The organism is Lactobacillus johnsonii ATCC 33200, assembly GCF_000159355.1.
GTDB lineage: Bacteria > Bacillota > Bacilli > Lactobacillales > Lactobacillaceae > Lactobacillus > Lactobacillus johnsonii.
The window spans coordinates 115,344-157,344 of sequence record NZ_GG670122.1; the positions used below are offsets into that span (position 1 = coordinate 115,344).

Sequence of the window (42,001 nt, forward strand, 5' to 3'; positions counted from 1 at the left end):
AAGCCAGCCTTTTACAAGCGTGATAGTATTGAAAAAGAATACAGTGCCTTGCAAGATATATTAGTAGAAAACGATGAACAAAAGCTAACAACAGCAATTATTACTAAGACATTGGCTGAAGCTCAAGAAGTTGCTAAAGTATTAAAAGAAAGAAATATTAAGGCAACTTTGATTGGGTCGGCAAACCAGCGTTTAGTGCCTGGTACTTTAGTAATGGCATCCTATCTTGCTAAAGGACTAGAATTTGATGCAGTAGTTGCTTGGGGCGTTTCAAAAGAAAACTATCATCAATTAGATGAAACTCAATTGCTTTACACTATTGCTTCACGTGCAATGTATAAATTAAACTTAATTTATACAGGTGAGAAGAGTCCTTTGTTTGATAATTTAGATGAAAAAACTTACGTAAATAAGTAAAAATAAAATCCCTCTTGGATCTTGGTATCATTAGAACCTTGATTTAGAGGGATTTTTTATTATTAAAGTAAGCAGATAGGGATTGAAAGTTAATTCTATTTAATTCTTATGCATTTTGACAGACTTAATACATAATAGTTAAAATACTTAGCATGAAAAGATTAAATAGAGCTAGAAAATATCGGCGTAGAAGAAGAATTCTGCATACAGTTATATTTTTAATTACTGCTGGGGTAATTGCCTTAGGATTTAATTTTAAAAGATTTCAAAATGAATATGATTGGCTTACTTTAAAGCCAGAACAGAAGTTAAATGTTCCCTTAGTAAACCAATTACCAGACTTACCAAATGGTTGTGAGGTTACCTCACTTGCGATGCTGTTGAAATACTATGATATTAATGTAAGTAAATTAGAGTTGTCATCGAATATCAAGCATGTATCGTCTTTTGTTGGCAATAATTATCGAGGAAATCCACACGTTGGATTTGTTGGTTACATGAGTATCAAGAATGCAGGCTGGTGTGTGTATAATGAACCCCTATATAATGTGGCTAGAAAATACACAAAGCGAATTCGCAATTATACAGGCAATGATTTCGTTCAGGTATTGAAGTTGGTTTCTAAAGGGCATCCCGTAGTAATCATTACAACTTTGAAGTTTGATTGGGTAAATGATATGCAGACCTGGTCTACCAAGCAAGGAAAAGTTCATGTGACGCCGTCATCTCATGCTTGTGTGATTACAGGTTACAACAAGAAAAAGGGGATTGTGTATGTAAATGATCCTTATGGCGTTAAAAATAAAAAGGTAAGCTTAAAGAAGATAGAGGCAAGCTATAACCAGCAAGGTAAACAAGCACTTTATATTGAATAGCGCAGTAAAAAAAGCATCCCGTTATTGGGATGCTTTTTTATGATGCTTGCATAAAAATGTTTTTCAAAATAGAAACATGTTTTCAAAACTGACTAATATATTCAAATTATTAATAATGACATGTAGTATAAGAATTGTCTTAAGAAGGTACCTAATTAGACAAAAAGTTACTCATTAATAATTCAAAATAGATGAGTGTTAGACCAAAAAAAAGCTGAGGATAATGGCTATCAAAAGATGTGGGATTAAAAGTATCTGAACTTATTGCAAGAGTTGAGTGTTTTGCAATTGTTGAATTTTTATCTCCAGTGAAAGATAAAATATCACAATTATTTTCGTCGGCTTGTGTGCAAAGTTCAGCAAGACGCTTTGTTTCCCCAGAATTGCTGATAATAATTACTAGAGTGTTTTTGTGTTTTCTAAGCATTTCAAGATGTGAATTTGATGTGCAACGAAAGCCATTCAAATTGAGATATTCGCTCATATAATTAGCAATATTTTGAGAGTATCCACTACCCAATATCATAATCATTGAGTCTCTATGCTTATCCATTAAGTTGGAAAAAGGCTTTACGTATGACTCTACTTTTAAGTCGTTTTCAGTATTATTAGGGAAATTTGGTGCATCTGCTATTAGAAAGACCAATTCAGAATATCCTGAAAGCTTCATCTTTTTACAGGTCTTAACGATAAAGCTAGGAGAAGTAAAAGTTCTTTTGGCCAGTTCACGAATATTGATGTTTTTAATTTCGTTACGGTGTTGATTCATATAAATTAATATTTTTTGTTCATCAGTATTTAGTTGAAACTTTTCACTAATAGTTTGAATATTCATTGCTTTCTCCTATAGATTGAAAGAAGGACTCACGATGTCAGAAAAAGATGTTAAGAAAAATAAAGTACCACAAAATAGAGATAAAGAATTTTTAGCAGATCCATGGGCTAGAACCAGAACTAGAAATGGATTAGCAGCCGATGAGGTTATCTCTGCACTACAAAAATCAATCAGAAAAGGAAAAGAACGGGCTGCTTGTGAGTTTGCTTATGAGATGTATATTTCTTCACCTCAAATGGAAGAAAAATTATGGCGTAGACTTCAAGCTATTTCAGTTGAAGATATTGGAATGGGAAATCCACAAGCACCAATTCTAATTAATAATCTGAATCAAATGAGACAAAACTTTAGTTACAATGAGCCGGATCGTGCAATGATGTTTGTACACGCAATTCGTTACTTATGTGAATCAACTAAAGATCGTTCGTCTGATTTACTTAAGAATATCATTATTAAGAATTTTGCTCTAGGTTATGTTCCTGAAATTCCAGATTATGCATTAGATAAACATACTACTCGTGGTCAAAAAATGGGAAGAGGGAGTATGCATTTCCTAGAGGTTGATTCTAAAGTTACACCTCAATTAAAAGTTGATAATGATTATTGGGACGAATACCATAAAATTCGTGAAAATTGGGATGATAGTAAAGTTATTCCCAATGCTTTTAAGTTTAATCCATATCAAATTTAAGTTGTATTTATCTTTAGTAAGGAAATAGGTACTCTCTCATGGCTGAAACTACTGCTAAAAAAGATTCACTGATTACTAGATTGAATAAAGTTTTAACGCCTATTGGACAAAAACTTGGAAATGAAAAGCATCTACAGGCTATTTCAAATGGGATGCTTTTCGGATTGCCATTTTTGGTAATTGGTTCATTCTTCTTAATTGTTGCCAATCCTCCGATTGTACTTGATCGGTATGATCCAAGAACCGCTAATATTTTTATGCAGTGGCTTGCAGGTTGGAAATATTGGGCAATGGCACATTATGCGCAAATAACTATTCCATATAATATGACTATGGGTGTGTTTGGGATGATTTGTGCGTTTGGAATTGCCTATGAATTAAGCAAAGCGTATCGACGTCTTCACCCTGCAACTGATGGAATGATTTCATTAGTTACCTTCTTAATGGTAGCAACTACTGTTGATAAAAATAATAAAATTAGTCTCAATAATTTAGGAACAAATGGGTTATTTGTAGCAATTATTATTGGACTATTAGCTGTTGAAATTAATCGTGGCATTGAAAAAAGCAAATTAAAGATAAAATTACCAGATTCAATTCCTCCAATGGTTGCTAATTTCATTAATTCTCTGATTCCTTTGGTAGCTAACATCTTTATCTTTTATGGAGCTAATTTAATTTTAGTTAGTGTAACACATGCGGATTTCACAACTTTTATTATGAAATGTTTAACGCCAGCAACTTTTTTAGCTAATAGTTTGTGGGGCTATATTTTGATAGTAACTTTAGGAAATCTACTGTGGTTAATTGGGGTTAACGGCAGTAACGTTATCTTTCCAATTGTGTTTGCAACTGGTATTGCGGCAACTGGTGCCAATGCAGCATTAGTGGCAAAAGGATTAGCACCTACTCATCTGATGAATTTACAAATGTTTAGAATTGCTGTTTTAGGTGGATCAGGAAACTCACTTGCTTTAGTAATTTTGATGATGAGAAGTAAGGTAGAAAAATATCGAGCTTTAGGTAAGCTATCTATTATTCCAGGAATTTGTAGTATCAATGAACCTATAATTTTTGGAACACCAATTTGTTTTAATCCTATTTTAGGAATTCCATTTTTAATTGCTCCGATTGTTAATATTATTTTGACATATATAGCTGAAAGTCTTCATTGGATTGGTATGGGATACATTGTCGATCCTTCATTTACTCCATTTTTCTTCCAAGCATATATGAGTTCAATGGACTGGAGAAATATTATTTTTGAAATTATCTTAATCATTATAGGTATATTTATCTATTTACCTTTCTTTAAGGTGGCTGAACAAAATGAATTAAGAAAGCAAGAAAATATAGCTGAATAAATTAGTAAAAAAGCATCCCGTTATTGGGACGCTTTTTTATGATATAGCAGCTGTTTCTTTCTCTTTGACTAATTCAGCAAGCTTTTCAATTAGTAATTTATTACCTTCTTGATTTAAATGGATACCGTCCTTCTGAAGTAAATCATTTGGATGACCTGTCTCACGCATTACTTTTGCAAAGTTTAAGAATGGAATATTATTTTCGATATGACATTGCTCAGCTACTAATTCAAATTGTAATGTTTTTGGCCATGCTTGATCTTTGGCGATTTTCCAATTAGTATAGGAAGGTCCCATTAAAATTGTTTTGTCGACACCAATTAAATCTACTAGAACTTGCAAGTTATGTGCATAGCGTCCAGCGCTTAAGCCAAATTGCATGTTTGCGTCATTAGTACCTAAGGCAAGTATAACCAAGTCGTAATTGAAAGGTTTAATCCTTAAATCATAAAAGTCAATTGCCTCCTCAGTTGTACTTCCAGGTACAGAATTATTAATAATTGTAAAATTAGGTAATTTTTCTTGCAGTCCTTGAGTTACAATATTAGTTGCGTGTCCATCAATATACCCTGCAAGTAGGGAATCACCAAAAAGAATTAATTTTTTCATAGATATCTTCTTTTCTTTCTCTCAATATATATGATAGGCTGAACAATGTAAAAATACTAGGAACAAGGCAGAAGGAAGGCGGGCTTTTTATGCAAGAGCAATTTTTACACTTGACACCTGATAAGTGGCAGGCATTAATTCCTCCAAGTGATGAATTTAGTGCAGAAATTTTCATGATGAAGAATCTTCAATATATCATGAGTCAAAAAAATGCTGTTTACCATACTCAACAAACATTTTATAAAGAACAGTGGCAAAAGATTCCTTTTATAATTGGAGTGACGGGATCTGTTGCTGTTGGTAAGTCCACCTTTGCCAAGAAAATAACGCGGTTATTTGAACGCCTTGAACCGGATAAAAAGATTGCTCAAGTTTCTACTGACGGCTTTTTAATGTCTAATGCAGAACTTAAAGCTAAAAACTTAATGGATCAAAAGGGCTTCCCAGTATCATTTAATTGGGATGCCTTTTCTACTTTTCTGTCAAGTGTTAAAGCTGGTAAAGAAAGAGTACCATATCGACTATACTCACAGGAAATTTCTGATTTAGTTCCTAATGAAGTTGGATCAGTTGAACAGCCGGATATCTTAGTAGTAGAAGGAATAAATTTACTAGAAGTTCCTCCTAACGGCCAAGCACCGCCAAGTGATTTCTTAGATTATGTGATTTATCTAGATGCTAGTGAAGAGGACCTAGAAAGATGGTATCTTGATCGCTATCATTTAATGTTAGAAATTAATCGCAATAATCCAGACAATTATTTTTATCAATGGGCTCATGTACCACGTGAACAAGCAGATATTTTTGCCAAAAAAGTTTGGCGAGATGTTAATTTGAAGAACTTACACGAGTATATTGAACCAACTAAAAAACGAGCAGACATGATTATTAAAAAGTATGGTAATCATGAAATTAGTGATATGTATATTAAGAAATTTTAGAGGTACTTGTTAATGCAAGCAATTGAATTAAAAAAAGGTATGATTTTTAACCAAGATGGTAAGTTGATTGAAGTATTAAAGAGTAATCACCACAAACCTGGTAAGGGTAATACAGTTATGCAAATGGATTTGCGTGATGTTATAAGTGGTGCAGTTGTACATAAAACAATGCGTCCAAGTGAAAAAGTAGACTTAGTTAATGTCTCCTTGAAAAAGGCACAATATCTTTACGATGATGACACTAACTTTATTTTTATGGATACAGATACTTATGAACAATATTTAATTCCTAAAGAACATTTAGCTTCAGAAGCTAAATTCTTAATGCCAAATATTGAAGTAGACCTTAAGTTTACTGATGAAGGTAAATTAATCGGAATTAACTTACCATCCACTGTAAAGATGACAGTTAAAGAGACTCAACCAGAAATCAAGGGTGCAACTGCTGCTGGTGGTGGTAAGCCTGCAACAATGGATACTGGTTTAGTTGTAACTGTACCAGATTTCATTAAGGAAGGCGAAGAATTAATTATTGGAACTGAAAACGGTGATTATAAAGGCCGTGCAGATAGTATTACTAGATAGTAGAGAAGGAACTGTGTAAAAGCAGTTCCTTTTTCTATATAAAAATTTTACTGAATTTGTCTCACTCGATTTTAGACAGTCCTTATAAAAATAAGGGCTGTTTTTAGCTTTTGTAATTATCTGACTGGAAAAGTATAGAGCTTTATTAGCTATGAAACATAAGGCATCAACTATTAAATAAGATAAGCTACTTAATTATTGACTATCAGTAAATGAGGTTCTATATTGTGTGGTAAAAAGGCTTACTTAATTTGTGGCAAATAATATTATCCAGAAATAATTATCAAGAAAAAATTCATAAAATGGAAAACAAAAAAATACTGCTCGATTTTTCGGGCAGTATTTTTTTATGAAGCGAGAAATAAGTAACAAAGGAAGTATGTTATGATGATTTAGATCAATTTTAATTTGTGAGGAAAAGTTGGATGGATAAACAGTCAAAAGGTAGGTTATGGACAGTCCTAGCTGCTTTAGCAGCAGTAATGTGGGGAATATCTGGATTATTTGCAGAATCTCTATTTAAAGTGAGTAGTAAGATTACACCGATTTGGTTAACACAAATCCGATTAATTATCTCTGGGATTGTTTTATTAATTATTGCGACAGTCTTACACCAAAAGCCATTTTCAGTTTTAAAAGATAAGAAAAATACTATTCATATTATTGCTTATGGAATTTTTGGCTTGTTACCAGTACAAGTCTTTTACTTTATTGCAATTGAGATGGCAAACGCATCAATTGCAACGATTTTACAATTTATTGGACCATTTTTTGTCCTGACATATTTGGCTGTCACTCATCAACAAGTATTAAGAAAATTGGATGTATTAGCTGCTATCCTAGCTTTTATTGGCGTATTCTTATTATCAACTCATGGAAATTTTAATCAATTAGCAATTACTCCACTGGCTCTATTTTTTGGGTTGCTATCGGCATTAGGAGAAGCAAGTTATACTTTAATCCCGGTTAAACTTGTTAAAAGAGTATCAAGTTTGGTTGTAACGGGATGGGGAATGCTATTGGCGGGAATTGGACTGATGCTTGTATATCCGCAGTTTCCATCAATTCCCAATACACCTAGAGTATGGCTGGACGTAAGTGCAATAATTATTATTGGAACGATTATTCCATTTCAAATTATGGCTAACGCTCTACGCTACGTAAAACCATCGACTGTAAGTTTACTAGATGCATTTGAACCATTATCAGCTACAGTTGGTTCAGTTTTAGTTTTTGGTTTAGTAATGTCGGGGATGGATTGGCTAGGAACCTTCTTAGTAATTGGTTCAGTATTGGCTTTAAATTTTACTCCTAAAAGAAATATTAAAAAGAAATCTTAATTAATAAAAAATATATCAGTTTTTTTATTTGCTCATCTTTATTTTAATGACTTTCAGTCTAAATATTATAAATAAGGAAGAAATTCTATTGTAATTTTAAGCTAAATAAAATTTATCACTAAAATATTTTAAATTTTATATTGTTTTTTCATTTTAATATCATATAATCAAAAACAAGAAATTTAAGTCATCTCATAAAGGAGGAGAACAAATTGAAAAAAGTTAAGTGGTTAGGAGCAATTACAGTATTGTCCGGTGCGGCATTAACTTTAACTGCTTGTGGGAATAACAACAATAATAATGCTAGCGATAAGAAGTTAGCTTTAAGGAAGCAGTTCCTAAGAAACAAGTTAAAAAAGGTGGAACATTAAAGTACGCAATTGAAAGTGACTCACCTTTCACAGGTATTTTCTTACCAGAATTATCTGACACTTCAACTGATAGTGAAATTCAAGGGCCAGGTTTAGAAGGACTCTTCGCTGTTAATGATACCTATAAAATTAACAACAAAGGTGCAGCTACCTTCAAGTTAGATAAGGATGCTAAGACTATTACCATTGAAGTTAAGAAGGGCGTTAAGTGGTCTGACGGTAAACAAGTAACTGCTAAGGACGTTGAATATGCTTACGAAATTGTTGGTAATCCTAAGACTAAGACTTCAAGATATACAGATTCTTTAGCTAACCTTGTTGGGTTAGAAGAATACCACAAGGGAAATAGTGACAAGATTTCTGGTATCGAAATGCCAAATGGTGAAAATGGGCGAAAAGTCGTTCTTCATTTTAAGGAAATGAAACCAGGTATGCTTCAATCTGGTAATGGTTACTTCCTTGAAAGTGCAGAACCATACCACTACTTGAAAGACGTTCCATTTGATAAACTTTTATCAGATGATAAGGTTCGTAAACAACCACTTTTCTTTGGTCCATACAAGGTTCAAAAAGTTGTTCGTGGTCAATCAGTTACTTATGTACCAAATGAACGTTACTGGCGTGGTAAGCCAAACTTAGACAAGGTTACTATGGAAGTAATCGGAACTAACTCTGTTTCTCAAGCTATTAAGAGTCATAAGTTTGATGTTACTGGTGTGCTTAACGCTCAATGGAACAATGTTAAGGATACTAAGGGCGTTAACTTCATTGGTAAGATTCCTCTATCTTGCAACTACTTAGGCTTTAAGGTAGGTAAGTTTGACAAGAAGACTGGTAAGAACGTTGAGGATAAGAACGCTAAGATGAACAATGTCTCATTACGTAAGGCGATGGCTTATGCAATGAACATTGACGCTGTTACCAAGCGTTACGGCAATGGTTTGTCATTTAGAATTAACACATTAATCCCAGCACAATTTGGCGACTTCTCTGATAAGAGTATTAAGGGTTACCCATACAACTTGAAGAAAGCTAACGAGTTATTAGACAAGGCCGGCTACAAGAAGAAGAAGGGTGAAAAATACCGTCGTCAACCAAATGGTAAGAAGTTAACTATTAACGTTGCTGTTCGTGGTACACAACCTAATGCTGAAAAGATCTGGACTAACTACCTCCAACAATGGCAAAAGATTGGCTTAGATGCTAAATTTGTTGGTGGTCGTCCAATGGAATTCAACTCTTGGGTACAAGATGTTCAAGCAGATAGTCCTAAGATTGATGTCTTTGAAGGTGGGTGGAGTTTATCATCTGAACCATCACCAATGGACCTTTACAGTGAAGGTGCTCCATACAACATGGCTCGTTTTGTTTCTCCAACTCAATCTAAACTTCTTACTAACATTGATTCAACTAAGGCCTTCAACCACAAGTACCGTGTACAAGCATTTGATAAGTGGCAACAATGGATGTATGACAATGCCTATGTTGTACCTACCACAAACAGTTGGTCAGTAACTGCAGTTAACAACAAGGTAACTGGCTGGTCACTTAAGCCATCTGCAAATTCATGGTATGATGTTGGCTTTACTAAGTAATTAAAATAAATTTTCCTATAATCCTCATATATCAACAAAAATTAAATTTTTAAATAATATTTCATTAAATAAAATTTTCATAGTTATATTCCTTCAGAAGACTCTACTTTTGCCAAGTAGGGTCTTCTTTTTGTATCAATAATGATACCGATTACAAGTATAAAAAATAAAATTGAACTATACCAATACTTGATAAAAGACTACAAAGCGCTATTATATTTAACTTTAATTTATATACCAATTAGGATAAAATATAAACATTGTGAATTCTGGAGGAATTAAATGTGGATAACTTTTTAATAGTTAGTCATGGTGAATATGCTAAGGCAACTCTAGCTAGCTGTGAAATGATTGCAGGAAAATTATCAAATGTAAAAGCGATTGCTTTTAAACAAACAATGAATCAAGATGATTTACTCGATGAGATTGCTCAAACTGCCGAAAGTTTTGAACAAGTGCCAACTATTATTGTGGATATTGCCGGAGGAACTCCTGCTAACGCTGCATTACGATATCAGCAAGAACATCCTGAAGTAAAAGTATACAGCGGTCTGTGCTTGCTACTTTTGCTAGCAGCAGTAATGGGAACTCCGATGGAGGAAGCAATCAAACAAGCTAAAGAAAATATGGCGCCTGTTGGAAAGGTAACTGAAGATAAGGCCACCTCAAACAAGGAAGAGTCTCATCAAAGTAACGAATTAAATGAAAATGCGGAAGTAGAACCACAAACTATGCATAACGTTCGAATTGATGAAAGACTTATCCACGGACAAGTTGCGACGATGTGGACAAATGCATTGCGATTAACGCGAATTATGGTAGTTGGAGATGATATCGTAAAGAATGATATTCAAAAAACAGCCTTAAAGACCGCATGTCCGCATGGCGTTCACTTAAGTATTTTGACTGCTAAAGGTGCAGCCAGAAGAATTAATGAAGGAAAATATAAGGGTCAAACCGTTTTAGTATTAGTTAAAAATCCTGGAGTTTTACGTCAAATGGTTGATAATGGTGTGAACTTGCCTGAAATTAATGTTGGAAATATGTCTACTAAGGCTGATTCACGTCAAGTTGCTAAGAGTGTGGCTGTTACTGCAGAAGATGTGGATAATTTTAACTACTTAAATGAGCACGGTTGTCATCTTTATCATCAAATGGTGCCGGCAGAAGACAAAGAAGAATTTATGGAGTTATTAAAAAAGTAAAGGGAAGATAAGACAATGACAATACAATGGTGGCAGATTTTATTACTAACTTGCCTAGCATTTTGGGCAATTATTGATCAATTGACTGTATCAATTGTGAATAATCCTTTAGCAATTGGGATGATTTCAGGAATTATTATGGGTGATATTACAACTGGGCTGGCAGTTGGAGCAACGCTCCAATTAATGGTCTTAGGGGTTTCAACATATGGAGGAGCCTCAATGCCGGACTTTATGACTGGTGCAATTGTTGGTACAGTTTACGCCGTTATTTCAGGAAAAGGTGTGCAGTTTGCAATTGGTTTGGCAGTTCCAGTAGGACTCTTAATGGTCCAACTAGATGTTTTGGCCAGATTTGCTAATACTATTTTTCAACATCGAATTGATACTTTTATTAAAGAAAATAAGCCAAATGCTGCAGCAAGAAATGCATTGTGGGGAACATTTACCTGGGGATTTTCACGTGCAATCCCAGTTTTTATCTTACTTGTAGTAGGAAATGATGTTGTTAAAGCAATTCTACGAATAATTCCAGCTTGGTTGACTGATGGGTTAAAAGTATCGGGGCATATTTTGCCAATTGTTGGTATTGCAATTTTACTTAGATACTTACCAACTAAAAGATTTATTTCTTATTTAGCAATAGGCTTCATTGCAGCAGCTTACTTAAAAATGCCAATGCTAGGGGTAGCGTTGCTGGGAGCAGCCTTAGCTTACCTTCACTACACTCGTGAAGTAGAAAAATTAAATACAAAGAAAAATAGTTCAGAAAAAGTAACTGAGAGTGAAGAATATACAAATGAAGAGGGAGAATATGAAAACTAATTCAAATAAATTAACAAAAAAGGATCTTTTCCGAGCAAATTGGCGTTGGCTCTGGGCTAGTCAGTTATCTTGGAACTATGAAAAAATGATGGCTCCCGGTTACTTTTATACTGTTTTGCCATTTTTAAAGCGCTGGTACAAAGATGAAGAATTAGTTGAAATGATGCAGATGCAGTCACAATTCTTCAACGTGAATGCATTTGATGGAAACTTTATCATTGGAATGGATCTGGCAATTGAAGAAAAGCAAGGAAGTAAAGCTAATGAAACAATCGCCGGCTTAAAGACAGGTTTAATGGGCCCCTTAGCTGGAGTAGGAGACACAATTTTTGGTGCTATTATTCCTACAATCTGTGGATCAATTGGTGCATATATGGGATTACGAGGAAATCCTTTTGGAGCTTTCTTGTGGATAATTGTTAATTTGATTGTTTTATTCACAAGATTTGGCTTTTTAAACCTCGGTTATTCACAGGGAGCAAAATTAATTGATTCTGCTTCAGGTAAGTTAAATGCAATTACCGACTCTGCTATTTTACTTGGGGTTACCGTCGTTGGGGCTTTGATACCAACGGTAGTTAATGGGAAAGTCCCCTTTGTATATCGAGCAGGCAAAGTAACATTAAAGATGCAGACAATTTTAAATCAAATTATGCCATCTTTAGTACCTGTTTTACTTGTAGCTTTAGTTTACTGGTTACTAGGAAAGAAACATGTGACGTCCACTAAGATGATCTGGTTTGTTTTGATTTTAGGAATTGTTTTAAGTTACTTCCATATCTTAAGTGCCTAAAGCCAGCTTTAATATTTTTAATGCTGAAATGGAGGCTATTGTTCTATAATTAAAAGAAACAATAAGATTGATAAAGGGACTTTTATGAAAGAAAAAGAAAAGAACACCATTGTAGGACAATTGCTTACTTTAGATTTATTTGCAATGATTTGTGGCTATTATTTTATTGATACGATAAATATGTTTGTTAAGCGACAAGAATGGTGGTATGACCTACTAGTAGTGTTAATCGTAATTTGTGAGATGGTCTACAATTGCCTTCAGCTGCTAAACTATAAGAAAAAAATACCAAATTTAGTAGTTATCTTAACTAGCATTACATTAAGTGCAATTCTGAGTGGAATATATATTGGTGTGATTTGGGGTAATATTCAAAGTAAACAAAGTTATCAAAACAACGTATTTCTCGCAACTATCTGGATATGTATGCTGGTAATTGGCAATATAGTTTTGTGGAATAGATATAAGAAAAATAATTAAAAAATGCATTATTACTAGTTTCAAACTAGTAATAATGCATTTTTATATTTATTCAGAAAAATTATTCTACAACATGTCTCTCAAAGGGATCATCGGAAATACCTTTTTCTAAAATATCTCTTGACCATTGCTTAGCTGAGAAAAGGGAGTGATCGCGATAATTACCACAAGATTCAATTGTAGTACCTGGAACATCTTCCCAGGTAATGTTATCGCGAATTTCTTCAAGCGATTCTTTAAGTGCCTTAGCTACCTCTGTAGTAGATGGAGTACCCCAAACTAAGAGGTGGAAGCCGGTGCGACAACCAAATGGTGAACAATCAATATAACCATTAATGCGGTCACATAATAATCCAGCTAATAAGTGTTCAATGGTATGCAAGCCTCCAGTAGGAATGGCATTTTCATTAGGCTGAACCAAACGAAGATCAAAATTACTAATTTTCTCGCCTTTTTGTCCTTCTTCAACAGTAATTAAACGAACGTAAGGTGCCTTAACTTTAGTATGATCTAATTCAAAACTTTCAACTTTACCCATAATATTTCCCTCCGTTAAAAACTTTTCCAAATATTATTTGCTATCTTAACAACAAATTTAATCTTTTTCCATTGATCAACTTCACTTAAAATGTTTCCTTCTTCAGTAGAAGCAAAGCCGCATTGGGTACTTAGAGCCAAATTATTCAAGGGTACTAATTGGCCGGCTTCCGTGATGCGTTTTGCGATTGTAATCGGATCTTCTAATTCGCCATTTTTTGAAGTAATCAAGCCTAGAACAATAGTGACATTATCACGATTATTCCAAATTTGCTTAATTGGTTTTAAATCACCAGCACAATCACTGTCATATTCTAAGAAAAAGCGATCATAGTTTAACTGACCAAGATATTTCGCAATTGGTTCATATCCACCAGAAAAAAGAAAAGTCGACTTGAAATTTCCACGACAAATATGTGTAGCAATTGTTAGATCAGCAGGCAGATTTTCTATTGACTTATTAATTACATAAACAGACTCTTCTGCTAATTGAACATATTTTTCATATTCTTTGGAATCATTTTGTGTTTCGTTTAATTTACTGATCAAAAAAGCCCAAGTAGTATCATCAATTTGAATATAGCGACAACCTAAATCATAAAAATGTTTGATTGTTTTATTGTAGGCTGTAGCTAGGTCATCTAAGTAAGCTTTTTTATTATCGTAGAAGTTAGGCCAATTATCAGAGCGATTGTCCCGAAATAGTAGAGTTGGAGAAGGAATCGTTTGCTTAGCAATTGCATTTTTTACATTAGATTTAACAAATTTAAATGCTTCAAAAAAAGGATGGTCAGGATTATAAGCAATTTTTCCAGATAGCTCTGCATTATCGGTCCTAGTTTTAGCACCGTAGAACTTATAGCTCTCTTTGTAATCATATTTAGCAACGCCATTTAATCCCCACAAGAAGTCAAGATGCCACCAACTACGACGAAATTCACCGTCTGTGACTGCTTTTAGTCCTAATTCTTCTTCTTTTTGAATTAGCTTTTTAATTTCTTGATCTTCAATTTTAGTTAGCTCTTCTTGTGAAATCTTTTCCTGATTGAAATTCTTTCTTGCTTCTTTTAATTCTTCTGGTCTTAAGAAACTACCAACAATATCGTAATGTGCTAATTTTGTCATCAAATCTACCTCCTAATTTTAACTAAAAATTTCTTTTAAATATTATCTGAAGATCCGCTGACAAGAGGGATCAGAGAATGTAAGCTGCACATTCGATTAAATACCTGTTCACTAAAATATTCTTTTTTGATATTCAAAATAATCCCTCCTTTGAATTTAATAAACTAATTAAGCAAAAGAAAAAGCGCCCCAAGTATAGTTTTTAAACTACACTAGGACGCTTAATAGCGTGTTACCACCCCGCATTCGAATTAATCTTACAATTAATTCCTCACTAAGTACTCCAACATTTGGAAGACTCGGACATGATAACGAACGTCAATCGTAAATTGCTTACTTAAATTAGCTTGCACTTTAATTTAGCTCCAAGACCATCTTCATTACATCAGCAACATCGGCTTGCACCTAATTCGACTCTCTGGGGGATGCTTTAAGTAATTCCTCATCTTTTATAAGCTTTAATTAATTTTGTTGTCATAATATTACAACGCTTAAAAAATAATGTCAATAAAAGTTTTTAGTAAGCTATTCAACTTCAGCATCTACATCAGATTTTTCATTATTAAAAGTATTCCAGTTTAGTTCTCCGGTACGCTTAGCAGTGATAACACCAGCAACCATTGAGTCGTTAACGTTAAGAGCAGTTCTAGCCATATCAACAACTGGGTCAATAGCAATTAAAACACCTAAAACTGTTACTGGTAGGTTAAGAGCACCTAAGACCATTAGAGTAGTAAAGGTAGCACCGCCACCAACACCGGCAACGCCGAAACTAGAAATAACGTCAATTACAACTAAACTTAAGACAAATTGCCATGAGAAAATGTTAACTCCAACAAGTGGGGCAGTGATTGCTGCTACCATTGATGGATAAATACCTGCACATCCATTTTGACCAATAGTTAAACCAAAGCTAGCAGCAAAGTCGGCAATCGTATCACTTACTCCCATTGATTCACGTTGAGTACGTACGTTAAGTGGTAAACTACCACCACTAGTTCTAGAAGTGAAAGCAAAGACTAAGACAGGCCATGCCTTCTTGAAGTAGGTAATTGGATTAATTCCGTTAATTAAAAGTAGAACTGCATGAACAATGAACATAACAGCAATTGCAAGGTAAGCAGCAACGATAAAGACAAGTAGTTTACTCATTGTTGCAAAACTGTTAGTTGCAGTAGTTCTAGCAATCAAAGCAAAAATTCCATAAGGAGTGAGTTCAAGTACAATCTTAACTATGCGCATGATAACTGCACGTAAGGCTTGAATACCGCGTGCAAATGTAGCAGCTACATCTGCTTTTTCTTTCTTAATTTGTAAGAAGGCAATTCCAACAAAAATAGAAAAAATTACTACTGCAATTGTGCTAGTTGAGCGCATTCCAGCAAAATCTGCAAAAATATTTTGTGGGAAGAAGGATGTTATTTGTTGAGGAAGGGTCAAGCCTTTTAATTGAGCTTGATGATCTTTAATAGAGGTAAGAGCAGTGGAGGATGCAGACATTCCCTTAGCAAAGCCAGCCCCACCTAAATTAAAAATAGCTACACTACTGAAACCTAAGAAGGAAGCAACAGCTGTAGTTCCTAACAAAATAGCTAAAACACTGGTAGCAATTTTTCTAATCTTAGTAGTCATTTTTAGTTGAGTGAATGCACCAACTAAAGAAACAAAGATTAGAGGAATTACTAGCATTTGTAGTAAGGAAACATAGCCATCTCCAACAATGGAAATCCAGTCGATACTATTTTTTACAATATTACTATTAGCACCAAAAATTAATTGAAGGGAAACGCCAAAGACGATTCCGACGATAAGGGAGAGGAATACTAATTTAGTAAATCCCCAATTCTTTTTATGCAAGTAAGCTATACCAGCTAGAATAGCGATGGCCACTAAAACAACGAGAGTAGTTTGCACTTTATTCAACTCCAATTCTAAGCAAACAAAAAAGAGCCATTTGCCTAATGCCAACAGCTCTTGAGAAAAACCATAGTTATAACTTTGAAAAGCTAGTTTCTAACTAGAGAAATTCTTGAATGAACTAATGACTGTACGCCAAATAATTGCCAAATTTTTTGACAATTGCAACAACAAGAATTTGCTTGACGTACATTAAACATAATCATTAGCTCCTTTCTTACTTTTCACAAGTTATATTATCGTATAACTTACTTTTAGTCAACATCTAATTTTAAAAATAATTTATATTCCATAAATATATATTATGTCAACTTTATATATAAAATACTGCATATAAACATTGCAAGCCCTTTCGTTAGTGGGTATAATCAAGTTGAAGAGACGTAGATTTATGAGGTGAAATAAAATGGCAGAACCTAAATGGTTACAAGGCTTAAAAGAAGAAGATTATATTAAAGAGGATTTTGATGCTACTGGTAAATCACGCTACACAGTCGAAGGTGTAGATAAAAATGATCCAGATTGGTTAAATAAAGCTGCTAAAAAAGTACATGCAGCCGAAGGCGACGATTATGTAAAGCTTGATGCAGGTCTTCTTACTGTTAACCAAATTAACTGGATGCTTCGTCGTGCATTTGGTGAATTAACTTATGTAGATGATAATAATCAATTCTTGTGGTATAACAGACCAACTGATCCAAATAAGAAAATGCTCGCTAAACGTACGCCAGATCAAGTTGGTGATACAATGGGCGCTGTTCATCCAGATATTCGTAATGTTATTCCTGAAGCCAAGAAAGTTATTTATGCTTTAAGAAACAAGATAGATGGCCATGATGAAGTGAAGATGCCCGTACCTAACGGCAATCGCCATAAGTTGATTCTCCATGACTACAAGCGAATTGAAGATGACGAAGGAAATTACGTGGGAACTTATGAATGGGTACAAGATATTTATCCATTTGTGAAGTACTTCTGTGAAACTACTGGTCAAAAGCTAGTAGATGATCCGGATGCTACAACGGGTGCAACTTATAAGAGAGATGAAGTTGATACTGCAACTGGTGCATCTAAGCATGAAGAGCATGTGGAAAAGAAGCAAGAAGAAACTGATACAAGTTCCGGTGCTTCAGAGTATTAATTGAATAGAAGTTGAAAATAAAAATGCCGTTAAATCTTGGTAGTAGTGAACCTTGATTTAGCGGTATTTTTGTTTTGATCAATATAGAGAAATTGAATTATATAAAAATATTATTATTCTACTTATTCTTTTCTTGCAATAAGTCACGAATTTGGCGAAGATATATTTCTTCGTTAGTTGGTGCAGGATCCTCTTCAACTTCTTTTTTAGGTGTAATTTTGTTAACTAACTTAATTAAAAAGAAGACAACTAAAGCAATAATTAAGAAGTTAATAACAGCATTTAAGAAGCTACCGTATTTAAATGTAGCTTCACCAATAGTGAATTTTAAGTTGGAAAGGTCAATTTTTCCAATAAATAATCCAATTAGAGGATTAATTAAATCTTTGACTAAAGAATTTACAATTGCTGTAAAAGCAGCCCCGATAATAACCCCGATAGCTAAATCCATCATGTTACCCCGAGAAATAAATTTTTTGAATTCTTTAACCATGGTTGATCTCCTTTCAAAAAAATACTTATTAATTAAAAATTATATCAAAAGTAGAAATGGTAACGCTAGGAAAAACGTTAGAAATCAATCTAACGTTTTTTAAGATAATTAATTATGCTTTTTTCTGTTAACTTTATCGCTAATAAGTCCAAGTAGAGAGGCTGCAGTGGCAAAGGCTAAACCGAGAATACTTATATCCGTTGTTTTTGTACCAGTTTGAGGTAAAATCTTTTTCTTTTGAACTGATACATTCTTAGTGTTTTGACGGCTCACTTTTATGTTCCATTTTATTCTTTCCTCAATTATGAATGTTTTTTAATAAAATAACATTTTAGCTTTCTAAAAGAACATTATACTCCATATTTAAATAATGTATTATTAGATAAGGAAAATAGTCTGGTGCTAGTAGGGAAAAAGACAAGCTAAAGGTAAAAAAACGACTTAAAAAAGTAAACATAAAGATAAAAAATACGTGTTTATTGAATCATAAGAGTAGAAAAATATATAAAAATTTAAGTGAAGATGATTACCAAGATAAAGAAAACGCTATCTAAAATTTAAATGACACTTACCCGCATATTTAAGGAAAATTGTAAACTCTTGTTTTCAATTTATTAACTACTATACTAGATAAAGATGCTTTTTTGATAAAAATGCGGATAAGGCACAATATATTGTGTGACCTAATATAAAGAAAGAGGAGTTAATACATGGACAATTCCACATCATTACAGGAAGATCGTAAAGAAAGAAAGGATAATTACTTCGTTTGGCTCTTTAAGCAATTACACGGTTGGCCAGTTCAAAATTATATGCTTTGGTTCTTTGCTTTTGGCTTCCAATTAGCTATTTTGATTCAGAATAAGATTACTACTTTAACAGTAATTACTTTTATTGGTACATTGCTTGGGACTTTATGTGTTTTAGCTATTAATGCAACGAAAGCAATTAATGGATGGTTAGGATTAATCTCAGCAGCTTGTTTTATTTATGCCGGGTTAGCTGCTAAAAATTACCTTTCGATTTTTGAACAAATTGCTTATATTTTAACTTTAGACTTACCAGTTATTATTTCAGTTAGATCTTGGAATGATGATACTAAGAATCACTTACGTAAGTTTGGTACTAAAGAATGGATTGTTGCTATTGTTGGTACATTAGTTGTTTACGCTGTATCTGGCTACTTGATCGGTAAATTTACTAATGATCCACGTCCTTGGATCGATGCTATTAGTTTTGCGATTTCGTTAACTGCTGGTATTATGTGTTTCTTACGCTACAACAATCAATATTTCTGGTGGACTGCTAGCGGAATTTTCCAACTAATTCTTTGGGGTGTTACTTATGCACAAGGAGATGCAACTTTAGCAATGGCTGTTAACTCCTTAATTTACGTTGTTAATGATGTTTTAGCATTTACCGTTTCACCATGGTTCAATATGGGAAGAAAACGTGAAGGATTAAAGTCTATTAAAGACTAACAGTAATCAAAATAAGTTAAAATTAGCATGTCGAGTTCGACATGCTTTTTTTATTTGTGAGGTATCAGAGATGAATGAAAATTGGACTGAAAATTATAAAAAAGCTGCACAAGGTAATGACTATGTAAAGTTAAATGCGGGACTAATGAAAGTAAAAGATCTCGATAATTACCTTTCTTCATTTCCTAGTAGTTTGCTTAGTTTTAATAAGACTGGAGAATTTACATATTATAAACAATTACCAGGGATGAATTATACTCCTCCAGAACTCGGAGAAAATATTGCGGCTCTTGGCCAAACAGAGAGTGAAAAGAAGCAATTAACAGAAATATTCCATAAGTTAAGCACAGGTGAAGCAAAAGAATTGCATTTTGTAGATCAAACTAATACCCAAAAAAGATTTATGGTAGACACATATCGGGCTATTTTTGATAAAGACCATCATTTTGCTGGAATTAATGAAACTGTTCAAGATATTTATCCACTTGTGGAATACTACTTAAAAGAAACCGGACAAAAATTGGTTGATGATGCCAATAATCCTAAAGGAGATATTTATCGCAAAAATCAAAGAATTGATGCAGAAAGTGGGGCCTCGGAACTATAGTGAATTGACAGAAAACTACTTTTTCTTAAAATATAATTAAAAATAATTTGGGGGATGGTAAAAATGCCTGAAATTGATAAAAAATATATTCAAAATAAATTTATAGAATACTGTAAAGTAAATACTCGTTCAGATGAACAAAGTACAGCTGTGCCGACGACTACCGGTCAAGTTGACTTGTTGAAAATTATTGAGAAAGAATTAGAAAAATTAGGCTTAGAAAATATCTCATTTTCAGAAGAAGATTCCTATTTAGTAGGAAAACTAAAAAAGACAACTAAGAAAGAAGTAACTCCAATTGGTTTTGTAGCACATGTAGATACGGCTGATTTTAATGCAGAAAATATTAAGCCATTAGTACATAAAAACTATGATGGAAAGGATATTTTCTTAAAAGAGGGACGTGTCTTATCCACAAGTGAATTTCCTAGCTTAAAAAAACATTTATGTGAAACATTGATTACCGCTGATGGAACGACTTTACTTGGTGCAGATGATAAGGCGGGAATTGCTGGATTACTAGGAATGCTCAAATTTTTAAAAGAAAATCCTGATCTTGAACATGGAGATCTTTGGGTTGCTTTTGGCCCAGATGAAGAAATTGGTAAGGGTGCTGCTCGTTTTAACGTGGAACGTTTTCCTGTTGAATTTGCTTATACATTAGATAATGGTGATCCAGGAGATATTGCATTTGAGACCTTCAATGCAGCAGCGGCTACGATTGATTTTCATGGGATAGTAGTTCATCCTGGCGAGGCATACGGGCTTATGATCAATGCAGCATTGATAGCTAGTGAATTTATTCAAGCTTTACCAGCAAGTGAGGTCCCTGAAAATAGTAAAGATTTTGATGGCTATTTTATGGTTTTATCCAATAACGGCAATGTCGATCATGCAAAAATTCAATTAATCATTCGAGATTTTGATACTGATGGTTTTGAGCAAAAGAAAAAGTTAATCACAGGTACAGTGGATAAGTTGAATAAAAAGTATGGGGCAAATCGAGTAACTTTTGAAATGCATGATCAATATCGTAGTCCAGGAGATTTGATTAAAGAGCATCCCTATGTAGTAAATCTAGTTTTACATGCCTATAAGTCCCTTGGATTGGAGCCAAAAATTATCCCGTTTCGTGGAGGAACAGATGGCGATTTTATTTCAGAAAAGGGGATACCTACACCTAACTTATTTAATGGTGGGGCAAATTTTCATGGACCATATGAATATGTAACAACTGAAAGTATGGCTCTTTTAGCTAAAACATTAATTGAAATTACGAAGCAGCATGTTTTATTAAATGATAAACGTGATGAAAGTCCATTAAAGAGAAAGTATTAGATTTAAATGAATTTCTATACGATAAATTATATTCAGAACCATCAAAATACAGATCGAACAGCTTTATATATTTTAATGATTGTTGCTGCTAGTGCGATGATTATTTTTGCAATTCTATATTTGCGTGATCGTTTTAATACCAGATATAGGGATTTAGGAATCATTGCCCTTTTGTTTTTATTATTATTTACCGGGACGCAATATGAAAAATATATGCAAAATAATGAACAGAAGTCTAAAGCTGCCCAAATCGTTCCCTTTATTAAATCAGTTGCTGATGATGAAAACGTTAAAGAAAGCGACGTAATGGTCAGTTCAATGAGTTTGCAGGATGGGATGATTGTGCGAATTGATTCGAAAAATGAAGACTATCAATTGAATTTAAACGAAGACAATAATAGCTATACATTAAATCGAGCGCACGTGATTGATCATCATGTATATGTGCAAAAGTAGGTAAGAGATGGATTATACACAATTATTTATTAAGTTTTCTCTAGGAATATTAACCTTGATTATTCAAATTAATGCTTTTGGAAAAAGTAATTTAGCTCCAACAACGGCTTTGGATCAACTGCAAAATTATGTACTGGGCGGAATTATCGGTGGTTTAATATATAATCAAAGTATTACCGTTTTTCAATTTTTATTGGTATTAATTGTTTGGACTTTAGTAGTTTTTATTTTTAAGTTTGGTCGTGAGCGCAGCAATTGGATTCGTAATTTGATTGATGGAAAACCGGTTCAAGTAATTAAAAATGGTCATGTGTTGGTAGGAAATTGTATGAAAGCTGGTATTTCTGCCAATGAATTAATGTTTAGACTTAGAAGTCGCGGAATTTATTCAGTTGAAAAAGTGAAAAATTGTATTTTTGAACAAAATGGGCAATTAACGATAATTGAAAATGATGAAGATAATATTCGCTTTCCGATTATTAGTGATGGGCAGATAAATGAAGACGTTTTGGATTTAATTCATAAATCTAATGCTTGGCTTGAACAGGAAGTAACTAAAGCTGGTTATAATAGTCCTGATGATGTCTTTTTAGGAGAATATATTGATGGACAGTTACGTCTGATAGGATATTCTGAAAAATAAAAAGGAAGAAATGATCATGAAAGATTTTAAAGAAATAAAAAAATGGTTAGCAGATGCCGATGCGGTTATTGTGACTGCAGGTAATGGGTTTGCACAGATGGAAGGTCTTGATATGTTTGACAATTTGGCCTTTCCGATTGAATATAAAAATATAAGTGAAAAATATCATGTAAAAACAATTGCGGATGCACTAGATAAAGATTTGGATTCTTGGGATGAAAAGTGGCAATTCTGGAGTCAACTAATTAATGAGTATTCAGTTGAATATGAGCCAAGTAAAGCAATGAAGCAATTAAAAGATCTGTTAAATGGAAAGAATTATTTTATTGCTACTAGTACTTTTGGCCATTTTTTTGAAAAAGCTGGCTTTGATCAAGAAAAAATCTTTAATGTTTTTGGTGACTGGACAATGATGCAGTGCTCTAGTGGTTTAAATCACGGTACACGTTCTGATTTGTCAACAGTGAAGAGATACGTTAATGGCCAGGGTGAGGTTCCAAGATGCGAGAATTGTAATTCACCAATGGAACTTCATATGCCGCTAAATGCTCACTTCTTTCCAGATGAAGATGCAAATACGAGATTTCGTTGGTTTTTAACAAGAAATCAGACTAAGAAGGTCGTAGTGCTTGAACTAGGAGTTGATCCAACTAGTCCTCAGCTTCTTGATCCAATGGTAAAACTGATTGAGCAGTTCAAAGATTGGCATTATGTAGCAGCAGACTTAAGTCAAGATGAATTGCCGGACGATATCCAAAAAAGAAGTGTCGGCCTAGAAATGGCTCTTCCTGAAGCAATTGAAAAGATTTCAAAATAATGAAAGGTAAAAAATGAGTATTTCAGTTATTCAAGGTGTTTTACGAATTCCAGCAGCTCAAGAAAAAATACGGCAAAAAGGCATTGAAAAGCCTGGTTTTCCTGATAACTATACCTTAATTGATGTGGAGACTACGGGGCTTAGTCCATACCGTGATCGAATTACAGAGATGGGTGGTTTAAGGGTTCGCCATGGAGAAGTAGTTGCAACTTTTTCAGAATTGGTGAAGTTTCCTGATAGCAACAAGGTGCCTGCTTTTATTACCAAATTAAATGGAATTGATGAAGCGACGATTGAAGAAAAGGGTCTACCGGTTCAAGAGGCAATAAAGAAATATCGTGAATTTATCGGTAGTGATCCGATTGTTGGATATAATGTGAATTTTGATTTGAATTTTGTCTATGACCTGGCTGAAAAATATCACTTAACTGTCTTAAATAATGATTATGTTGATGTTTATCGTTTGGCTCGTAGTTTTTACCCACAAGAACAACACAATCGTCTTTTAGATTGCATGCACCGATTAGATATCGCAGAAACGCAAGAGCACCGCGGTTTAGATGATTGTCTAGATACAAAAAAGGTTTTTGATGAATTTCATAGATTATTTAGACAGGAACATATGCTTAGAGCGCAAGAAATGGTCAAAACACTAGACTTAACTAGTGAATGGCCTGAGATTGTTAAACAAAGCCAAGCTTTTCGTAGTCCTTTTGCTCATAAGAATGTTGTAATTGCTGGTGACTTAGATGTAGATGACTATGAACTAGCTAATGCTGTAAAGAATTTGGGTGGCTTTATTCGGGATGAAGTTGGTCAAGATACAGACTATCTTTTAGTTGGAGATCATGATTTCTTCAGAACTGATATCGTTGAATTAAATAAGGCAAGAGCATTAAAGAAACAAGGTCAAAATATTAGAATTTGGTCGGAACAATTTTTCTTGAATGTTCTTGATAATTGGGCACGTAGTTAAAATATTTTTACATTAAAAAGGAATCCTAAAGCAGGATTCCTTTTTTGATATGGGGAAGATTTACATGTACGAGCCAATCAATATTAATTGAAACAATAATAAAAGTGAGAATAGTAATAACTTCAAAGCTTGACCAGATGAGACAAGAAATAGTTCCAATTAAAGTTGTACTAATAAAAAGAAAAATAGTTGATTTTTTTAACTTAAATTGCAGTTTATTGTAATGAGTTGAAAATAATAGTCCTAAATAGAATAAACCAATTCCACGATATAAACATAAAACAGCAAACCATGAGTTAGCATCCGATTCATGGATAAATTTTATACTTACAGTAATTAAACTAATGACAAAGATTATTAAATAGTGAAGATAGATTAGTATATTACCTGTTACATCCTCTTGGTCTTCATTAATTAATTTATCAAATTGTAGTGCATACGTGAAAAAGAGCAAGGCAACAGTTAAAAAGATAAGAATAGAATAGAAGGAAAAGTTTTAGGTTGAAAGTAATCCGCAATACCAATAATTTTTTCACTAAAGATAATAATTACTAAAAGATTCAGTCTTTCAAGTAAATGGGGAAAAATAATTGGATGCTTAAGGGTATATTTTGTAGTGAGAAGTGGCATTAACCAACTTAGTATGATGCCGATAACAGCTAAAATAAAGCCAAAAATATTATCTAAAATTCCTCCGATAATTAAGGTAATGGCTCTAAAAATTAAAATCATGAAAAATGCCCGGGAAATATTTTGATCAACGGGATTTTTAATCTGAAAGTAATTAATTAAATAGTGACTTGCTAGAGTAAGAGATAGTAAGCCAGCAGAAATAAATAGGATTTTCATCTCAGTTAGATTATTAGTATCAAAGGAATTAGACATGTAGAGTAGGATCATCATATCAATAAAGTAAAAAGCAATGTCAGCCCAACTACCGATCCCATATCTATTAGTAAAGACAGTCTGAATCATCCATGAATTAATAAAAATAATTATAATCAATGCAAAAAGAGCAAAAGAGGTAGGTGAAACTAAACCATGCTCTAGATGATGAAGAATCTAGGTTGTTTTAGATATCATGTAGACAAAAACGAGGTCATAAAACAAGGCAATTTTTGAGACTCGCTTATTTAACATATTTTGCCTCCAGCCTACCTACTTTCTAAAATTCCTCATGTTCATTAGGATCAAATCTTCTTGCAGAAATTTTGTCTAAATTGATAAGTTTTTGGACTTCTTCAGGCGTTAATTTGAAATCAAAAATATCCAAATTGCTAATTTGATGTTCATAGGAACTAGCTTTGGGAATAGGAACAACATTAAGTTGAGTTTCCCACCGTAAAATTATTTGAGCGGGTGACTTATGGTATTTTTGAGCTAAGTCAATAATTTCTTTTTCTTGAAAAGCTTCACCTGCACGCTGCAATGGACTCCATGCTTCGGTAATGATGTTATGGTTATCATCATACTCACGAATTGTCTTGCTGGACCAGTAGGGATGAAGTTCTACTTGGTTAACAGCGGGCATAACGCCTGTTTCACGGTATAAATGTTCAATATGTGTTGGTTCAAAGTTAGAAACACCTACTGAGCAAATTAAGCCAAATCTTTGGGCATCTAGCATGGCTTGCCAGGCTTCAAGATAATGATTCTCCTTTGGATTTGGCCAATGGATCAGATAGAGATCATAGTAATCAAGATTAGCAGCATAAAGCGATTCTTGAATTTGTTCTATGGCTTCCTGATATTTATGATGACGACCTGGTAATTTAGATGTTATAAAAATATCATCACGATTTATACCGCTATTTTTAATAGCACGACCTACTGCTCCTTCGTTTTCATAATTAACAGCAGAATCAAGTAGACGATAACCATTCTTTAATGCAGTTTGAATAGCAAAAACTCCCCGAGAACCATTTAATTTATAGGTTCCGAAACCAATTTTAGGAATTCGATTTCCATCATTTAAATTAAAGTATTCCATTCTTAATCTTCTTTCTGTTTTCAATATACTTATTACGTTTATTGTAACAGTCTAAATAAACAAAAACTTATTAATTGCATTGCAAACGTACGTTCAAATATCTATACTGAAAGAAATAATATTAGGGGAAAGAATAAATGGCAAAGAGAAAAAGATATCGAAAAAAACAGACAAATACAGTAGTAAACTGGATTATAGCGCTAGTAATTATTATTTGGGGTGGTTGGTTTAAGCTTAATTCTTCTAATCAAGTAGCGAATCAAAATCAAAACCAAGATAATTCCCAGCAAGTAGTAAAGAATGCTACAACAGCGGATACCAACTATGGCGGATTGTCCAGTGCTGACTATCAAAAATTAGCTAATTTAGACTTTAAGAGCGGGGACAAGGCCTATGTCTATGTAAATAATAATAAGTCAACTTTGATTAAAAATGCCTGGAAGGTTAATAAAGTAATCTATTCTAATTTAGATAATTTGAACAGAACTTCTCATTCAAATACTGCCTTCTTAGAGCCAAGAAATGTGGCAAATGATTCTTTACGTGTAAGACAGTTCATCAATCCAACTGCATGGCATTCTAATCGTGAAAATGGGACTCAAATTTATAATCGTGGACACTTAATTGCTTATTCAGTTTCTGCAGGAATTGATCAAGATGGAAATTATAATCCTGATAATCAATCAGGCGATCAAAATAATCCCAAAAACCTATTTACGCAAACAGCTTTTTCTAATCAGAAAATCCAGACTATTTTTGAAGGAAAAGTACGTAATGCCTTAAAACAAGGAAATAAGGTTATTTTTCAGGCAACGCCAATTTTTAGGGGAAATGAATTAATGGCACGTGGTATTAATTTGCAGGCTATAAGTTTAAATAATAATTTAGATTTCAACGTTTATATCTATAACGTGCAGCCTGATTATGTATTTGATTATAATAATGGTAGGGCTAAAATAGATCGTAATATGGTAGTTAATCAATAGTTAATTTTTATATTTAATTTAGGAGAAAATAATGAACAAAAGCAAGGATAACTGTACGGCAATGATTGTTGGAAAAAAAGCTACAATTGATGGCTCAACTATTATTGCCCGTGATGAAGACGGTTATGGTGGTATTAATGAAAAGCTTTTTGTTGTCCATGAAGCAAAAGACTACGATGAAGAATATGTTTCAAAATATAATGGTTTAAAGCTTCATTTAAAGGGACATGGTTGCAAGTGGACCGCAACCCCAACAGCTGATGAATCAGAAGGCCGCTGGGATGAACAGGGAATTAATGAATATAACGTTGCTATGTCGGCTACTGAAACAGAGGCCACAAATGCGCGCTGCTTAGGTCACGATCCGTTAGTAGAGAATGGAATAGATGAAGATTCGATGGTTTATCTTGTCTTACCATTTGTTAAGACTGCTCGTGAAGGGGTAGAGCGTTTAGGTAAATTAATTGAAAAATATGGTACTGGTGAAAGTAACGGTATCGCTTTTTCTGACCACGATGAAGTTTGGTATTTTGAAACTGGCGCTGGTCATCAATGGGTAGCACAAAGAATTCCTGAAGATTCTTATGCAATTTGTCCTAATATAATGGTGATTCAAGATATTGATTTTGATGATCATGATAATTTTATGTATGCACCAACTATTCGTGATTTTGTAGAAAAAAATCACTTAAATCCAAGTACTGATGGTAAGTGGAGTTTTAGAGATATTTTTGGTACCAAAGCAGAAGCAGACAGTTACTATAACACCCCAAGAACTTGGTACGGTCAGAAGCTTTTTAATCCAAGTGTTGAGCAAGACCCATTAAGTCAAGAAATGCCATTTATTAGAAAGCCAGAAAAGAAAATTGGCGTTGAGGATGTAGAATTTTTCTTGTCTAGTCACTATAACGGTACTGAATATGACCCAATGGGATCTTTTGCTTCAGGGGATGATAAGAAGCAAAAAATGTTTAGATCAATTGCTTTGGACAGAAATCAATCTAGTTGTATTCTCCAAATTAGAAATGATGTTCCTAAAAAAATAGCAGGTATTCAATGGGTTAACTTTGGTTTTTATGCTTACAGTCCTTATGTACCTTTCTATACAAATATTGATGACACGCCATTAAATTATCAAACGGCTAGTCATATGGTTACTCCAGAATCTAGTGCATATTGGTTGTATAAGAGTTTGCAAGTTTTAGTAGAGCCAAGATATCATCAATTTATTTACCAAGTTGAGAACTTTAGAGATGAATGTCAAAGTTACGCTGTTAGCCGCATTTCAGCAACCGATGAGAAAGCTGGAGAATTAGCTGGAAAAGAAAAAACTAAATATTTAACTGCTGCTAATGCTGAAACTGCTGCTTATATTACTAATGAAACTACGAAATTGATAAGTGATTTGACGAGACAAGCCCTAAATTCTTCTAAATTTCAATTTGAACGTGGCGATAATTTGTAATTTTTTGAAAAACACTGCACAAGATGTAGTGTTTTTTTATTGTTCGACTTTCTCTATCTTGTATGTTGGTAAACTAGGTCTTCAAAGGATATCTAAAAAATGCAAGAGGAAAAACACGATTTATTTATATTTATATGGAAATATTGTTCCTAAAATGATATTATCATCCATATCTTATCCATGAAAAAGCAGCAAAAATTCACAAAGTACGAATTATTTATTGAAAAAATATTTGTGATTTTGTTGCTTTTATCATAAAATTTGTGGTGTAATATGATTTAAATCTAAATGTAGTAGTGAGAGATATATGAACGAAGATAAATTCATTCAGGTAAATAACCTAGAAAAAACTTATGAGAATGGTTACCAAGCAATTAAGTCTGTTAGTTTTTCTGTAAAAAAGGGCGACTTAGTGTGCTTATTGGGGCCTAGTGGTTGTGGAAAAACTACAACTTTAAATATGATTGCCGGATTATTGAATCCGACCGGTGGAGACATTATTGTAAATGGTAAGTCTCTTCTTAATGTTGCGCCAAAAGATCGTAATATTGGCTATGTATTCCAGAATTATGCCTTATACCCACATATGACTGTTTTACAGAATGTAATGTTTCCAATGACAGTGGGAAAGAATAAGAAGCCAAAAGATGAAGCTGAAAAAATTGCCCAAAAATTTATGAAATTAACTCATATTGAAGAATTAGCTGATCAAAAGCCGGGCAACCTTTCTGGGGGGGCAACAGCAGCGTGTTTCGATTGCACGTGCACTAGTGCAAGAACCACAAATTTTGTTAATGGATGAACCATTAAGTAACTTAGATGCCCGCTTACGTTTAAAGATTCGTGAAGAAATTCGTAATTTGGTTAAGGAAGTAGGAATTACTACTTTATTCGTTACCCACGATCAAGAAGAAGCACTCTCAATTGGTGATAAGATTATTCTTTTCCATAATGGAGTAATTCAACAAGACGATAAGGGTCAAGACCTTTATCTTGAACCTAATAATCAATTTGTTGCTAACTTTATTGGTAATCCAGTAATTGATAATTTTGATGTAAAGGTAGCAGACAATAAGATTATTGGGACAGACTTTGAGATTCCAGTTGAAAAATTAGATAGTACAAAATTTAGAGGCAACTTAATAGCCGGAGACTATACATTGAGTATTCGTCCTGAAAACTTAAAGTTAAGTGATGAAGGCGAACTTTCCGAAGTAATTGATGATGTCGAATTGATTGGACGCGAACGAGTATTGAAATTTACTCATGCTGGAACAAATCAGCGTGCATTGATTGATTTAGAGCAAGAAATAAAACCTGGAGATAGCGTGAAATTTAAGATGAACTTAGACCGCGTTTACTTATTTAAGCCAGATGGGGAGCGAATCTATTAATGAAAGATAATCAGAAAAAAGCTTGGTTATTTTTAGCACCGGCCATTATTTGTGTTACGGTATTTAGTATTTGGCCAATTCTACGTGCTTTTACGATGAGTTTTCAGGGTGGACCATTAATTGACCTACAATTTAATGGACTTTCTAACTATCAATATATTTTTAGCGATCCAGAATTTTGGCGTGCAATTATGAATACCGCCATTTATTCATTTTTAGCTGTACCAATTGCCTTAATAATTTCTGTTGCGTTAGCATGGTTTATCTTTTCAAAGATTAAACATACCGTCTTCTTTGAAACTATGTTTTTTATGCCATATGTTACAAGTACGATCGCAATCGGAATTGTATTTCGTTATATCTTTAATGGTGAATATGGTTTATTGAACTTCTTATTAAAACTTGTTCATTTACCACAACCTGATTGGTTAGATAATCCGAGTCTAAGTCTTGTTTCATTGATTATCTTTGGTGTTTGGTCATCTTTGGCATTTAACATCGTTATCTTGATGGGTGCGTTAAGAAATATTGAACCAAATTACTATGTTTTAGCTGATATGTATGGTGCAACAAGTAGGGAAAAGTTTTGGCGCATAACAGTGCCACAGTTAGTCCCAACTTTAGCCTTTCTTTTAACTGTTAACTTAATTGGGGCATTTAAGATCTATACTCAAGTTTATGCATTATTTAATGGACAAGCTGGTGTGGGTAATTCGGCAATGACGGCAGTTTACTATATTTATAATAAATTCCAAATTGTTGGTACGCCTGGTGTAGCAATGGCTGCAACAGTAGTCTTGTTCCTATTTATATTGTTCGTAACTTTCTTACAAAGAAAATTGATGAAAAAGGTGAACAGTTAGAATGAAGAAGAAAAAACTACGTTGGGGAATGATTTTTGTCTATCTATTCATTGGAATTTTTGGCATTATAACTGTTTTCCCATTTATTTATATGATCTTAGGTGGATTAATGTCCTATCAAGAAACCACTACTATTCCACCAACTTTAATTCCAAAGACTTTGAGGTGGAGTAACTATCAAAAAGTATTTGAGCAAGCACCATTTGCAAGATACTTCTTAAACACATTTATTACAGCGGCAACTACAACAATTGTTACATTGTTTACTTCAATTCTAGGTGCATTTGCAATGACCAACTTGAAATTTAAGGGAAAAGGATTTATTCAGTTAATTTTTCTTTCACTCTTAATGGTTCCGGGAGAAGCAATAATTTTTACTAACTACAATACAATTGCTCATTTAGGCTTATTGAATACATATTTAGGATTGGTTTTACCATTCTTAACATCTATCTTTTATATGTACTATTTACAAAGCTACTTCACAGCAATTTCACCAACAATTTATAAAGCAGCCATGATTGATGGAGCTTCTGACTGGGAATATATTTGGAAAATTCTAGTTCCAATGTCTAAAGGTGGATTAATTACTGTTGCCTTGCTTAGTTTTATTTCAGGATGGAACTCCTTCTTATGGCCATTATTGGTAACAAATGAAGATAAGATGCGTTTATTGAACAATGGTTTAGCTGCCTTTGCCTCTGATGCGGGTGCTCAAACGCAACTTCAACTAGCAGCAGCAACTTTAACAGTAGTACCTGTTTTAATTGTTTACTTCATTTTTAGAAAGCAAATTATTCGAGGAGTAGTACGTAATGACCTCAAAGCCTAAAACTACAGTTACTTTTTATAATGGGTTAACGACTATTGGCGGCCCAATGATTGAAGTAGCTTATGATAAGTCACATGTATTATTTGATTTAGGAGAAGTGTATCGTCCAGAACTGGGACTGAAAATGGAAGATGAGGATTTTTCAACTCTTCTTAAATATCAATTGATTGGTGATGTACCAAATTTTTATGATCCAAAGATTACGGGAAAAGAAATAGATCATGAACGTTGGCAACATAGCGCAGCTTATATTTCTCACCTTCATCTAGATCATAGTAAAGCTATGAATCTTTTAGCGCCAGAGATTCCATTGTATGCTGGTCCATTAACTGCGGCCTTGCTACCAGTGTTGAATCGGGATGGGGAATTTTTATTACCAGCAGCTGATAAACCAAAGAATTATACTCGTCCTATAATTGCTGCTAGATTAAACTACCCCATTAAAGTTGGAGATATAACTTTAACAGTTGTTCCTAGTGATCATGATGCTTACGGGGCAACTGGATTAATCATCGAAACACCTGATAAAACAATCGTTCATACTGGAGATATTCGCTTGCATGGTTATCATCCCGATTGGGTGCGTCAATTTATGGCGGCCGGTAAGGGATGTGATATGCTAATTATCGAAGGTACTGGTGTTTCATGGCCAGAACGTAGTGAAGAGGATAGTGAAGAGTTCAAAGGGGTTAAGAATGAGGTTGAGCTTACTGAAAGAGTAGTTAAATACCAAAAAGATAATCCAAAGCGCCAGTTAACTTTTAATACTTATCCTACAAACGTAGAGCGAATTTTGAGAATTATTTCAGATTCGCCTCGAAAAGTAGTACTTCATGCTAAACGTGCTGAATTATTAAAATTAGCATTAAAGCAGGATGTTCCTTATTACTACTTGCCAGAAGATGAAAAAATTGATGCGCTCGATCCAAATCTTGAAATTAGTTATCAAGATCTTCTAAAAGACGATCATCAATATTTCTGGCAAGTAGTTGGTCATTATGATCAACTACAAAAAGGTGGCTTATACATTCACAGTAATGCTGAGCCTCTTGGGGATTTTGATCCAGCTTATGCTCCGTTTATTGAAAATATTGAAAAACGTGGAATTGAATTGATAACTCTGCGTTGTTCAGGACATGCGGACGTAGCTGAATTAAAAGAAATAATTGCGGGTTTTGAGCCAAAAATTTTGGCTCCTGTGCACACATTGCATCCAGAATTAGAAGAAAACCCATTTGGAGAAAGGATTTTACCTAAGCGCGGAGAGACATTTACGCTTAGTTAAAATTAAAATTTTATTTTGTTGTTTGTTTTTATTGGGAGGAACATATGAAGTTCACTAAAAAATTTGCAGCAGTTGCAGTTGCTGCTTTAGCCCTTGTAGGCACTACTGCTTGCTCAAATTCTAAGAGTAATGATAGCTCAAGTAGTAAGTCAGCTGATATTCCAACTAAGATTACCAAGAAAACTACTATTGTTTTCTGGCATGGTATGACTGGAACTCAGGAAAAGACTTTACAAAGCTTGACTAAGGATTTTGAAAAGAAGAATCCTAACATTACTGTTAAGCTTGAAAACCAAGGTAAGTATAATGATTTACAAGCAAAGATTAACTCAACTTTGCAATCACCAAATAACTTGCCTACAATTACTCAAGCTTATCCTGGCTGGCTTTTAAATGCCGCTAATAGCAAACGCTTGGTTGATATGACCCCTTACATTAACAATAGTAAGATTGGTTGGGGCTCAGCTAAGAAGAGTGACATCCGTGAAGAATTATTAAAGGGTGCACAAATTAAGGGTACTCAATATGGTATCCCATTTAATAAATCTGTTGAAATGTTAACTTATAACAAAGATTTATTAGATAAATATGGTGTTAAAGTACCAAAGACAATGTCTGAATTAAAGGCAGCATCTAAGAAGATTTACGAAAAGAGTAACCACAAGGTTGTTGGTGCTGGATTCGACTCACTTTCAAACTACTACGTTTTAGGTATGAAGGATGAAGGCGTAAACTTCTCTAAGAACATTAACTTTACTGGTTCTAAGTCTAAGAAAGTAATCAACTACTATGCTGATGGTATTAAAGCTGGTTACTTCAAGACTGCTGGTTCAGCTGGTTACCTTTCTGGTGACTTCTCTAACCAAAAGGTTGCAATGTTTGTAGGTACTAGTGCTGGTGAAGGATTTGTTAAGATGGGTGTTGGTAATAAGTTCCAATACGGTGTTGCACCTCGTCCTTCTAAGTACAACATGCAACAAGGTACTGATATCTACATGTTTAACAAGGGTACTGCAGAACAAAAAGCAGCTGCCTTCATGTACATTAAGTACTTGTTAGGTAAGAACCAACAATTGACTTGGGCTGATCAAACTGGATACATCCCTGTAACCAACAATGTAATTAACTCTAGTGCTTACAAGAACTCAACTAAGTCTAAAGTTCCTGCTCAATTAGACAAGGCAATGAAGAACTTATACAGTGTTCCTGTAGTTAAGAATAGCAACGCTGCATACACTCAATTGAATTCAATTATGCAAAACATCTTTGCACAAGCAAAGAAGGGTCAAAACTGGAATTCACAAATTGATGCCGGTAAGACTAAGTTCCAAAGTGCTTGGAATCAATAAAAACAGAATATTAAGTAAAAAATGAGGACTGTCATTATGACAATCCTCATTTTTTTATAGATTTTTTAGAAGAAAAGTAGAATGAAGGCAATTAATGCAGGTAGCATTTGAACAACAAAAATCTTTTTACTTGCTGTAAAGCCCCCAAAAATAGCGACAACTACAACAAAGGCAAGCAAAAGTTGCCATACAGTGATTAAAGTTGGCACTCTGAAGAAGAAAAATACAATTAAGATTAAAAGACCTAGCATTCCATTATAGATACCTTGATTAGCTAAAGCTGTTTTTGCGGCAGGCTGTTTAACAAAATCTACATCCATGTCAAACGACTTAGCTTGTAAGTCAGGTTTCCCAAAAATTTCTAACCACATAATTCCAATATGCTCAATTCCAACAACAATTGTTAGAAGAATTCCGATATTTCTTAAAATCATTTTATAATTCCCCTTATTTAACTATTCAGATAGATTTTACTTATTGTTAACATAGAAATCAAATAGAGTAATAATCATTTTTATTATTATTGCATTTGCAACAATAATAACCTACACTAGAACAAACAAATAGGAGGGATAGACATAAAGATGGCAGAAGAAGATATTTTGAGAGAAATTGGTTCAATTTCACGAGCCTTGGATTCGATTGCTAATATTGATTTTAAAGATTTGGAATTAAATCGTGGTCAATACTTATATTTAACTCGCGTTTTTGAACACCCAGGGATTATTTCTGATCATCTAGCTACATTATTAAATATTGATCGTACAACGACTGCCCGTGGAATTAGAAAACTTGAACGAGCAGGACTTATTTTTAAAGAAGATGATGAAACTAATAAGAAAATCAAACATTTATTTGTAACCGATACAGGTAAAAAATTAGCTAAAGAAATAGAAAGAGAAAATGTCTATTCAAATACGTTAGTAACAAATGGCTTAACTAAAGATGAACAGGCTCGATTACAAAAATATCTAAGCGTTCTCGAGAAAAATGCACGTGAAAATTGGAATTTTGTAAAGAATGGCAGCAAGAGGAAGTATTAATATGACGGTAAAATATGAGATTAAAGAAGTATTAGCAGATAATATTAAAGAATTACAACAAATTTCAAGACAAACATTTTTAGAAACGTTTGGATCACAAAATACTGCTGAAGATATGAAAGAATTTTTGGATACAGCATATGCAGAAGAAAAATTAAAAGATGAAGTTGAAAATGCGAATAGTAGTTTTTACTTTTTAACTGTAGATAATAAAGTGGCTGGCTATCTAAAGGTGAATGAAGGACATGCGCAAACAGAGCAGGTAGTTCCTAATGCTTTAGAAGTCGAAAGAATATACTTGAAGCAAGCTTTTCAACATCAAGGTTTAGGATTAGTGCTAATCAAATTAGCTGAGAAAATAGCTAAAGAAAAAGAGAAGGACAATATGTGGCTTGGAGTTTGGGAGAAAAATTATCAAGCTCAGGCTTTCTATGAAAAAGATGGTTTTAAAAGAGTTAGTCAACACACTTTTGTAGTTGGAGAAGATTCACAGACGGATTTGATTTTAGTTAAGAGGTTGAAGTAATGAAATTTTGTTTTAAGACAATTGATGAAATGACTGGATATGAGGCCTTTTGCGTCGAAAGGCTAAGAAATGAGGTTTTTGTTAGTGAACAAAAAATCACTTTACCTGAAATAGATGATGAAGATTTTCATGCAATTCATGTTTTTAGTTTAAATGACGGAAAAGATGATGCTTTAGCTACTTGTCGAATTTTTAAAGATGAAAATGGAGATTGGTATTTAGGTCGAGTTGTGGTCTCAAAAGATGCACGAGGGATGTATCTTGGAAGCAAGATGATGAAAGAGGTGCATGAGTACCTAAAAGACAAGAATGTTAATCGGATATACTGCCATGCGCAAATAACAGCGAAGCCTTTTTATGATCGTCTTGGCTATCAAGTTAAAGGTGAGATATTTGATGAGGGTGGTATAGAACACGTATTAATGTATAAAGATTTATAGATAAAAAAAAACCTCGGAGATCGAGGTTTTTTTATGTTTTTAATTTAATTATTCATCATCGTTATGATTAGTGAAGTAGCGGTAATCTTTGCTCTTATCAAAAATTACACCACGTGCGTTTTCACCGTTTGAAACGCTAAATACAGCGTCTGGGTATTTTTCTTTAACTTCTGCTTCCATGTATGAACGCATCATAGCGTTGTTTGAAAGAACTGAACCAGTTAAAGCAACGCGCATTGGCTTAGGATCTTCGTAACGGTCTAAGCACATAATAATATCGCGTGCTAAAAGATGTGCTTGATCTGCAATGATTTTACGGGCATCTTCATCACCGTTATCTGCTAACTTAGCAACTTTAACAGCCTTTGAAGCAACTTCTGGACTAGTTAAGTTGTAGAATTTAGCAGGAACTTCACCCATGTTATCAACATTGAATTCTTTAACGAATAAATCAATTAAAGAATTCTTTTCACGCTTGTCCCAGCTAAGAAGAGCAGCTTGAAGAGCAGCCTTGGTAATAGCGTAACCACTACCTTCATCTCCAAGTAAAGAACCGTAACCACCAACAGCAATTAAAGAGCCGTTTTGACGACCATTAACAACAGATCCAGTACCAGCAATAACTAAAGCACCGTCTGCTCCTTCAAGACCATTGTAAAGAGCAAGAAGTGAGTCAGTAATAGCACGAGTTGGAATATTACCAACCATTGAAGAAATAGTTGCTGCAACTTCTGGTGCATTACCAACAACGGATAAACCGGCAATTCCGGCTAAAACTTTAATACAATCGCCATCAATTTTGTCACGCAATTCATTAACTGCTTGAGCAATATTTTTGATACCGAGTTCGTAGTCATTGTTGATTTGACCTGGGCCGGATTCAGCACGACCTAATTCTTTACCATTTTCATCATAAGCGATTGCCGTAGAGTGTGTACCACCTGCGTCAATACCGATCATATATTTCAACATAAATAATAATCCCTCACTGTAAATATTAATACTGGAATTATTGTACTAAAAAAAGAACAATTTGTGAACGCATTCAGCAAATCCTATATAAAGAAAAGATAATCTTAAAAAATAGAATAATCCTTAGTCTTTAAAACTTTTTTAGGTATTAGCATGATAAAATAAAAAATATGTGATTAAGGAGATTTTTAATGAAAAATAAAATATTTTTAGGGGCGATTTTATCCTCTTTTTGTGCATTAGCTTTTTATATGACTAGTATTAATCATATGAAGACACAAACTTTAGAAATTTATGGGAATTCAACAGCAAAAGTAGCTCAAAAAAGTAAAATGAAAGAGGGTACTAAACAAACTCGTATTACTAATGGAGAAAGCGAGATTGGAGAGGCCGCTATTTCAAAAAATAGTAATAAAAATTTAGCCAAAGATATTGTTAAAGCTAGTTCCAACGTTCAAGGAAACTATCAAGTAAGTGTAAAGGACTTGAATAATCCTAAAATATTTGCCGATTTAACAAATACTAGTCAGAATAATTTAAATGCTGGGAATGTTCTAAAATTATTTGTGTTGCTGGCTTATTACAAGGCAGTTCAAGATAAAAGCTTAAACTCAGCAACTCCTTATAAAGTTAAATCAAGTGACTTAAATGGCGGAGATAAGGTATTAAAGACTGATATGGCCTATTCCTATACATATTTACTTGATTTAATGATGCGTCAGCAAAATAATAATGCAGCTAATATTATTTTGAATAAAATTGGAAAAGAAAAAGTAAATCAAACTGCAAAAGAGTTTGGTGCAGGCAATACTGAAATTACTGATAATTTTGGTAAAGATTTTTCCGGAAAAACCAGTAGTGGTGATTTAGTTAATACTATGCAAAAGCTTTACCAGGGAAAAATTTTGGGAACTAATGTGGATAATCAAATTTTAGGACAATTAGCTAATTTTCCTGAAAAAGGCTTAGCGAAAAACATTAGTGGTGTGGTTTATAAAATAGCTGATAAAAAACAAGGAGCAGCCATAATTCAAGAAGATGGTAAGACTTATACCATGGCAATGGTTAGTGAAGAAGATGCGGATCTAGCTAAAATTGGTGATTCGATTAATAATTGGATGATTAAACAAAAATAGATTTAAAGGAGTTTTTAACTCCTTTTTATTTTTTTCAAAAAGTAGATAAATTTCTACACATTGTAGATTGTTTTCTACACATTGACGTGTTAAAGTATATGAGTACACAAAAAAGAAGGTGATTATCTTGGCTAAAAAAAGAGCTTTGGACCGCTCAAAAGTGATTGATCAAGCTATAACAATTATTAGTGAAAAGGGATTAAGCGAATTAACAATGCCAGCTTTAGCTAAAGCATTGGGGATTAGGTCTCAATCTTTGTATCACTATGTTGCTAATCGTAATGATTTATTAGTTTTAGTTTGTGTTAATAGACTGCAAGTTTTGCGTCAGCACCTAACAAAGAAGATAATAGGCCATTCAGGTATAGATGCTTTGTTTAGATTTGCCGATGAAATACGAGACTTTTTACTACATGATAAGGCTATTTCTAGTATTTACTATGGACTAAATGAATATGTTCAAAATGAGCAAATTCGTGAAGAGGTTTTAAAGATAGTAGATCTAGGAGAAAAGCTGGATGTAGGCAAGAAGAACGTTGTCTCTTTGCATAGTTTACTTGGAGCTGTTTTGGGTTATGTTTTCTTAGATCGATATGTGATCGATGAAACAGAAAAAGAAGCTGACGATAATTACCATGAGATGCTTTTAAGACTTGTAGCGCCAAAACTTCAAGTTGAAGGTACAAAATAAGGGGAAAGGAAAGTAGCACATGAAATTGCTGAAAAATCATCTTGGTGCTTTGATAGCATGGATAGCAATTTTGCTAATTGCTGTCTTCTCGTTGCCAAATGTGGATGCATTGACACGTCAGCATTCAGAAATTTCACTTCCTAAGGATGTTCAAAGTTCTATTGCAACTAACATCGAAAGTAAGTGGGGGCATGGACAAGATAATACCTATGTTGTAGGGGTAGTTTTTAATAAAAAACACGGGAAACTAACCTCGAGTGATAAGGAGAAAATTGACGATACAATTCGCTTTTTAAAGGACAATAAGAAAAAGCTTGGTATCAAGTCAATGATGACCCCTAATGACAACTATGCAACAAAAGCACAATTAATTTCTAAAGATAAAACAACAGAAATTGTGCAATTAAATATTGCTAATGATCATTCGACTGTTTCTAACGTTAATAAGACTTTAACAAAGGCTGTTAAAACTCCAGGAGTTAGAACATATGTAACTGGGGTTAGAATTCTTGAAGATGATTTCTCTGCTTCGGTTCAAGAAGGTATTAAAAAGACTGAATTAATTACTATTTTCTTTATTTTTATTGTTTTAGTAATTGTATTCAAGTCGCCAATTGTACCAATAATTTCATTATTAACAGTTGGTGTTTCATTTATTACTTCATTCTCAATTGTTACTAATTTAGTAGAGAAATTTAACTTTCCATTTTCAAACTTTACTCAAGTTTTCATGGTTATTGTTTTGTTTGGTATTGGTACTGACTACAATATCCTGCTGTATGATAAATTTAAAGAGAACTTGAGTAAGGGGATGTCGAACCATGAGGCAACAAATGATGCGTTGCGTAAAGCTGGTAAGACAATTCTTTATTCTGGATCTTCAATCTTAATTGGATTTAGTGCATTAGGTTTAGCTAACTTCTCAATTTACCGTTCAGCTGTTGGGGTTGCTGTTGGGGTCGCTGTATTATTAGTAGTACTTTTAACTTTAAACCCATTCTTTATGGCTGTCTTAGGTAAGAAATTATTCTGGCCAGTTAAGAAGTTTGAAGGTGAAAGCAACTCTAAGTTATGGCATGCTCTTTCAAAAGGGAGCTTGACTCATCCGATTATTTACTTAGTTGTAATGGCAGTCGCAGTATTGCCATTTGCCTTATTCTATTCAAATAATTTGAATTATGATGATGCAGATGAAATTTCTAATTCTACACCATCAAAAGCTGGACTATTAGTTTTACAAGATCATTTCTCAATTGGTACTCCTGAATATTCAACTTTATACATTCAGAGTAAAGATAAGCTTGATAACGAAAAGAGCTTAAAAGAAATCGATCAGATTGTTAAAAAGATTCAGGCAGACCCAGATGTTAAATTTGCATCTTCTGTAACTGAACCAAATGGAAAATCAATTAAACGTCTTTACGTTGACAACCAATTAGGTACTGTTAACTCAGGTGTTAATACTGCTAGAAATGGTTTAGGAACTTTAAGTAACGGTAGCAAGCAAATTACTAATGGTGCTGTTCAACTTCAAAATGGTGCAAATCAACTTTCTAACGGAACTGGCCGTCTGCAAGCTGGTGCAAATCAATTAGCTAGCGGAACTACACGTCTTCAAAATGGTGCAGAAGCACTTAGATCAGGAACTATGCGTTTAGCAACTGGTGCTGGTCGTTTAGAAAGTGGTACTTTGAACTTACAACAAGGTGCTGTACAACTTGAAAACGGAACTATTAAGTTGGCTAATGGGGCTGCAAGTTTACAAAGTGGTACTCAGAGTTTGCAGGCTGGTACTGATCAATTGGCAAATGGTTTGAATCAATTAAACTCACAATTGAATCAAAAGATTCCTGCTTCTAGCAAAAAAATAGAGAAGATGAAGGGATCTTTAGAACTACTTCAGAGTAAATTATCTGATCTAAATAACGTTGTCCAAGGAATTACTTTGCCAAGTTCAAATACTATTGCTGAAAGTAAGCAGGCTGCCAATGATTTAGATAGTAGTTTAAACCATGCAGTATCAACCATATCTCAATTATCTGGGCAATCGGCACAAGCTGGTAATTTAAATGTTGATACAAGCACATACTTAGCAGCTTTGAAAGCACAAGGACTTAGTGATGAGGATGCTCAAAAAGCATTAAAGACAATATTGCCTCTTGTTGAAAAACAAGCTCAAGAGCAAGTGCAAACACAAACTAAGCAACAAAAAGATGCAATTACAAGCATTGCTGGCGATTTGCACAATGCGGCAGTAGCTGGTGGTAAAATTAAGGCAGCAAGTAAAGCTTTAGACAATATTGAACAAATGCAAGGCTTACTCGTAGAGTTGAAGTCAGCCACTTCTGGACTGAGTGGTGCTTCAGCACAGATGTCACAAAGTACAAATAGTCAAATTGATGAACTAACTTCTCAATTGAATCAAATTCAAACTGCTGTTTCAGCAAGCGCAAATGGTGCAAGCCAAATCAATTCAGGCGCAGCTCGCTTAAACAGTGGAGCAGGCCAACTTGCAAGTGGCTTACAAGCAGGTGTAGCTGGTTCTAGTCAGCTTGCAAACGGCGCTGGCCAG

41 protein-coding genes and 3 pseudogenes (1 of these 44 running past the window's edge) are annotated in these 42,001 nt (G+C 33.9%); 33 read left to right on the forward strand and 11 right to left on the reverse strand.

Translation table 11 applies throughout. From position 1 onward, the window contains the following. On the forward strand, positions 1 to 417 hold the 3' portion of the coding sequence (gene helD, locus HMPREF0528_RS08255) for an RNA polymerase recycling motor HelD (RefSeq protein WP_004896585.1). It extends 1,902 nt beyond the left edge of the window; 417 of the gene's 2,319 nt are visible here — the last part of the coding sequence; its start codon lies beyond the left edge, outside the window; its stop codon occupies positions 415 to 417. Between the two features lie 152 nt (positions 418 to 569). After that, a complete protein-coding gene (locus HMPREF0528_RS08260; RefSeq protein WP_004896586.1) occupies positions 570 to 1,292 on the forward strand; it encodes a C39 family peptidase in 723 nt (240 codons plus the stop codon). A 151-nt stretch (positions 1,293 to 1,443) separates the two neighbouring features. Here the strand turns inward: HMPREF0528_RS08260 and HMPREF0528_RS08265 are convergent, their stop codons facing one another. After that, positions 1,444 to 2,127, reverse strand: coding sequence for a MurR/RpiR family transcriptional regulator (locus tag HMPREF0528_RS08265; RefSeq protein WP_004896587.1), 684 nt, complete (start codon positions 2,125 to 2,127; stop codon positions 1,444 to 1,446). 34 nt (positions 2,128 to 2,161) lie between these two features. Between HMPREF0528_RS08265 and HMPREF0528_RS08270 the strand changes: the two genes are divergently transcribed. Both HMPREF0528_RS08270 and HMPREF0528_RS08275 read left to right on the forward strand, forming a co-directional pair. Continuing rightward, positions 2,162 to 2,818 carry an AAA family ATPase gene (locus HMPREF0528_RS08270; protein ID WP_004896588.1) on the forward strand — a complete coding sequence of 219 codons (657 nt, stop codon included), beginning with the start codon at positions 2,162 to 2,164 and terminating at the stop codon, positions 2,816 to 2,818. 38 nt (positions 2,819 to 2,856) lie between these two features. After that, entirely contained in the window at positions 2,857 to 4,182 is a 1,326-nt protein-coding gene (locus HMPREF0528_RS08275; RefSeq protein ID WP_004896589.1) for a PTS sugar transporter subunit IIC, read from the forward strand. 36 nt (positions 4,183 to 4,218) lie between these two features. Here the strand turns inward: HMPREF0528_RS08275 and HMPREF0528_RS08280 are convergent, their stop codons facing one another. Next, positions 4,219 to 4,791, reverse strand: a complete 573-nt coding sequence (locus HMPREF0528_RS08280) for an SGNH/GDSL hydrolase family protein (protein ID WP_004896590.1) — start codon at positions 4,789 to 4,791, stop codon at positions 4,219 to 4,221. 89 nt (positions 4,792 to 4,880) lie between these two features. On the opposite strand from HMPREF0528_RS08280, the gene coaA reads away from it, so the two are divergent. The 8 genes and pseudogenes from coaA (at position 4,881) to HMPREF0528_RS08320 (ending at position 12,926) form a co-directional block, all read left to right on the forward strand. Next, positions 4,881 to 5,732 (forward strand): type I pantothenate kinase, encoded by an 852-nt coding sequence (gene coaA / locus HMPREF0528_RS08285; protein WP_004896591.1) that lies wholly within the window; start codon positions 4,881 to 4,883, stop codon positions 5,730 to 5,732. A 12-nt stretch (positions 5,733 to 5,744) separates the two neighbouring features. Further along, complete coding sequence (gene efp / locus HMPREF0528_RS08290) at positions 5,745 to 6,317, forward strand: elongation factor P (protein WP_004896592.1); 573 nt, start codon at positions 5,745 to 5,747, stop codon at positions 6,315 to 6,317. Between the two features lie 425 nt (positions 6,318 to 6,742). Beyond that, positions 6,743 to 7,657 carry a DMT family transporter gene (locus tag HMPREF0528_RS08295; RefSeq protein ID WP_004896593.1) on the forward strand — a complete coding sequence of 305 codons (915 nt, stop codon included), beginning with the start codon at positions 6,743 to 6,745 and terminating at the stop codon, positions 7,655 to 7,657. 212 nt (positions 7,658 to 7,869) lie between these two features. Beyond that, positions 7,870 to 9,623, forward strand: a pseudogene (locus HMPREF0528_RS08300) (oligopeptide ABC transporter substrate-binding protein). 284 nt (positions 9,624 to 9,907) lie between these two features. Continuing rightward, the gene (locus tag HMPREF0528_RS09130; protein ID WP_004896596.1) at positions 9,908 to 10,828 is read left to right on the forward strand and encodes a PTS sugar transporter subunit IIAB; all 921 of its coding nucleotides are present in this window, start codon (positions 9,908 to 9,910) and stop codon (positions 10,826 to 10,828) included. 15 nt (positions 10,829 to 10,843) lie between these two features. Beyond that, positions 10,844 to 11,653: a PTS mannose/fructose/sorbose/N-acetylgalactosamine transporter subunit IIC gene (locus tag HMPREF0528_RS08310; protein ID WP_004896597.1), complete on the forward strand. Its 810-nt coding sequence runs from the start codon at positions 10,844 to 10,846 to the stop codon at positions 11,651 to 11,653. After that, complete coding sequence (locus tag HMPREF0528_RS08315; RefSeq protein ID WP_201781065.1) at positions 11,628 to 12,446, forward strand: PTS system mannose/fructose/sorbose family transporter subunit IID; 819 nt, start codon at positions 11,628 to 11,630, stop codon at positions 12,444 to 12,446. The genes HMPREF0528_RS08310 and HMPREF0528_RS08315 overlap by 26 nt, the downstream gene beginning before the upstream one ends. Before the next feature lie 84 nt (positions 12,447 to 12,530). Next, on the forward strand, positions 12,531 to 12,926 hold the full coding sequence (locus HMPREF0528_RS08320; RefSeq protein ID WP_004896599.1) for a hypothetical protein: 396 nt from the start codon (positions 12,531 to 12,533) through the stop codon (positions 12,924 to 12,926). A gap of 61 nt (positions 12,927 to 12,987) precedes the next feature. Here HMPREF0528_RS08320 and HMPREF0528_RS08325 read toward each other — a convergent pair whose 3' ends face one another. The 3 genes from HMPREF0528_RS08325 to HMPREF0528_RS08335 all read right to left on the reverse strand — a co-directional run bounded on the left by HMPREF0528_RS08325 (position 12,988) and on the right by HMPREF0528_RS08335 (position 16,502). After that, a complete protein-coding gene (locus HMPREF0528_RS08325; RefSeq protein WP_034525406.1) occupies positions 12,988 to 13,464 on the reverse strand; it encodes an S-ribosylhomocysteine lyase in 477 nt (158 codons plus the stop codon). 14 nt (positions 13,465 to 13,478) lie between these two features. Then, positions 13,479 to 14,588: a vitamin B12 independent methionine synthase gene (locus HMPREF0528_RS08330; protein WP_004896601.1), complete on the reverse strand. Its 1,110-nt coding sequence runs from the start codon at positions 14,586 to 14,588 to the stop codon at positions 13,479 to 13,481. A 525-nt stretch (positions 14,589 to 15,113) separates the two neighbouring features. After that, positions 15,114 to 16,502, reverse strand: coding sequence for an L-cystine transporter (locus tag HMPREF0528_RS08335; RefSeq protein ID WP_034525407.1), 1,389 nt, complete (start codon positions 16,500 to 16,502; stop codon positions 15,114 to 15,116). 409 nt (positions 16,503 to 16,911) lie between these two features. Here HMPREF0528_RS08335 and HMPREF0528_RS08340 point away from each other — a divergent pair, with 409 nt between their 5' ends. After that, positions 16,912 to 17,646, forward strand: coding sequence for a PAS domain-containing protein (locus tag HMPREF0528_RS08340; protein WP_004896603.1), 735 nt, complete (start codon positions 16,912 to 16,914; stop codon positions 17,644 to 17,646). 118 nt (positions 17,647 to 17,764) lie between these two features. Here HMPREF0528_RS08340 and mscL read toward each other — a convergent pair whose 3' ends face one another. Together mscL and HMPREF0528_RS09135 are read right to left on the reverse strand one after the other, a co-directional pair. After that, positions 17,765 to 18,139: a large-conductance mechanosensitive channel protein MscL gene (mscL, locus tag HMPREF0528_RS08345; protein WP_004896604.1), complete on the reverse strand. Its 375-nt coding sequence runs from the start codon at positions 18,137 to 18,139 to the stop codon at positions 17,765 to 17,767. A gap of 108 nt (positions 18,140 to 18,247) precedes the next feature. Further along, entirely contained in the window at positions 18,248 to 18,412 is a 165-nt protein-coding gene (locus HMPREF0528_RS09135) for an LPXTG cell wall anchor domain-containing protein (RefSeq protein ID WP_004896605.1), read from the reverse strand. A gap of 437 nt (positions 18,413 to 18,849) precedes the next feature. Here HMPREF0528_RS09135 and pnuC point away from each other — a divergent pair, with 437 nt between their 5' ends. The 7 genes from pnuC to HMPREF0528_RS08380 all read left to right on the forward strand — a co-directional run bounded on the left by pnuC (position 18,850) and on the right by HMPREF0528_RS08380 (position 24,457). Beyond that, positions 18,850 to 19,620, forward strand: a complete 771-nt coding sequence (gene pnuC, locus HMPREF0528_RS08350; protein WP_004896606.1) for a nicotinamide riboside transporter PnuC — start codon at positions 18,850 to 18,852, stop codon at positions 19,618 to 19,620. Between the two features lie 70 nt (positions 19,621 to 19,690). Further along, entirely contained in the window at positions 19,691 to 20,227 is a 537-nt protein-coding gene (locus HMPREF0528_RS08355; protein ID WP_004896607.1) for a PAS domain-containing protein, read from the forward strand. A 63-nt stretch (positions 20,228 to 20,290) separates the two neighbouring features. Further along, entirely contained in the window at positions 20,291 to 21,565 is a 1,275-nt protein-coding gene (pepT, locus tag HMPREF0528_RS08360) for a peptidase T (RefSeq protein WP_034525408.1), read from the forward strand. Between the two features lie 6 nt (positions 21,566 to 21,571). Continuing rightward, the gene (locus HMPREF0528_RS08365; protein ID WP_004896609.1) at positions 21,572 to 22,021 is read left to right on the forward strand and encodes a DUF3290 domain-containing protein; all 450 of its coding nucleotides are present in this window, start codon (positions 21,572 to 21,574) and stop codon (positions 22,019 to 22,021) included. Between the two features lie 7 nt (positions 22,022 to 22,028). After that, positions 22,029 to 22,664 carry a DUF421 domain-containing protein gene (locus HMPREF0528_RS08370; protein WP_004896610.1) on the forward strand — a complete coding sequence of 212 codons (636 nt, stop codon included), beginning with the start codon at positions 22,029 to 22,031 and terminating at the stop codon, positions 22,662 to 22,664. Positions 22,665 to 22,680: 16 nt separating this feature from the next. Next, positions 22,681 to 23,481, forward strand: coding sequence for an SIR2 family NAD-dependent protein deacylase (locus HMPREF0528_RS08375; protein WP_004896611.1), 801 nt, complete (start codon positions 22,681 to 22,683; stop codon positions 23,479 to 23,481). A 13-nt stretch (positions 23,482 to 23,494) separates the two neighbouring features. After that, positions 23,495 to 24,457: an exonuclease domain-containing protein gene (locus tag HMPREF0528_RS08380; RefSeq protein ID WP_004896612.1), complete on the forward strand. Its 963-nt coding sequence runs from the start codon at positions 23,495 to 23,497 to the stop codon at positions 24,455 to 24,457. Between the two features lie 25 nt (positions 24,458 to 24,482). On the opposite strand, the pseudogene HMPREF0528_RS09755 reads toward HMPREF0528_RS08380, so the two are convergent. After that, a pseudogene (locus HMPREF0528_RS09755) lies at positions 24,483 to 25,597 on the reverse strand (low temperature requirement protein A). Positions 25,598 to 25,622: 25 nt separating this feature from the next. Then, positions 25,623 to 26,447 (reverse strand): aldo/keto reductase, encoded by an 825-nt coding sequence (locus HMPREF0528_RS08390; protein WP_004896615.1) that lies wholly within the window; start codon positions 26,445 to 26,447, stop codon positions 25,623 to 25,625. Between the two features lie 137 nt (positions 26,448 to 26,584). Here HMPREF0528_RS08390 and HMPREF0528_RS08395 point away from each other — a divergent pair, with 137 nt between their 5' ends. From HMPREF0528_RS08395 to HMPREF0528_RS08425, 7 genes and pseudogenes are all read left to right on the forward strand, one after another. Beyond that, on the forward strand, positions 26,585 to 27,433 hold the full coding sequence (locus HMPREF0528_RS08395) for a DNA/RNA non-specific endonuclease (RefSeq protein WP_004896616.1): 849 nt from the start codon (positions 26,585 to 26,587) through the stop codon (positions 27,431 to 27,433). A 31-nt stretch (positions 27,434 to 27,464) separates the two neighbouring features. Further along, positions 27,465 to 28,898 carry a C69 family dipeptidase gene (locus HMPREF0528_RS08400; protein ID WP_004896617.1) on the forward strand — a complete coding sequence of 478 codons (1,434 nt, stop codon included), beginning with the start codon at positions 27,465 to 27,467 and terminating at the stop codon, positions 28,896 to 28,898. 307 nt (positions 28,899 to 29,205) lie between these two features. Further along, a pseudogene (locus tag HMPREF0528_RS08405) lies at positions 29,206 to 30,292 on the forward strand (ABC transporter ATP-binding protein). Then, entirely contained in the window at positions 30,292 to 31,155 is an 864-nt protein-coding gene (locus HMPREF0528_RS08410; RefSeq protein WP_004896620.1) for a carbohydrate ABC transporter permease, read from the forward strand. Before HMPREF0528_RS08405 ends, HMPREF0528_RS08410 begins: the two are co-directional and overlap by 1 nt. 1 nt (position 31,156) lies before the next feature. Further along, positions 31,157 to 31,987: a carbohydrate ABC transporter permease gene (locus tag HMPREF0528_RS08415; protein WP_004896621.1), complete on the forward strand. Its 831-nt coding sequence runs from the start codon at positions 31,157 to 31,159 to the stop codon at positions 31,985 to 31,987. Next, the gene (locus HMPREF0528_RS08420; RefSeq protein ID WP_004896622.1) at positions 31,971 to 33,272 is read left to right on the forward strand and encodes an MBL fold metallo-hydrolase; all 1,302 of its coding nucleotides are present in this window, start codon (positions 31,971 to 31,973) and stop codon (positions 33,270 to 33,272) included. Before HMPREF0528_RS08415 ends, HMPREF0528_RS08420 begins: the two co-directional genes overlap by 17 nt. A 44-nt stretch (positions 33,273 to 33,316) precedes the next feature. Beyond that, positions 33,317 to 34,621 (forward strand): extracellular solute-binding protein, encoded by a 1,305-nt coding sequence (locus tag HMPREF0528_RS08425; RefSeq protein ID WP_004896623.1) that lies wholly within the window; start codon positions 33,317 to 33,319, stop codon positions 34,619 to 34,621. Between the two features lie 65 nt (positions 34,622 to 34,686). On the opposite strand, the gene HMPREF0528_RS08430 is transcribed toward HMPREF0528_RS08425, so the two are convergent. After that, the gene (locus tag HMPREF0528_RS08430; protein WP_004896625.1) at positions 34,687 to 35,055 is read right to left on the reverse strand and encodes a DUF1304 domain-containing protein; all 369 of its coding nucleotides are present in this window, start codon (positions 35,053 to 35,055) and stop codon (positions 34,687 to 34,689) included. Between the two features lie 150 nt (positions 35,056 to 35,205). Here HMPREF0528_RS08430 and HMPREF0528_RS08435 point away from each other — a divergent pair, with 150 nt between their 5' ends. Genes HMPREF0528_RS08435 through HMPREF0528_RS08445 form a run of 3 tightly spaced genes read left to right on the forward strand, consistent with a single transcriptional unit; the run spans position 35,206 to position 36,630 of the window. After that, positions 35,206 to 35,664 (forward strand): MarR family winged helix-turn-helix transcriptional regulator, encoded by a 459-nt coding sequence (locus HMPREF0528_RS08435; RefSeq protein ID WP_004896626.1) that lies wholly within the window; start codon positions 35,206 to 35,208, stop codon positions 35,662 to 35,664. A 1-nt stretch (position 35,665) separates the two neighbouring features. Beyond that, a complete protein-coding gene (locus HMPREF0528_RS08440) occupies positions 35,666 to 36,190 on the forward strand; it encodes a GNAT family N-acetyltransferase (RefSeq protein WP_012846623.1) in 525 nt (174 codons plus the stop codon). After that, on the forward strand, positions 36,190 to 36,630 hold the full coding sequence (locus HMPREF0528_RS08445; RefSeq protein WP_004896628.1) for a GNAT family N-acetyltransferase: 441 nt from the start codon (positions 36,190 to 36,192) through the stop codon (positions 36,628 to 36,630). Before HMPREF0528_RS08440 ends, HMPREF0528_RS08445 begins: the two co-directional genes overlap by 1 nt. A 48-nt stretch (positions 36,631 to 36,678) precedes the next feature. Here HMPREF0528_RS08445 and HMPREF0528_RS08450 read toward each other — a convergent pair whose 3' ends face one another. Then, a complete protein-coding gene (locus HMPREF0528_RS08450; protein ID WP_004896629.1) occupies positions 36,679 to 37,602 on the reverse strand; it encodes a BadF/BadG/BcrA/BcrD ATPase family protein in 924 nt (307 codons plus the stop codon). A gap of 191 nt (positions 37,603 to 37,793) precedes the next feature. Here HMPREF0528_RS08450 and HMPREF0528_RS08455 point away from each other — a divergent pair, with 191 nt between their 5' ends. From HMPREF0528_RS08455 to HMPREF0528_RS08465, 3 genes are all read left to right on the forward strand, one after another. Beyond that, positions 37,794 to 38,738, forward strand: a complete 945-nt coding sequence (locus HMPREF0528_RS08455; RefSeq protein ID WP_004896630.1) for a serine hydrolase — start codon at positions 37,794 to 37,796, stop codon at positions 38,736 to 38,738. A gap of 127 nt (positions 38,739 to 38,865) precedes the next feature. Continuing rightward, on the forward strand, positions 38,866 to 39,429 hold the full coding sequence (locus tag HMPREF0528_RS08460; protein ID WP_034525410.1) for a TetR/AcrR family transcriptional regulator: 564 nt from the start codon (positions 38,866 to 38,868) through the stop codon (positions 39,427 to 39,429). A 19-nt stretch (positions 39,430 to 39,448) separates the two neighbouring features. Continuing rightward, positions 39,449 to 42,001: MMPL family transporter (locus HMPREF0528_RS08465; protein WP_004896632.1), on the forward strand; the 2,553-nt coding region annotated here is incomplete at its 3' end.

Coding starts and splice junctions, on each gene's coding strand:
- HMPREF0528_RS08440 (WP_012846623.1), top strand. CDS start 35,666: ATGACGGTAAAATATGAGATTAAAGAAGTATTAGCAGATAATATTAAA.
- HMPREF0528_RS08330 (WP_004896601.1), bottom strand. CDS start 14,588: ATGACAAAATTAGCACATTACGATATTGTTGGTAGTTTCTTAAGACCA.
- HMPREF0528_RS08455 (WP_004896630.1), top strand. CDS start 37,794: ATGAAAAATAAAATATTTTTAGGGGCGATTTTATCCTCTTTTTGTGCA.
- efp (WP_004896592.1), top strand. CDS start 5,745: ATGCAAGCAATTGAATTAAAAAAAGGTATGATTTTTAACCAAGATGGT.
- HMPREF0528_RS08410 (WP_004896620.1), top strand. CDS start 30,292: ATGAAAGATAATCAGAAAAAAGCTTGGTTATTTTTAGCACCGGCCATT.
- HMPREF0528_RS08370 (WP_004896610.1), top strand. CDS start 22,029: ATGGATTATACACAATTATTTATTAAGTTTTCTCTAGGAATATTAACC.
- HMPREF0528_RS08400 (WP_004896617.1), top strand. CDS start 27,465: ATGAACAAAAGCAAGGATAACTGTACGGCAATGATTGTTGGAAAAAAA.
- coaA (WP_004896591.1), top strand. CDS start 4,881: ATGCAAGAGCAATTTTTACACTTGACACCTGATAAGTGGCAGGCATTA.
- HMPREF0528_RS08320 (WP_004896599.1), top strand. CDS start 12,531: ATGAAAGAAAAAGAAAAGAACACCATTGTAGGACAATTGCTTACTTTA.
- HMPREF0528_RS08420 (WP_004896622.1), top strand. CDS start 31,971: ATGACCTCAAAGCCTAAAACTACAGTTACTTTTTATAATGGGTTAACG.
- HMPREF0528_RS08280 (WP_004896590.1), bottom strand. CDS start 4,791: ATGAAAAAATTAATTCTTTTTGGTGATTCCCTACTTGCAGGGTATATT.
- HMPREF0528_RS08415 (WP_004896621.1), top strand. CDS start 31,157: ATGAAGAAGAAAAAACTACGTTGGGGAATGATTTTTGTCTATCTATTC.
- HMPREF0528_RS08365 (WP_004896609.1), top strand. CDS start 21,572: ATGAATTTCTATACGATAAATTATATTCAGAACCATCAAAATACAGAT.
- HMPREF0528_RS08315 (WP_201781065.1), top strand. CDS start 11,628: ATGAAGAGGGAGAATATGAAAACTAATTCAAATAAATTAACAAAAAAG.
- HMPREF0528_RS08310 (WP_004896597.1), top strand. CDS start 10,844: ATGACAATACAATGGTGGCAGATTTTATTACTAACTTGCCTAGCATTT.
- HMPREF0528_RS08295 (WP_004896593.1), top strand. CDS start 6,743: ATGGATAAACAGTCAAAAGGTAGGTTATGGACAGTCCTAGCTGCTTTA.
- HMPREF0528_RS08445 (WP_004896628.1), top strand. CDS start 36,190: ATGAAATTTTGTTTTAAGACAATTGATGAAATGACTGGATATGAGGCC.
- HMPREF0528_RS08450 (WP_004896629.1), bottom strand. CDS start 37,602: ATGTTGAAATATATGATCGGTATTGACGCAGGTGGTACACACTCTACG.
- mscL (WP_004896604.1), bottom strand. CDS start 18,139: ATGGTTAAAGAATTCAAAAAATTTATTTCTCGGGGTAACATGATGGAT.
- HMPREF0528_RS08435 (WP_004896626.1), top strand. CDS start 35,206: ATGGCAGAAGAAGATATTTTGAGAGAAATTGGTTCAATTTCACGAGCC.
- HMPREF0528_RS08375 (WP_004896611.1), top strand. CDS start 22,681: ATGAAAGATTTTAAAGAAATAAAAAAATGGTTAGCAGATGCCGATGCG.
- HMPREF0528_RS08430 (WP_004896625.1), bottom strand. CDS start 35,055: ATGATTTTAAGAAATATCGGAATTCTTCTAACAATTGTTGTTGGAATT.
- HMPREF0528_RS08380 (WP_004896612.1), top strand. CDS start 23,495: ATGAGTATTTCAGTTATTCAAGGTGTTTTACGAATTCCAGCAGCTCAA.
- HMPREF0528_RS08425 (WP_004896623.1), top strand. CDS start 33,317: ATGAAGTTCACTAAAAAATTTGCAGCAGTTGCAGTTGCTGCTTTAGCC.
- HMPREF0528_RS08260 (WP_004896586.1), top strand. CDS start 570: ATGAAAAGATTAAATAGAGCTAGAAAATATCGGCGTAGAAGAAGAATT.
- HMPREF0528_RS08395 (WP_004896616.1), top strand. CDS start 26,585: ATGGCAAAGAGAAAAAGATATCGAAAAAAACAGACAAATACAGTAGTA.
- HMPREF0528_RS08265 (WP_004896587.1), bottom strand. CDS start 2,127: ATGAATATTCAAACTATTAGTGAAAAGTTTCAACTAAATACTGATGAA.
- HMPREF0528_RS08390 (WP_004896615.1), bottom strand. CDS start 26,447: ATGGAATACTTTAATTTAAATGATGGAAATCGAATTCCTAAAATTGGT.
- HMPREF0528_RS08275 (WP_004896589.1), top strand. CDS start 2,857: ATGGCTGAAACTACTGCTAAAAAAGATTCACTGATTACTAGATTGAAT.
- HMPREF0528_RS08340 (WP_004896603.1), top strand. CDS start 16,912: ATGGCAGAACCTAAATGGTTACAAGGCTTAAAAGAAGAAGATTATATT.
- pepT (WP_034525408.1), top strand. CDS start 20,291: ATGCCTGAAATTGATAAAAAATATATTCAAAATAAATTTATAGAATAC.
- HMPREF0528_RS08355 (WP_004896607.1), top strand. CDS start 19,691: ATGAATGAAAATTGGACTGAAAATTATAAAAAAGCTGCACAAGGTAAT.
- HMPREF0528_RS08325 (WP_034525406.1), bottom strand. CDS start 13,464: ATGGGTAAAGTTGAAAGTTTTGAATTAGATCATACTAAAGTTAAGGCA.
- HMPREF0528_RS08270 (WP_004896588.1), top strand. CDS start 2,162: ATGTCAGAAAAAGATGTTAAGAAAAATAAAGTACCACAAAATAGAGAT.
- pnuC (WP_004896606.1), top strand. CDS start 18,850: ATGGACAATTCCACATCATTACAGGAAGATCGTAAAGAAAGAAAGGAT.